Below are 40,802 nucleotides of genomic sequence, written 5' to 3' on the forward strand. Positions count from 1 at the left end.
GTTCAAATCCACATGGGTAGCGGAAACGATACGCACATCCACTGGAATCGATTCCGTCGCCCCCACCGGACGGATTGTCATTTCCTGGATGGCGCGCAGCAGTTTTACCTGGAAGGATTTTGGCATGTCGCCCACTTCATCCAGAAACAACGTCCCACCGTCCGCAGCCCGGAACAGGCCTTCGTGATCCCGGGTAGCACCGGTAAATGCCCCCTTCTTGTGGCCGAATAATTCCGATTCGAACAAATGCTCCGGGATGGCGCTACAGTTGACCGCCACAAATGGCTTATCCGACCGGGGGCTTGCCTCGTGAATCGCCTGTGCCAATAATTCCTTGCCGGTCCCGCTTTCCCCGTGAATACAAACGCTGGCGCGGGTCTGGGAAACCTTGGAAACCTGGTTGAGCAAATCTTCGAGTAACGGGCTTTGGGTGACGATGCGGCTGCGCCAATTGTCAGTTTCCTCATCCAGGTTAGAGGCCATATCAGCGCCACAATAAATCTCCATGGCCTGGGAGACTTGCTTTACCAATTCCTTGTTATCCACTGGCTTGGTAAGAAAACCAAACACGCCTTTTTTGGTGGCATCAACCGCGTCATTGATCGTACCGTGGGCGGTTAGAATAATGATAGGCAGGGTAGGGCAACGTTGATGGACCGCATCGAAAAGGGCCATGCCATCCATGCCATCCATCATCAAATCCGTCACCACCACGTGGGGCCTGTAAAACTGCAATTGCGCCAGCGCCTCCTCGCCACTGGTAACGGGCTTGACCTCCAGCCCGGCCGCAGTCAGGCGCATGGTCAACAAACGTAGAAAACTGGTGTCGTCATCAACGACTAAAACGCGTTTTTGGGAATCCTGCATCCGGTTACTGTGCCTCGGTATGGTTTAAACTTTCTTCGATTTCCTTCAAAGCTTCGAGCTTTTCCTTAACAATTTTAAGGTTTTGACCACAGATTTTATAATTATTCTCCAATTTCTGATTTTTTATTTTCCACAGCTTGAGTTTTTGCTCCAGTTCTTTGGCGTGCAAGTCGCAGGCAAACAAACGTTGCGCCAGCGCTTGTTGATAAGACAAAAACCCTTGGATTTGTTCATCATCCACACTTAATGCCGCGGATTCAAGCAAATTCGCAGCTTCCTTGCTGTCGCCACATTCCAGTGTCGATAACAACGCATATGCCAGATGGATTTTGACGCCGAGGCTGGAATCTATTGCATTGAACCGGTGCAGCCATTGGCATTCCGCATTACGCTGGAGTAAGGGTAATCGATTCAGATATCCCATATAATCAATCAATTCATCCAGATCATAGGATTCATAATTCGGACTATAACCACCAGCCACTTGATAGCGGGAATCCTGATGTCTTCGATCTGCTTTTTTCATTGCGCAAGCAGGCAAGAAAACCACCAGTCCCAGCAAAAGAACCGTCACTGTAAAGAGCTTAAAAATTCTCATCGTCTCATATCCAAAGGCAAGATAATCCGGAAAAAAGCCCCCTTTTTCCCTGTGGGCGGATCCAGGATTTCAACTTGGCCGTGATGCATTGAAATACATTCGCTGACAATCGCCAGCCCCAATCCTGTCCCTGGTATGCCCATCTGTCTCCCTGCGCTGCCTTGATACAAAGCATCAAAAACCCGTTTGCGCTCTTCGGGCGGAATACCCGGACCATAGTCACGAATATCAAGGCGCATTTCCCCATTTCTGCGGTAGAGGGAAATCTCAATCACACTGTGGCGGGGAGAATATTTCACCGCATTGGAAATCAAGTTATCGATAACTGTGCGTATTTTGTCCGGAAACCCATAAATTTCCAATGCCTCCAGTTTTGCCCGGATTTCAATCTGGTTTGCCCGCAACCGCACTTTGTAATCTTCAATGACTTCCTCAATCAAGGCGCACATATCAATGAAACGAGCTTTTAGCTTCTCATCCGTATTTTGGACCTGACTGTAATGGATCAGGTCTTCTATCAATTTATGCAGCTTGGTCGCGCTGTCGGAAAGGATTTGAATGATTTCCTTTTGTTCTTTATTTAACTCTCCGACCACTTGGTCGCCCAACAATTCAGAACCCTCATGAATGTTAGCCAAAGGGGTTTTAAGTTCATGGGAAACATTGCGCAGAAACCGTTGTTTTTCCGCTTCCAGCATTCTCAGGCGGGTGCGCAGCCAATCCAGCCTTTTACCGAGGTATTTCAAGTCACGTGGACCCTGTACGACAATCGCTTCATCAAAATCCCGGTCTCCCAGTTTACGAATACCTTGATCTATCTGTCGAATGGGCCGAATAATCAAATAGATAAAAAACATCAGGAGCAACAAGGCAATGGGTAATAGTATGGCCAGATGTTTGAGGGTTTGCTGGCGCGCTTGTTTGGAACGCTCTTCCAGTTCACGAAGGCCGGTTCCCACCAAATTGATGCTGCGCTGCCAAGCCTCGTTAGCCAGGCCACGCAAATACTTGAACTGATCGGCCTCGGCCAATTTGGCCGCTTTGCTCATATCCTCAGCCAGCATCATAGTGTAGAGATCAAACTCATAAGCACTGAGCTTATTCAACAGCTTTCTGAGATCTTGATCACGGACAACCTCAAGCAACCCTTGAATTTCCTGGGTAAATTCATCATGACTGTGAAGGTATGACTCCCACAACTCCGGTTCATCCAATACCAGATATTGTTTGGCGCTGCGCTCCATGGCTTTCAGCCGTTCGAGCACCATCCGGCTGCCCTGGGTGCTGTGCACGGCGTGATAAACCGCGACTTGGCTGTAATCTGTGAGTTTCTCCAAGGAGTACAAAGCGGAAACCAGCGCCAATGCCAAAGGCAGAAGAACCAGCGCAAAACTTGCCAGAAGCAGGGTTCTCAGGGAAGGGAAGCTAAAACGGAAAGGTTTCAAACAGGACTCCGGTCTGGGAATGTGATGACTTCTTGAATGCTTTTTTTGCCCAGAGACAACATTAATATCCGGTCTAATCCAACGGCGACACCGCTACATTCCGGCAAACCTGATTCCAGGGCCGCCAAAAATGATTCATCCAATGGCGGCACGGGTAGATTCAATCTGGCACGGGTCTGTTGATCCGCGAGAAAACGCTGTCTTTGCTGGATAGGGTCAGTCAGCTCTCGGTAACCATTGGCCAGTTCCAGAGAATTTAAAAAAACCTCGAAACGTTCCGCTAATTGAACATTGTCGGGTTTCAATCTGGCCAACGCGGCAAGCGGGGCGGGATAGTCATCGACAAAGACTAATTTTTCAGCGGGTAATTGAGGTTGAATCACATGGGAAAATAAAAAATCCAGCCACAAGATACGATCATTTCCACAGAGATCGGTTCCCTCGGGCAACCCCAAAGCCTCCGCCCGTTCGCAAAAAACATCAATGGGCGCATCCCATTCAACACCCACCCGCTGGTGGAAAATGTAAGGATAATGCAGGAACTCAACGTCCTTCACAGCAGCGCCTAACAAACGGCGCAACAAATTCGCCACCTCTGCCATCATTTGGTCAAGATCAAACCCCACCCGGTACCATTCCAGCAAGGTAAATTCCGGATTGTGCAGCCGCCCCTGCTCGCCCTTGCGGAATGCCTTGCAAATTTGGAAAATTGAACCGGAACCTGCCGCTAGTAATCTTTTCATGGCAAATTCGGGGGAAGTCTGCAGGTAGCGCGTTTGGTTTTGATCTTGCCATTCAAAAAAATGGATTTGGGGATCCGGCCCTATGGAGGGATATAACAATGGCGTTTCCACTTCCAAAACCCCTTGCCCGGCAAAATAACGGCGAATCTCCCCATAGAGTTCAGCCCGCCGCCGCATGGCTTCCAGCGAACAAGCGGGACGCCAGCAATGCTTATTTTCCGACCCGGGAAACATATTCTCCGGAGCGGGTATCGACCTTAATCACTTCACCTTGCTGGACAAATAAAGGCACCCGCACCACTGCGCCGGTTTCCAATTTGGCAGGCTTGCCGCCGCCGCCGGAAGTATCACCGCGAACACCGGGGTCCGTTTCGACAATTTCCAGTTCCACGAAATTTGGGGGGGTGACAGAAATCGGCGTCCCATTCCAGAGGGTAACCACACACATATCCTGCTCTTTCAGCCATTTTTTGGCCTCTCCCACGGCTTTTTCATCCGCGGAGACCTGCTCGAAAGTATTTGGATCCATGAAGTACCAAAATTCACCGTCGTTATAAAGATATTGCATCTCCACTTCCATGACATCGGCGGCTTCGATGGACTCCCCCGATTTGAAAGTTTTTTCCAAGACTTTGCCGGTCTTGAGATTACGGAACTTGACCCGGTTGAAGGCTTGCCCCTTGCCCGGCTTGACAAACTCGTTTTCCAGAATAACGCAAGGGTCCCCATCCAAAATCACTTTCAGCCCGCTTTTGAACTCATTGGTACTATAGGTAGCCATTAAAATTATCCTCAATCTCCAGTTGCAAAATGATGAACATTATACCTCAAGCCACCCCCAAACTTGCCTGGCAGCAATCCCTGTCCCAGGCATTCACCCGCCCCCAGCAATTGCTCTCCTATTTGGATTTGCCCCTGGAGCTAGCTTCCAAGGATGCTTCGAGGGATTTTCCATTTCGTGTCACCCGAAGTTACGCTGCCCGAATGCTGCCGAAGGACCCTGATGATCCTTTACTGAGACAAGTCCTGCCTCTGGACGAAGAGATGCGGCCCATGCCGGGATTTAGTACAGACCCGGTAGGTGATCTTCAGGCACAAGTCACTCCAGGCCTGCTCCACAAATACCAAGGACGGGTGCTATTGCTCGTTACCGGCGCCTGTGCAATCCATTGCCGCTACTGTTTTCGCCGCCATTTCAGCTACGGAGACAGCCAATTGACCAGCAACCGGCAAACCCGAGCATTGGCCTATATTGCCGCTGACACTACTATTCAGGAGGTGATTTTAAGTGGCGGGGATCCGCTCATATTAACGGACGACAAGCTTCGAGTCCTCATTAGCAAACTTGCCGGGATTACCCATGTGCGGCGGTTTCGTATCCACACCCGCCTTCCCGTTGTCTTGCCCAACCGAGTCGATGACTCACTCTTGGCAACCTTGACCAGTACCAGGGTGCAACCTGTAATCGTTATCCACGCAAACCACGCCAACGAAATCAACGATGAGGTTTCCCATGCCATTGCGCTCTTGAAACAACGAGGCATTACCGTGTTTAATCAAAGCGTTTTGCTTCGGGGTGTCAATGACACCGTTCAGGATCAGATGGATTTACAGGAGAATTTATTTGCGGCAGGCGCCTTGCCTTATTACTTACATCTGTTAGATCCAACCGTGGGCACGGCACACTTTAATGTTCCTGAATCCACTGCATTAGCCATCTATGATCAAATGCGAAGGCAGCTGCCAGGCTACTTAGTGCCGAAGCTGGTCCGCGAACAGCCTAAAAAACCCTATAAAACCCTCATAAAATAATACTTTAAATTCAATAAGTTACAACTTTAAAAAAAGTAAACTGCGATCTGGTGTTGAATTTTTTACCAATCTTCGATATAACACAAGACGTGCATTAAGCACCCATAACAAATATTCACTATTATGTGACGAGGAGGAAAACATGAAGAAAGTTTTAGGTATTCTGGCAATCGTGTTGGCTACATTGAGCATGGTCGGCTGCGGAAACTCTCCAGATGGGGACAAGCAACGCCTCTCCAGCAACACTGAATCCCCCAAGGTTATCGGCTAATTTAGTCAACACTCACTTACTACAACAATAATAAATATCGTTTTTTAGAGCCTGAACACCAGTTCAGGCTTTTTTATTGCCACCACCTTCGATCGCTTATAATGGATGGAACATAGCCCTCTCAAGTGAAGGATCCTGCCATTGACCTCCAGCACACTGCAATTACGACTCAAACGCTTGGTTAAACAAGGAAATTACAAACTCCTGAGCCAAGGGTTAAAAGGCTTGGAAAAAGAAAGCCTTAGAATAACTACCGAAGGCCGCATTGCTGAAACACCGCATTTCCCCTCCCTGGGATCGGCTCTGACCCATCCTTATATCACCACCGATTATTCCGAAGCCCTGCTGGAATTTATCACGCCACCCTACGCAAATAACCCTCAAGTCCTCACCTTTTTGACAGACATTCACCGCTTTGTTTACAGCCAACTCCCCAACGATGAACTATTACTGGCTACCAGCATGCCCTGCGGTTTCCAGAGTGATGAAGATATCCCCATCGCCCAATATGGCGAATCGAATATCGGCAAAATGAAAACCATCTACCGCATTGGCCTGGCTTATCGGTATGGCCGGGCCATGCAAGCCATTGCCGGGATCCATTTTAATTTCTCGATCAGCCAGGCGCTGTGGCCGCAACTCCATGAAGCTTTCCAAACCAGGCAACCCCTGCCAGACTTCCAGTCCCATGCCTATTTTGCCTTGATTCGTAATGTTCAACGCTATGGCTGGCTCCTTCTTTACTTATTCGGCGCTTCACCGGCTGTCTGCCGGAGTTTTCTTGAATGCAGGGGGGAAATTCCACCGCAATTTTCCCAATTAACCCCCAATACTTTTTATGCCCCCTACGCTACCTCGCTGAGAATGAGTGATATCGGCTACAAAAACAAAACCCAGTCCACGCTGCATATTTCCCTAAACAACCTGGATGACTATGTTCAAAGCCTTTGCCACGCCATAGAAACACCTCACCCACCATATGAGGCAATTGGCGTGAAGGTGGATGGTCAATATCGGCAACTGAATGCCAATATTTTGCAAATCGAAAATGAATATTACAGTTCCATACGCCCCAAACAGATAACCCGTAGTGGCGAAAAACCAACCTATGCTCTCAAAAGGCGCGGCGTTCGCTATGTGGAAGTCAGAGCACTAGACCTCAACCCTTTTGAACCTTTGGGCATCAGTCTCACACAACTGTATTTTTTGGAACTCTTCCTTTGGTATTGCTTGATTGAGGCCAGCCCACCCATGAGCCAACAAGACTTTGTGATTACCCAAAAAAACTTTTTGGCCACCGCATACCGTGGCCGCGATCCTCAACTGACCTTGACCAAGGAAAATCAACCCACGCCTTTGAAAACATGGGCAGCCGAGTTACTTGATGCAATGAAGCCACTGGCTACCCTCATGGATCAAGCAGGACAAACCGCTGATTTCGAGGAATGTTTGGCGCTGCAAAAAGAAAAAGTCATCAATTCCCAACTAACTCCTTCTGCCCAAATGCTCAAAGAAATGCGCACTAACAAGGAATCTTTTGCTGGATTCGCGCTCCGAAAATCCAAAGAGCATGCTGAATACTTCCGCACCAGCCCATTGCCAAACGAGAAAATGACATGGTTTCAAAAAAATGCCCAGGAATCCTTGGAGGTACAACGAAATATTGAGGCTTCCGATAATATTGGATTCGAGGAATTTTTACGGCGCTATTTTGCTCAAACCTGTAACAGCTGATTGACAGAAGATATGGGACAATGAAAAGACTTTTCCAACTAAAGCAATAAACGCACCACCATGTCCAAATACGACTTAAACCATTGGCAACAAGCTCTGGCCGGTAAAAAACCACCCGCGATTCTCAAAAATGCACTGGCGCATTTCGATGCCATTGCCATCGCATTCAGCGGTGCCGAAGACGTGGTTCTCATCGATATGGCCAGCAAGATCAGAGAAGGCCTTCAAGTATTCACTCTGGACACAGGCCGGCTACACTCAGAAACCTATGAGTTCATCGAAAAGGTACGAAATCATTATCCTATTGCATTAGAAATTCTCTCGCCCGATACGAAAGCTGTCCAAGATTTAGTTTCCCAAAAAGGACTGTTCAGTTTCTACCGCGATGGTCATCAAGAATGTTGCGGCATTCGTAAAGTGGAACCACTCAAACGGAAACTGAAGACACTAGATGCCTGGATCACCGGCCAACGCCGCGATCAAAACCTAGACACCCGGGAAGCTTTGGCGGAGGTAGAATTAGACACCGCATTTGCAGGACGCAGTGGCCAATTGGTTAAATTCAATCCCTTGGCAAATTGGACATCCGCACAAGTATGGGATTATATCGAGGCTTATCAAGTCCCCTACAACGAATTACATCGCCATGGGTACCGGAGCATCGGGTGCCAACCCTGCACACGACCTACCCTGCCCCATCAACACGAACGTGAGGGCAGGTGGTGGTGGGAAGATGCCGCCAAAAAGGAATGCGGCATTCATCGCAAGCCCGAATAAAATTCTATCTTATAGGGCATGGATAGGTTTTTGGGAATGTTGGCGGCCTAGACGAACGTCATCAAGCCCTCAGGAAGGTGTTTACGGCGTTTCCCAAAAATCGATCCATATCCCTCCACCGCTAATGGCAAGGAAGTTCTAGATCTTTAAACAAATTATCGATCTCTTTCTTGTCTCGTAATTTGATCGCTTCCTCGACTACACTTCGAGTTAAATGGGGCGCGAAAAGCTCAATAAAATCAAAAATAAATCCCCGCACAAACATGTCCCTGCGAAGACCTATTTTAGTGATGCTATTTCCAAATAAATGGCTGGCATCAAGCGCCACCAAATCTTGATCGGTTTTCGGATCGTACGCCATTTTGGCCACAATCCCGACCCCCAAGCCTAATCGCACATAGGTTTTGATAACATCGGAATCCACCGCGGTCAACGCGACTTGAGGATGTAAATTTTCCCTGGCGAAAGCCTCATCAAGCTTTGAGCGACCGGTAAACCCAAAAACATAGGTAATTAATGGAAACGCTGCAATATCTTGGATTGTCAGCGGCTGGTTATCAATCAAGGGATGCCCCAAAGGGACGAGTATGCAACGGTTCCATTGGTAGCACGGAAGCATAATCAAGTTTTCAAATAACTCCATTGCTTCAGTTGCAATCGCAATATCTGCAACCCCCCGGGATGCCAAATCAGAAATCTGCACAGGCGTCCCCTGATGCATGGTAAGAGTAACCTCAGGGTAACTGGCCATGAATTTTTGTACCACCGAAGGTAACGCATAGCGCGCTTGGGTATGGGTGGTAGCAATGGATAAAGCGCCTTTGCGTTCATCGCGAAATTCTTCTGCAATCCGCTTGATGCTTTCTGCCTTGTCTAAAATTTGCCCGGCGAGCTCTATAATTTGTTTACCTGCTGGCGTAATCTCGGTTAGTTGCTTACCATTGCGGGCGAAGACAGGGATACCAAGTTCGTCCTCGAGTAAGCGAATTTGCTTGCTTATGCCGGGTTGTGAGGTAAACAGACTTTCTGCCGTTGCAGAGACGTTGAGGTCATGGTGAGCAACCTCCCATATATAACGTAATTGTTGCAGCTTCATGAATTAATAATTTTATATTCCCAATATGAATAGAAATAGGATCTTTTATTCTTTTAAATTATAAGTATTCTTTGTGATAATGCAAGGTAAATTATTCTGGAAGTTGCGTTGGATTTACTCCATATTCTGACTGGCGCCCTGGTTGGATTTATTATTGGTCTGACAGGAGTAGGCGGCGGTTCGCTCATGACCCCTATCCTCATTTTAGGGTTTCAAATAAACCCCGCCATTGCTGTTGGTACAGACCTTCTTTATGCTGCACTGACCAAATCCAATGGCATGTTTTTCCACGCCCGCCAAAAAACCATCGACTGGAATGTGGTTTTATATTTAGGCTTGGGTAGCATTCCAAGCTCTCTATTAACTATTTTGTTAATCCACCGATTAAAAACTGCTGGCTACAATTATGAATCATTGATGACCACAGTTTTGGGCTGTATGTTGATCCTTACTTCCCTGGTTGTCTTTAGTAGAAACAAACTACTTCGTTACCTTCATCGTGGCTTACAAAACCAAAACTCGGTCATTTATCAGCTAAGAAACCTCCGCGGTGGTATTACATGGATTGCCGGTTTAGGTTTAGGGTTTTTAGTAACCATGTCATCTGTAGGTGCCGGCGCCATTGGTACTGCATTATTGTTTCTTTTATACCCTTATAAAACCACAGTACAGATAGTCGGAACTGATCTAGCCCACGCGGTCCCATTGACAGCCATTGCCGGCATTGGCCATTGGCAAATAGGTACCGTTGATTTCTTGCTTCTAGCTGGCCTCTTAGTTGGAGGTTTACCAGCTATTTTTGTTGGCAGTATGCTAGGCAAACGTATCCCTGATAAGTTGCTCCGGCCCCTCGTTGCCTCTATTTTGTTGATTTTAGGCATCAGATTCAGTTTACAAGATTGGGTCTGCTATAATTGTCTGCTTCAATTGTTCAACTTTTAGGATCAGTGCCATGGCATTTGTCATTACTGAAAACTGCATAAACTGTAAATATACCGATTGCGTTGATGTGTGCCCTGTCGATTGCTTCCATGAAGGCCCTAACATGCTGGTCATTGATCCAGACGAATGCATCGACTGCACCCTTTGTGAACCTGAATGTCCCGCCAACGCAATTTTTTCTGAAGACGAAGTACCCAAGAATCAACAGGTATTCATTGAATTAAACGCCGAGCTATCCAAATCGTGGCCCGTGATTACTGAGGTAAAAGATCCATTGCCTGATGCTGACGATTGGAACGGAAAAGAAGGAAAGTTAGAATTACTAAAAAAAGAATGGTAAGTAAGGGCTATAGATAAACCTACAAAAAAGCCGGGGAATCCCCGGCTTTATCTACTCTTCGTCTGCCTCGGTGGGCCGATCAACCAATTCTATATAAGCTATCGGGGCAGCATCTCCAGCACGAAATCCGCATTTCAAAATCCGCAGATAACCACCTGGGCGCTCTTTATATCTTGGTCCAAGATCCTCGAATAACTTTGTAACGGCTTCTTTATCACGCAAACGAGCAAAAGCCAAGCGTCGCCTACTCGTGGTGTCTTCCTTAGCCATAGTGATCAGCGGTTCAGCAACCCGGCGCAATTCCTTTGCCTTGGGTAAAGTCGTTTTAATTAATTCATGACGAAACAAAGAAGCTGCCATATTACGAAACATCGCTTGCCTATGACTGCTTGTACGATTGAGATGCCTTCCTGATTTACGGTGACGCATTCCTATACCCTATATTCAAAAAATGTTTAAGAAGCTTTTGCCTGATTCTCTTTTTTACTCTCTTCGGGACGCTTGAGATCTTCAGGTGGCCATCCTTCCAATTTCATACCTAACGACAATCCCTTGGATGCCAAAACGTCCTTGATTTCGGTCAAAGATTTCTTCCCGAGATTTGGCGTCTTCAACAACTCTACTTCAGTTCGTTGTACAAGGTCGCCAATATAAAAGATATTTTCAGCCTTTAGACAATTTGCAGAACGTACGGTTAACTCCAGATCATCAACCGGACGAAGCAAAATTGGGGAAAATTTCTGTTCTTTTTCCTTCGGTTCTTCCCTTTGCTCTTCCTGCAAATCCACAAAAACAGTTAAATGATCTCGCAGGATCGTTGCCGCTTGCTTAATGCAATCTTCTGGATCTACCGTGCCATTTGTTTCTAATTCAATAATGAGACGGTCTAAATCGGTGCGCTGATCAACGCGCGTACTTTCGACGCGATAAGTTACTTTCCTAATAGGACTAAACGATGCATCTAACCGCAATGTTCCAATGGTATGATCTTCTTCTAGCCCTTGTCGTGTCGTTGCTGGCTGATATCCCCTTCCTTTTTCAATTTTCAGGGTCATATTTAACTCACCAACCTCAGAAAGATTGGCGATCACCAAATCCGGGTTGACGATTTCAACGTCGTGGGATACTTCTATGTCATTCGCTAAAACAGGGCCGGGACCTTTTTTACTCAACTTAAGTTCCGCAATATCGCCATGATGCAAAATCACAGCCAATTGCTTCAAGTTCAATAAGATATCTATAACATCTTCTTGAACCCCTTCTATAGACATATATTCGTGAAGAACATTATCTATGCGGGCCTCAGTCACAGCGCTTCCAGGTATGGAGGATAATAGCACTCGACGCAACGCATTACCCAAAGTATGGCCATAACCACGCTCTAGAGGTTCAATAGAAACTTTAGAACGATTTTGCTCTTTTTCAGTTTCAATACTGACTATACGTGGCTTATGGGTATTTAATAAAAGATCAATCATTTTTGCGCTACCAAGATACCTTACTTATTTAGAATATAACTCTACTACTAACTGCTCGTGGATATCTGACCCAAGATCCGCACGATCCGGAATCGACTTAAACAATCCTTTCATATTCTTAATATCCACTTCTACCCATGAAGGCATACCATACTGTTCTGCAACCGTGAGTGCATCCTGGATTCGTTGTTGCTTTTTAGCTTTTTCTCTAACTGCCACTTCATCCCCTGGCGTAACTTGGTATGAAGGGATATTGACCACCTTCCCATTTACTTCTATCGCTTTATGTCCCACCAATTGCCGGGCTTCGATTCGGGTAGAAGCAAACCCCATTCGATAGACTACGTTATCTAAACGGCTCTCTAATAAAAACAAAAGGTTTTCGCCGGTTGAACCCTTTTGGCGTGCAGCTTTTTTATAATAATTTCTAAATTGCTTTTCCAAAACGCCATAGATACGCCGTATTTTTTGCTTTTCTCTAAGCTGTAACGCATAGTTGGACAATCTGGCACGGCGTCTTTGTCCATGCTGTCCTGGTGGCTGATCTAATTTACATTTGCCTTCGAGTGACTTCCCGCGGCTTTTAAGAAAAAGGTCAGTACCTTCACGTCGTGCTAATTTGCAACGCGGTCCTAAATATCTTGCCATCTACAAATCTCCTTTAAACGCGACGCTTTTTGGGTGGTCGACAACCATTATGTGGAATAGGGGTAACATCAGCTATCTGTACAATTCGAAACCCCAGGTTGTGCAATGACCTCACCGCCGATTCCCTGCCAGGACCAGGTCCTTTAATTAGTACATCGAGATTTTTCATCCCGTATTCTTTAACTACGTTACCGGCCTTTTCCGCAGCTACTTGCGCGGCGAATGGTGTGCTTTTCCTTGAACCTTTAAATCCGCTACCGCCAGCGGATGCCCACGCTAAGGTGTTTCCCTTGCGGTCAGTAATGGTAATGATGGTATTATTAAATGAAGCGTGGATATGAACCACGCCATCAGAGATTTCTCTCTTGATCTTTTTACGAGTACGACTAGGCGTCGCCATTGGTTACCTCTTTGTCTACAAATATAAAACTATCTAGCATTATTTACGTATTGGACGACGGGGGCCTTTGCGCGTTCTGGCATTCGTTCTAGTTCTTTGCCCACGCACTGGTAACCCACGTCTATGTCGAATTCCGCGATAACAACCCAAATCCATCAAGCGTTTGATATTCATCGACACTTCACGACGCAAGTCACCTTCCACAGTGTAATTGCCTATCTCTGAACGTATCTGATCTACCTGTTCTTCGGTTAAATCCTTCACCTTGGTAGTGGGATCAATACCAACCTTTTGACAAATTTCGCTCGCCCTAGAGCGGCCAATACCATAAATCGCTGTCAGAGATATAACAACATGCTTATGAGTGGGAATATTAACCCCTGCGATACGTGCCATTCACCTAGTCTCCACTTCGTGCTTCATATTAACCTTGTCTTTGTTTATGTCTAGGCTCTTTGCAAATGATCCTTACAACGCCTTTACGTCTAATTACTTTGCAATTCCTGCATATACGCTTTACCGATGCTCTAACCTTCATTGTAATAACTCCTATAGATTATCTGGTGAGACCCGTATTTGGGGACGTTCTTCCCTTTAAATTTGCTTTCTTCATTAAGCCTTCATATTGTTGGGACATAAGATGGGTCTGTAATTGAGACATAAAATCCATGACGACGACTACAATAATCAACAACGAAGTCCCACCAAAATAGAAAGGAACATTCCAATATAAGATCAAGAATTCAGGAAGCAAACAAACTGCCGTGATATAGATAGCACCAATAAGCGTTAAGCGCGTCATAACCGAATCAATATAACGTGCCGTTTGTATTCCAGGTCTAATCCCGGGAATAAATGCTCCAGATTTCTTTAAATTTTCTGCTGTATCTTTTGCATTAAAGACAATCGCGGTATAGAAAAAGCAAAAGAAAATAATGGCAGTCGCGTAGAACAAAACGTACAAAGGTTGTCCTGGGGATAATGATGTAGCCACGTCCTGCAGCCACTCCATCCCCTCCGCATTACCAAACCAACTGGCAATAGTTGCAGGGAAGAGAATGATACTAGATGCAAAAATAGGAGGAATCACACCTGCCATATTCAGCTTTAAGGGCAGAAAACTCCTATGCCCGCCATAGACTTGCCTGCCTACCTGCCTTTTAGCGTAATGAATGGGAATTCTACGTTGGCCCTTTTCTACAAAAACAACAAATCCCGTGACAGCGATTGCCAGTGCGAAAAGAATCACAACCGTAAGTGGATTCATTTCTCCAGTACGTGCTAATTCTAATGTTGCCGCAACCGCCGAAGGTAACCCAGCAACAATACCAGCAAAGATAATCATCGAGATACCATTACCGATACCTCGCTCTGTCACCTGTTCTCCCAACCACATTAAAAAGACAGTACCTGTCACCAAGGTAACAGCCGTGATAAATACAAATTGCGGCCCCGGATTAATAACGACAGGCAACCCACCAGCCGTTTGACTTTGCAAGGCAATAGCAACACCAATCGACTGAAAAGTGGCGAGCACAACGGTGCCATATCTTGTATATTGGGTAATTTTCCTTCGGCCGGACTCCCCTTCTTTTTTCATTTGCTCAAGCTTGGGAATCACTACCGTCAACAACTGGATGATAATTGACGCTGATATGTAGGGCATGATCCCCAGGGCAAAGATGCTCAATCTTTTTAGAGCGCCACCGGAGAACATGTTGAACATGTCTAAGATAGAGCCACCCTGTTGTTGGAACATTAGGGCCAACGCTTTAGGATCAATTCCCGGCACCGGTATATGAGCCCCTAAGCGATAAACAACTAGGGCACCAAGCAGAAAAAGTAACCTTTGCCGCAACTCAGTCAAATTACCAAAGCGGCTCATCATGGACGAAGCAGGCGTACTCACAACTATTCCACCGTTCCGCCAGCTTTTTCTATCAGTTCCCTCGCGCCTTTAGTTACGCCTATCCCTTTAATAGTGATTGCTCGTTCTATTTTACCTGAAGCAATAATCTTTACTCTTTTGATAGATCGAGAGATTAAATTTGCTTGGCGCAATGACTGTAAATCCACCACGTCAACGGGTAATCTATTTAATTCGCTCAAGCGAATCTCATCAACAAACCGTTGCGTGCGCGACCGAAATCCAACTTTTGGCAAGCGCCGATGCAAAGGCATTTGTCCGCCTTCAAAACCGACTTTATGATAGCCGCCAGATCGCGCTTTTTGACCTTTATGTCCTCGGCCACAAGTTTTCCCCAATGTAGAACCAATCCCTCTACCTACTCGTTTGGGCTTTTGCTTGCTGCCAACTGCAGGTTTAAGTGTATTTAAGTGCATTCTCACGCTTCCTCAACATTAAGCATGTAGGCTATTTTATTAATCATCCCACGGATTTCAGGTGTATCTGGAACCTCAACTGTATGGTTGAGATGCCGCAAGCCTAATCCCCGCACACATTCGCGATGAGACTTTATTTTGCCTATTTTACTGCGTATTAGTGTAATTTTTAGGGTTTTTTCAGCCATATCATTAACCCAAGATCTCTTTAACCGTTTTGCCGCGCTTTGCCGCTACATATTTAGGATCCTGCATTTCCGACAGACCCTTAATAGTTGCTCTTACGACATTAATTGGATTGGTAGTACCAATGCATTTGGCCAGTACATTGTGTACGCCAACGGCTTCAAATACGGCGCGCATGGCGCCACCTGCGATAATCCCGGTACCTTCAGCCGCAGGCTGCATATAAACCTTTGCCGCACCTTCACTAACCATCACCGGGTATTGCAAGGTATCCCCTCTTAATTTCACTTGTACCATGTTCTTCCGGGCTTGTTCCAAGGACTTTTGAATTGCGATGGGTACTTCTCGTGCCTTGCTCAACCCAAACCCAACTCGACCCGTACCATCACCCACCACAGTCAATGCAGTAAAACCAAATTGCCTTCCGCCTTTTACCACTTTGGCGACACGCCGAACCGCCACCAACTTTTCCTGGAGTTCACCGCTTGTTTGTGTTGTCCCATTTGCCATTGCTCTATTTCTCCTAGAATCGCAATCCGCCTTCTCGGGCAGCTTCTGCTAGCGCTTTAACTCGCCCATGGTAACGAAACCCTGAGCGATCAAATGCTACTTCTGTTATCCCTGCAGCCATTGCCTTGACGGCAATTTCCACGCCTACTTGTTTAGCAGCCTCAATATTTCCGGTGCTTTTAAGCTTACTTTTAATATCCGGCTGAACCGTCGAAGCATGCGCTAGAACCTTGGAACCGTCTGCTGTTGTAATTTGTGCATAAATGTGCTTAGGGGTTCTGTGCACAGTCAGCCTATTAATGCCTAAGCGTCTTATTTTTCCACGTGCCTTTGCAGCGCGACGCATTCTAGATGCTTTTTTGTCCATGCCTTAACCTCAACAATTATTTCTTCTTGGCTTCTTTTCTAGCCACATATTCATCCATATACCGAATGCCTTTTCCTTTATAAGGTTCAGGTGGCCGGTAGTCTCGGATTTCGGCAGCAACTTGACCGACTAATTGTTTATCTGCGCCTTTTACAATAATTTCTGTTTGGCTCGGCGTTTCAATCTCAATACCCGCTGGTATGTCATAAACCACCGGGTGAGAAAACCCCAATGTCAAATTCAATTTTTTCCCTTGAACTTGCGCGCGGTATCCGACACCCTGGAGCAGCAGCTTTTTCTCAAAGCCTTGGCTGACACCGGTCACCATGTTATTAATAAGGGCGCGCATAGTTCCCGCCATAGCCAGACCCTTTTTGTCTGATAGACGGGGCTTTACCCGTATCTGGCCATCATCGATGACAACTTCTGTAAATTCGTGGATGGTCCACGAAAGAGTACCCTTACTGCCCTTGACCGTAATATCTTGACCTTGCAGTTGTATATCCACGCCAGAAGGTATGGGTACGGGCATGTTAGCGATTCTAGACATAATTAGAAAACCTTGACCATTAAGAAATTGTACAGATTACTTCGCCACCACATCCTTTTTGACGGGCTTGCTTGTCTGTCATAACGCCCTGTGAAGTAGAAATAATGGCAATCCCCAACCCACCTTGTACTTTTGGGAGCTCATCCTTGGTCTTGTATATTCGGCGGCTTGGCTTACTAATGCGCTCAATATTTTCAATGACTGGCTTGCCATTGAAATATTTTAAGTGCACTTTTAGCAATTCTTTTACCCCATCTTTTACCACTTCATAACCTTGAATATATCCCTCATCCGCCATTACTTGGCAAATGGCCTGCTTCAATTTTGAAGATGGTATTTCTAGGCTGGCCTTCCCCACCATTTGGGCGTTTCTGATTCGGGTCAGCAGGTCGGCTATCGGGTCACTCATACTCATAATTTACTAACCTCTTACCAACTAGCCTTGGTGACACCCGGGATATCTCCCCGCATTGCTAATTCACGCAATTTATTCCGTCCCAAACCAAATTTCCGATAATATCCGTGAGGGCGGCCAGTCAATTCGCAGCGATTCCTTACTCGCACTGGGCTTGAATCCCTAGGTAATTTTTGAAGCTTGATTTGCGCATCCATTTTTTCCTCAAAGGTAGCTGTTGGACTTTTTAAAATAGCCCTTAAGCTGGCGCGCTTCTCGGCATATCTAGTTACTAGTGCCTTGCGTTTTTTCTCGCGGGCAACCATCGATTTCTTTGCCATATCGACATTAACTCCTGAAAGGAAAATTAAACATTTCTAATAATGCCCGACCTTCTTCATCGGTTTCTGCGCTGGTAGTGATCGTAATATCCATACCCCGCAACGCATCTATTTTGTCGTAGTCAATTTCAGGAAAAATGATTTGCTCTTTAACCCCCATGGAGTAATTGCCATGTCCATCAAAAGATTTAGGGCTCAATCCACGAAAATCCCGAATTCTGGGTATTGCAATATTAATGAGACGATCAAGAAACTCATACATTCTTTCACGCCGCAATGTCACCATGCAGCCGATGGGCATGCCATCTCTTATCTTAAAGCCTGCAATTGATTTCCGCGCTTTTGTTGGGACGCCTTTTTGCCCGGCGATCAATGCCAAATCATTTAATGCATTATCAAGCACTTTTTTATCTGTTACCGCTTCACCCAGCCCCATATTAATGGTTATTTTTGTAATTTTTGGAGCCTGCATAACAGATTTATAATTGAATTTCTTTACCAGTTCAGGAAGCACCTGCTCACGGTAAACTTGTTCTAACCTCGCCTTTGCCATAGTTCTATCCGTTTAAACGTCGATGACTTCGTTATTGGATTTGAAATAACGAACTTTTCGCCCATCTTCCAAAAATCTAAAACCCACTCTATCTGCCTTTTTCTCTTGGGCGTTGTAAATCGCCACATTAGACACATGAATTGGCATTTCTTTTTCTACTATCCCTCCGGGGAGACCTCTCGCAGGCATTGGCTTTTGATGCTTTTTAGCGATATTGATCCCCTCCACGATGAGTTTGTCGTTTTGCAAAACTTGCTTGACCCTGCCTCGCTTACCTTTGTCTTTGCCCGTAATGACGATAACTTCGTCGCCTTTCTTAATTTTGCGCATAGCTTAACCCAATAACTTATAAGACTTCAGGAGCCAGAGAAATAATTTTCATAAAGCGTTCATTACGCAATTCGCGCGTTACCGGCCCAAAGATACGCGTGCCTATTGGCTGCATTTGATTGTTTAACAATACTGCTGCATTGGTATCAAAGCGGATTACTGATCCATCAGGCCTACGCACGCCTTTTCTCGTCCTCACTACAACGGCGTCGTAGACATCCCCTTTTTTAACCCGGCCTCTTGGGATGGCTTCTTTGACACTCACTTTGATAATATCGCCGATACCTGCATACCGCCGGTGGGATCCACCAAGCACTTTGATGCATTGGACTTTTCTTGCACCACTGTTATCAGCTACTTCCAGCTTGGTTTGCATCTGGATCATGAAAATTCCCCTTTAATCACAGCTTGACTATTCAGTCTATTTTGCTTCTTCCAATATCTTTACAAGTGTCCAGGATTTTCTCTTTGAAATGGGGCGAGAAGAAGTTATCGCCACTAAATCACCCTCTTTGGACTGATTCTTCTCATCATGAGCAAGGATCTTTGTGGAGCGCTTAATATATTTTCCGTACAAGGGGTGCTTTACCAGCCTCTCAACCTTCACGGAAATCGTTTTATCCATTTTGTTACTGACAACCCGACCGGTGAGTAACCTTTCTTTAGCTTGGTTCTCGCTCATACCTGCGCTCTCGTAATTTCACTTAAAACAGTTTTGACCCTTGCAATGTCACGCCTGACTTTCTTAAACAAATCTGGTTTTGTCAGTGCACCAGTGCCTTTTTGCATTCTCAGGTTGAACTGCTCTTTATAGAGATCTACAAGAATTCCTTCTAATTCATCTTTTGTTTTAGTCCGCAATTCGCTCGCATCCATCACATCACCGTCCGGGCAGTAAAAATAGTTTTTACAGGCAATTTGGCTGCCGCTAATCGAAATGCTTCTCGCGCAACATCCTCTGGAATTCCTTCTATTTCATACATCACAGTCCCTGGTTTCACTTGCGCAACCCAATATTCTACACTACCCTTCCCTTTACCCATCCTCACTTCGAGGGGCTTTTTGGTAATGGGTTTATCAGGGAAGATACGAATCCACAACTTGCCGCCACGTCTGACATGTCTAGTGATTGCACGACGCGCGGCTTCGATTTGCCGTGCTGTGATTCTGCCACGAGAAACCGCTTTCAAACCATACTCACCGAAACTCACTTGGTTGCCTCGCAGCGCCAACCCGGTATTTCGCATTTTTTGTTGTTTGCGATATTTGGTTCTTTTAGGTTGAAGCATTATCTACTCCTAATTCTGTTCGCTGGTTCGGGAAGTTTCACTAAAAACTTCACCCTTAAAAATCCAAACCTTGATTCCGAGAATACCGTAGGTTGTCAAAGCTTCCGCAAATCCATAGTCTATGTCTGCTCGCAAGGTATGAAGAGGCACTCTACCCTCCCGGTACCATTCGCTGCGGGCGATTTCGGCACCATTCAAACGTCCGGCGACATTGATTTTAATTCCTTCGGCACCGAGACGCATGGTATTTTGTACTGAGCGCTTCATGGCGCGGCGAAACATAATTCGTTTTTCCAATTGTTGCGCGATGCCCTCGGCTACCAGTTGCGCATCTAATTCCGGCTTTCTAACCTCTTCCACATTAATTTGCACGGGGATTTCCAGTTTGGAAGACACTTCTCTGCGCAGCCTATCGATATCTTCCCCCTTTTTCCCGATAACCAGACCAGGACGCGCCGTATGAATAGTTATCTGGGCATTGTTCGCAGCCCTGCTAATTTGAATCCTGCTTACCGAAGCATGGGCCAACCTTTTTTTTATAAAGTCGCGAACTTCAATATCTTTGTGTAGCAACTTTTGAAAGTTTTGGGAATTCGCGTACCAACGTGAATTCCAATCCTTGATATATCCCAACCTTATTCCGATTGGATGAACTTTTTGTCCCATTGCAAACTTACTCGCTTTCCGAAACTTTGACAGTAATGTGACACGTACGCTTCAAAATATGATTAATACGCCCTTTCGCTCTCGGCTTAAATCGCTTCATCGTGGGCCCTTCGTCCACATAGACGGTCGATACCTTTAATTCATCGATGTCAGCGCCCTTGTTATGTTCAGCATTGGCAATTGCAGACTCCAACACTTTCTTTATCAGTAGCGCCGATTTCTTGTTACTAAAACGCAATAAATTGATCGCTTTATCAACCGGCAACCCACGAATTTGGTCTGCTACAAGGCGACACTTTTGGGCAGAAACATTCGCATTCCTCAATTTTGCTGAAACTTCCAACACCGCCTCCTATTACCTGGACTTTTTATCGGCTGCGTGCCCACGAAAAGTTCTCGTAGGTGCGAACTCACCCAATTTATGACCAACCATGTTTTCACTGATCAATACTGGAACATGTTGCCGGCCATTATGAATAGCAATCGTCATACCTATCATTTCCGGCACAATCATTGACCTTCTGGACCAAGTTTTAATCGGTCGCTTACTCTGACTTGATTGCGCCTCTTCAATCTTTTTCATCAGATTATGATCAATAAATGGGCCTTTTTTAATCGAACGTGGCACTGCCTTTTCCTCTGTCTTATTACTATTTAGCTTTACGACGCCGAACAATCATATTATCGGTACGCTTATTCCGCCGAGTTTTATAACCTTTGGTAGGCTGCCCCCAAGGGGATGTGGGATGTTTCCCTTTATTCCTACCTTCACCACCCCCGTGAGGGTGATCCACAGGGTTCATGGCAATTCCCCTGACGGTAGGCCGCCGGCCCCGCCAACGGGAAGCACCTGCCTTACCAAGCGAACTCAGGTTATGCTCGGCATTGGAAACTTCACCAATGACCGCCTTGCAATCTATATGAACTTTGCGCATCTCACCGGAACGTAGCCGCAAGGTTGCATGAATACCTTCCTTTGCGAGTAGCTGCGCGGTAGCACCAGCACTCCTGGCCAATTGGGCGCCTTTGCCAGGTTTCAGCTCAATGCAATGAAGTTGGGTACCAACCGGGATATTTCTGAGCGGCATGCAATTGCCAATTTTTACCGGAACCTCCTTGTCAGAAATAATCTCCTGTCCTACCTGAAGATTTTTAGGCGCTATAATGTATCGCCGCTCGCCATCTTTATAAAGAATGAGGGCGATATGGGCGGTCCTGTTTGGATCGTATTCCAAACGCTCGACTTTCCCAGGCACACCAAGCTTATCGCGGCGAAAGTCAATAATTCTGTAGCGGCGTTTATGGCCGCCACCCCGATGCCGTGTTGAGATGCGCCCGGCGTTATTGCGGCCGCCTGATTTAGTCAATTTCGCGACTAATGGCTCATAAGGATCTCCTTTATGGAGTCCTTCTGGCTTTACCCGGATAACAAACCTACGTCCTGGCGAAGTAGGTTTACACTTAACAATGGCCATTGTCAGATCCTTTAATCATTATCAAATTATTAATGCTTTACGCCACAGACAAATCAATGTCATGGCCTGGTTTGAGTCGGATATACGCTTTTTTCCAGTCCGGCCTCTTGCCCATGTGGCGACCAAAGCGTTTTTGTTTCCCGCGAACATTCAAGACTTGAACCGAATCCACTTCTACTTCAAACAAAAGCTCAATTGCTTTTTTTATTTGTGGCTTAGTTGCATTTTTTCGCACTTTAAAGACAAATCGTCCTTCGCTATCGGCTAATCGCGTACTTTTCTCAGAGATTACAGGCGCTAAGACTATGTTCATTAGATCAAGTTGACTCATCCTAAACGCTCCTCTAAAACTTTGACCGCCGCCGGAACTGCAATCACTTTATCTGCTGACACAAGGGACACAGGGTCTACGCTGGCAGCTAAAGCGACTGTCACTAAAGGAAGGTTCCTAATTGCGCGTTCCAAAATTTCGTTGGGCTCATTGACGAGTATTAGGACGCTTTCAGTCAAACCATATTGGTTCAATTTGCTAGCAATCGCTTTCGTTTTCGGCTCGTTTGGAAGCAAATCCTCACTGACACAAAGTCGATTTTGCCGCACAAGCTCAGACACAATTGAACGCATGCCTACACGGTACATCTTCTTGTTTAATTTCTTTGTGAAATCCCGTGGGCGTGCTGCAAAAGTTCCCCCACCGCCTCTCCAAATAGGACTACGTATTGTACCTGCTCTCGCCCTTCCGGTGCCTTTTTGGCGCCAAGGCTTTTTGCCGCCGCCGCTCACATCAGAGCGGTTTTTCTGCGCTTTAGTCCCTGCGCGGCCATTATTCAAATAAGTCGTGACCACTTGATGCACTAGCGGCTCGTTGAAAGGTTGCCCGAATACTTCATCTGTTACCGCAATCGGTTGGGCTGAATCCTTTTCATTAACTACTGGAATTTCCACGCTCATCGTTTAACCCTGTGTTTTCTTTACCGCCGGACGCACAATGACATCCGAGCCCTTATGACCAGGCACAGCACCTTTAATCATTAAAATATTTTTGTCTTTATCAACTGCCACTATTTGTAGGTTTTGGGCAGTACGGCGAACATTACCCATACGGCCAGCCATTTTTTTGCCTTTAAATACCCTGCCGGGCGTTTGACATTGGCCAATAGAACCGGGGGCCCGATGAGACAAGGAATTCCCGTGCGTTGCGTCTTGGCTGCGGAAATTATATTTTTTAATGGGTCCTGCAAAACCTTTACCTATCGTCGTTCCCACAACATCAACATACTGACCTTCTTCAAATATGCTGATATCGATGGTTGCGCCCACTTCCAATTCTTCGCCTTCCCTCAATCTAAATTCCCACAACCCTCGACCAGCCGACACACCAGCCTTGGCAAAGTGGCCGGCTTCCGGCTTCGGTATTCGGGATGTTTTTTTTGCTCCTGTCGTTACCTGAACGGCACTATAACCATCGCGCTCTGCAGTCTTTACCTGAGCCACACGGTTTTCTTCCACTTGGATAACGGTCACTGGGACAGATTGACCATCTTCAGTGAACATTCTTGTCATTCCGCATTTGCGCCCGACTATTCCGATCGTCATGGCAGTATCCTCAATTCAACTTGATTTGCACATCGACACCTGCAGCCAGGTCTAACTTCATCAGAGCGTCGACCGTTTTATCGGTTGGCTCGACAATGTCGATGAGCCGCTTATGGGTTCGAATCTCATACTGATCTCGCGCATCCTTATTGACATGCGGAGAAATCAAAACCGTATACCTCTCTTTTTTTGTGGGGAGAGGAATAGGACCCAACACCTGGGCCCCAGTACGTTTTGCTGTTTCAACTATTTCGCTCGTAGATTGCTCAACCAAGCGATGATCGAATCCTTTTAAGCGGATCCGGATACGCTGCCTTTTATCCATTATCCCTTACTCGATAATTTTCGAAACCACACCAGCACCTACGGTGCGGCCACCTTCACGAATTGCAAACCGCAGCCCCTCTTCCATCGCAATCGGAGCAATCAGTTTGACTTTGACCTTGACATTATCACCAGGCATCACCATCTCAACCCCTTCCGGCAATTCCACCGAACCCGTCACGTCCGTGGTCCGGAAGTAAAACTGGGGACGATAGCCATTGAAAAACGGGGTATGACGTCCGCCTTCGTCTTTGGATAATACATACACTTCCGCTTCAAAATGGGTATGCGGGGTAATGCTGCCAGGTTGGGCCAAGACTTGCCCCCGTTCCACTTCATCACGCTTGGTGCCGCGCAGCAACACACCAACATTGTCACCGGCCACCCCTTCGTCCAGCAGCTTGCGGAACATCTCCACGCCAGTCACGGTCGTTTTGGTGGTGGGTCGAATGCCGACAATTTCAACTTCGTCGCCAACCAGCACTTTGCCGCGCTCAATACGACCTGTCACCACGGTGCCCCGACCAGAAATGGAGAATACGTCTTCGATCGGCATCAGGAAGGGTAGGTCAATTGGACGTTCCGGCTCGGGAATGTATTCGTCCATCGCTTCCATCAGCTTGAGAATAGAGGGCACGCCAATGTCGCTTTGATCACCTTCCAGGGCCTTGAGGGCACTGCCAGTCACTACCGGCACGTCATCGCCAGGAAATTCATACTGACTCAGCAGCTCGCGAACTTCCATTTCCACCAGTTCCAGCAGTTCTTCGTCGTCCACCATGTCGGCTTTGTTCAGATAGACAACAATGTAGGGTACCCCCACCTGACGGGCCAGCAGAATGTGCTCACGGGTCTGTGGCATCGGGCCATCGGCCGCCGATACCACCAAAATGGCACCGTCCATCTGCGCCGCACCAGTGATCATGTTCTTGACATAGTCCGCGTGACCAGGACAGTCAACGTGGGCATAGTGACGCTTGGCAGTTTCGTATTCGACGTGCGCGGTAGCAATGGTAATCCCACGCTCGCGCTCTTCCGGCGCATTGTCAATCTGACTGTAGTCCCTGAACTCAGCCCCCTGAAAATGTTCCGCAGATACCTTGGTCAACGCCGCCGTCAACGTCGTCTTACCATGGTCAACATGCCCAATCGTCCCCACATTCACATGTGGCTTGGTACGCTCAAATTTCTGCTTGGCCATAGAACAAATCCCCTACGCTCAACTTTTTAAAATGAATATACTGGTTTTATAATGTTAGTGGAGCCCATAACCGGACTTGAACCGGTGACCTCTTCCTTACCAAGGAAGTGCTCTACCGACTGAGCTATATGGGCATCAATTCGCCGTTGCCTAATGCAATCTGGAGCGGGTGATGGGAATCGAACCCACGTCATCAGCTTGGAAGGCTGAGGTTCTACCATTGAACTACACCCGCTATCACAACTTCCCGATTCTGGTGGAGGGGGGAGGATTCGAACCTCCGAAGGCTGAGCCGCCAGATTTACAGTCTGGTCCCTTTGACCGCTCGGGAACCCCTCCCAAACAAGTAGCTGGTAATTTTTTCTTATTTTAGCCTTGTTGTCAACAGAAAAATTAAATCCCGTTGTTTTCAAACTGGTGATTGATGCAGTAAATTCATTGCCTTATCTACACCCTCTTCCATCAACACAGGTAAACACTCTACTGCCCGCTCAATGCCGCACAGGATTTCTTTTTCCTCTTCCGGAGAAGGCTTGCTAAGCACGTAAGAAGAGACATCCCCTCGAGTAGGCCGACCAATGCCTATTCTAAGACGAATGAATGATCGATCCCCCAAACGGTCTATGATGCTTCGCAATCCATTATGCCCCCCATGCCCACCATTTTTTTTCAACTTCACAATTCCGGGAGCAAAATCGAGCTCATCATGAGCCACTAGCACGTGAGGCGGGGTAATCTTATAAAAACGGCAGTAGGACGCCACCGGCCCGCCGCTTCTATTCATGAATAAGCCAGGTTTCAACAGGTGACAAACCTCACCACGGTGATGTAATTTAGCCACCCAACCCCCGAACCGTTCTTGCCAGGTAAACGAAGCGCCATAGTAACAAGCCACCTTATCTAGAAACCAAAACCCGGCATTATGCCGGGTTTTGCTGTATTCTGGACCTGGGTTTCCCAACCCAACCAGCAGAGTAAGATAATTCACTCAAGCATCCTAGCGAACTATTCTTCTTCCGGCCCTGCTTCCTCCTCTCCTGGCACCTCTTCACCCTCACCTAATGAAGCTTCAAGCTGCTGCTCTGAAATAGGCGCCTGAATCATGACCACAGCAGGATCCTGACCTTCCTCATGGGATTCTATAATTGTCACACCCTCGGGCGCTTTCAATTCAGAAAGGTGGACCGTTTCCCCAATATCCACGTTGGCAAGATCTACTTCGATGTATTCCGGCAGATTACTGGGTAAGCAGCTTACCTCGACTTCCGTCATGTTACGGACGACGATACCACCCTTTTTAACTCCAACGGATTTTTCTTCTCCCACGAAATGCAGCGGAACGTTCACATGAATAGCCTCATCGGCTTTCACCCGCTGAAAATCCAAGTGCAAAACAGCTTCTTTGCTGGGATGGCGCTGCACCTCTTTTAGAATAGCTTGCACCACCTTTGAACCCGGTAGTTTCAAGGTCAAAATATGGGAAAAGACAGCTTCCTGCTGAAGATTCTTATCCACCTGATTTTTCCCCAACATCAACGGCACAGGCGCCTCTCCACCACCATACAGCACCGCCGGAATTTTCATTTCTCTGCGCATACGTCTGGCCGCACGGGTCCCTTTCTCTTTTCTTTCTTCGACCTCGAACTCAAAACTCGCTTTCATTGATAAAACCTCATAAAAACCCTTAATCTATGTATAAAGAACTGACCGATTCCCCTACCACTATCCTGCGAATTGTCTCAGCTAACATTTCCGCAACGCTCAATTGGCGGATTTTACCGCAATTTTCAGCTTCAGCTCGCAATGGAATAGTATCTGTCACCACAAGCTCGTCTAATTCAGAATTAGCAATATTGCTTACCGCAGGCCCTGACAAGACCGGATGTGTGCAGTAAGCCACTACTTTTTGAGCGCCGTTTTCTTTCAGCGCTACCGAGGCTTGGCACAACGTTCCCGCAGTATCTACCAAGTCATCGATTAGGATGCAGGTGCGATCCTTAACTTCACCAATAATATTCATCACCCGCGCCTCGTTTGGCCGCGGGCGGCGCTTATCAATAATTGCCAGCTCCGCATCCCCCAAACGCTTAGCCAAGGCCCGCGCTCGCACGACACCACCCACATCGGGAGAAACCACAATTAAATTGTCATATTTCTGGCGCCAGATATCTCCCAGCAAAAGCGGAGACGCATACACATTATCCACCGGAATATCAAAAAAGCCCTGCACTTGATCGGCATGTAAATCCACCGTCAATACGCGATCCACGCCGGCGCAAGTAATCATTTTCGCCACCAGCTTAGCTGTAATGGGCACTCGAACCGACCGAGGCCGGCGATCTTGGCGCCCATAACCAAAATAAGGAATCACAGCGGTGATTGTGCCTGCTGACGAGCGCCGCAGTGCATCAACAATCACAAGCAATTCCATCAAATTTTCATTCGTAGGCATGCAAGTAGACTGAATGACAAATATCTCCCGTCCACGCACATGCTCTTCAATCTCGACCGCTATCTCGCCATCGCTGAACCGGCCAACACTCGCCAGCCCCAAGCGCATATTGAGCTTATCCACAATCCCTTGCGCCAAAGGCAAATTAGAATTTCCGGCAAACACCATAAAGCCCGCATCATTCATGCGACCACCCTTGGCTGGTTTCTCTTCTTGATTAGGGGATAGCGGATTGAAAATGGCTGGGGCGCCAGGATTCGAACCTGGGTATGCAGGGATCAAAACCCTGTGCCTTACCGCTTGGCGACGCCCCATTAGATTTTTAACCTAACTCTGAATAGTGTCAGCGCAGCTGCGCCAATTTCTCATGTAACGGTGAAAGATTCCTTCCCTGAGCGACCATCGCTTGCCATTTCTTTGCCATTTCCCGCTTTACCTCAAGCGCTTGCCCCTTGGTGGGAAAAGCGGAAAAAACACACGCCCCTGTACCTGTCAGACGCGCATTTCCAAATTGCGACAGCTCTGACAATGCCTGCTTTACTTGGGGATATTTATCCCTGACAACAGGCAGGCAATCGTTAGCCTCCATGCCTTCAAGAAAGTTCTTAATTTTGACAGGATTGCTATTTCTTGTCAAATCAGGGTCAGAAAAAATTTCCCGAGTAGAGACGTGGCAAGGCGGAATAACGATCACGTACCATGGCTGCGGCAAATCCAGAGGCGTCAATGTCTCTCCAACCCCTTCTGCCCAGGCGCTTCGTCCTTTGATGAACACAGGCACATCCGCGCCCAGCCGCACGCCTAGCTGAATAAGCGTTTCTTCCGTTAACCCAACCTCCCAAAAGTAATTCAATACCATCAGCACGGTTGCGGCATCCGAGCTTCCTCCTCCTAGACCGCCACCCATTGGCAAGCGCTTATGGACTGAAATCCTGACGCCTTTCCTTACACCCGCCGATTCCTGGAGTAAACGCGCTGCTCTAACGGTCAAATCTGTTTCGGGAGGGACACCTGCAAGAGGTGTTTTTAGCTCTATACGAGAGTCTTTCAAAATTTCAAAATCGAGGAAATCGCAGCGATCAATAAACTGGAAAACCGTTTGCAATAGATGGTAACCATCGGCTCGCCGCCCGATAATTCTCAGCATCAGATTTAATTTGGCCGGCGCCGGCCATTGTTGGTAAACCGAAACCTCAGACATTCACTTGCCAGTCGTGAACAATCAATTTGAGGCGGATGCCTCCAGGCCCAGTAATAATGATTTTTTCAGGTAGTGACCCTTCACCCACTTTGACGTAGCGCTTGTACAAAACAGACCATGCCCCTTGATGGAGTTGATGCAATCTGCCATCGGGCCGGTATTCGGCGTTATGCGCCACCTCAGGCACAGGACGCCCCAAGACCCAGAAATGCATAGACTGTAAAGGCAGTTCCACACCAAATAATTCTTTGAGAAAAGCACCAGGCTGGTTAGAAACCCGCACATCCCCCTTGCCACGGTCTATTTTGACCAAACCTTTGGTTAACCAGACTGCAATGCCTCCTTGACCCAAAGGGCCGGATACCAGCATGTAATCCAAAGTAGGATTATGTTTCCACAGCAAATGGCCGTGCCAATGCTCTCTGCCCCCGCTGACACCAATTCTCCCTTCCATTTGCCAGGCATCAATCGTCTGCAGCCACGCCCATTCTTTGGTTCTACGCTCCTCCAAAACCGGTGCGCGCCACACCGCGCAGCTGGTGACCGACAAGCAAAGAAAAATCCATATTAATGACGCATTCAAATATCTGCTGGATGGAATCATTCTTCCAGCCGCTGTTTGAAGCGCTCCACCAACTCTCGAATACGATCACCCTTTTTGGTTTTTTTAATGACCTCCCGCCAGAGTTGCTTAGCCTCATCCCTGCGTTCTAAAGCCCACAACACCTCACCCAAATGGGCGCCAATTTCAGGATCTGGATTAATCTGGTAAGCCTTTTGCAAATAGTGCAAGGCGCCGGAATAGTCCTTTAATTTGTATAAAAGCCAACCGTAGCTATCCAAAATAGCTGGATCATCCGGCTTTAAACGCAAGGCTTTATCTAAAAAAGATTTGGCCTCTTCATAGCGGTTGGTGCGGTCAACCAAAGTGTAACCAAGCGCGTTCAATGCATTGGCATCATCCGGGTTCTTCTCCAGAATTTTTTTCAGGTCCGCCTCGACAATATCCAAGCGATCAAGCTTTTCCGCCAGCAAGGCCCTCGCGTATAGAAGATCGGAATCTCCCGGAAAGTCAATAAGCGCCCGGCTTAATACCTCAAATGCGCCCTGGTAATCTTTTTGTTCATTTAAAATTTCGGCCTGGAGCAAATAAAGCTGCCGTTTTTTTTCCGGATACTGAGTTTGCAATTTCTCAAGACGCTTCAGTGCTTCCTCCACCTTCCCGAGCTTTACCAAAGCAGCGGTGCTGTTGACTTCGGCGTCGAAAACCAGATCCCCTTCCTTGATTTTTTCGAACCATTCAAGCGCCTTTTGATAATTCCCGCGCTTGGCTTCGATGCGGCCCAAATAAAAATAGGCTTCCGAGCGCCATTTTGGCTGTTGGAGCAAAAGTTTCAGCGCTTTTTCCGCTTGCTTATCCTTATGTAATTGCAAGCTCACCAGAGCATAGGCATACAAGGCATCGGGATGGTCTGGCTGCAGCCGGAGTATCTTGTTAAATTCCTGTTCCGCAGCCTTGTAATCTTGCTGCTTGAGCAGAAATTGCGCATAAACCATCCGCAGCTGGATATTTTCCGGGTGTTTTTCAATCAATGCTTTCAGGGAGTGACGGGCCTTGTCCGACTCTCCCAATTGGGCCAATAAATGGCTTTGCATTAGCTGCACTTTATTCCAATCCGGGCGCAGCTCCAAAGCCTTGGTCACATGCTTTAGCGCCAGGTCAGTGTTGCCTTGACGCAATGCAAGCAAACCAAAAGCATAATGAACTTCAGGAGAGCGAGGAAAACGCTGGCTGAGGGCTTCCATCACTGCCAATGATTGCGGTTTTGGCACTTTCTTATCCATAAACCGCAGAATCTCCAGCAACACCTGCTCTTTATTGGCGCCTGCCAGTGTCATCAAGTGGGCAAGCCTGTCAATGGCCTTTTCATTTTCCCCGCTTTGTAAATACAGCATCACTGCCGCCTTGTTCGCGTCCAAGCTATCAGGATCCCGTGACAGCCACAGTTCCACTGCTTTTTTTGCCTTTTCCACATCGTTTAGATACAAGGCGATTCGAGCCGCGCGTTCAGCAACCCAAGGCTCTGGAATTTTATCGGCAACCTGCAAATAATTATCGAGCGCAAGGCGATATTGGCCACGCTGACCGGCAATTTCGGCGGTCAACAGCACATACAAAATATCAGATTTAACGCTATCGCCAGTAACTTCCAGCTTGCGGAGCTTTTCTTCGGAAAGAAGCGGCGGAGGCTCTGGGAATGCCGAACGCTTAGCGCACCCGGACATTGCAGTGAACAGAAATGCCAAAACTGAGATCAAACAAATTTTATACACTGACTAAATTCCTTATCCTTGTGGTGCGGCTTGTCCAGGCAAGCCGGCGATGATTTAGGAGGGCCTAAAACTTTAGAGGTTTCTTTAATTATATTTTGTTTTTAAAATGAAACCTATTGCCATCTATAAAGTTATCCTATTTTAATGACTTTGCTCGCGTTAGGAATTAATCACACAACAGCTCCCGTAGCGATACGGGAAAGGCTCGCCTTTCCCAGTGAACAATTGCGTGAACTGCTGGAAGGACTCATTAAACTGCCGGGGGTTCTTGAAGCCACTATTTTATCCACTTGCAACCGGACAGAACTTTATTGCCATACCGAAGCTTCCGATCATCAGCTTTTGATTGACTGGCTAGCACAAAAACGAGACCTCTCTCCTAAAGAGTTTACTCCTTACCTTTATATTCATACAGATCGCGACACTATTTACCATTTATTCCGGGTTGCTTGCGGTCTCGACTCTATGATTTTAGGCGAGCCACAGATCCTCGGCCAAATGAAGACAGCCTATCAAGCTGCTATTGAGGCCGGCGCGCTGGGCAAAATCATGAGCCGCCTATTTCAACACACTTTTGCCGCTGCAAAAAAAATCCGTACCGACACCGCCATTGGCGCCAGTCCGGTATCGGTCGCTTTTGCCGCCGTACGCCTGTCCCAACAGATTTTCGACGACCTGGGAGAGCAAACTGCCCTATTGATTGGTGCTGGAGAAACTGTCGAGCTCACGGCGCGTCATCTCTATCAGCAAGGGATCGGGCGTCTGATTATCGCCAATCGCACCTTCGACAAAGCCCATACTCTGGCGGCTCAATTCGGTGGCTACGCGATTGCCCTGCGGGAACTACCCAATCACCTGCACGACGCAGACATTATCGTTTCTTCCACCGCCAGCCAACTCCCTATTTTGGGAAAAGGCGCTATTGAGCGCGCCATCAAACTACGCCGGCATAAACCCATTTTCATGGTAGATCTGGCCGTACCGAGGGATATCGAACCCGAGGTGGAACAACTGGCCGATGTTTATCTCTATACCGTCGACGATCTCAATCATATTATCGAAGAAAACTGGCAAGTCCGCCGGGAAGCCGCTACCCAGGCCGAGGAGATCATCGCCATGGAAGTGGAACACTTCCTCGCCTGGCTTAGGTCACAGGGCGCCACCGATACTATTCGCGCCTTGCGGGGCAAAGGCGATCAATACCGCCAAGAAGTCCTGGCCAAAGCTCGTCGCGACCTCGCCAAGGGCGTTCCTCCGGAACAAGTCATCGAGAAACTCGCCCATACCCTCAGCCGTAAACTTCTGCACACGCCCAGCGTCCAATTAAAACAAGCAGCCATCAATGAACGTCATGATTTGGTGGCAGCGGCTCGTGAACTATTCAAACTTGACTAAAATCCGTGCAATCATCCATTCAACATAAACTCGACAAACTCACCGACCGTTTTGAGGAAATTTCCGGGCTATTGAGCCTGCCGGAAGTACAAAGCTCGGCTGACCAATTCCGTAACTTAAGCCAGGAGTATGCCCAGCTGGAGCCAGTCGTGGCCACCTACAAGGAATACCAGCAAACCCAGCAACAACTGGCTGATGCGGAGGAAATGTTGCAGGATAACGATCCCGAAATGAAGGCGCTGGTCAAGGAAGAAATGGAACAGGCCAAATCCCGCTTGCAACAATTGGAACAGGCGCTGCAAATTCTGCTGCTCCCCAAAGACCCCCATGATGCCCGCAATATCTTCCTGGAAATCCGGGCCGGCACCGGTGGCGCGGAAGCAGCGTTGTTTGCCGGTGATCTTGCCAGAATGTACACCCGGTTTGGGGAAAAGAAAGGCTGGCGGGTAGAAATACTTTCAGAAAGCCCCGGGGAACACGGCGGTTACAAGGAAATCGTTCTCAAAATTTCCGGCACGGATGTCTATTCCCAGCTCAAATTCGAGGCCGGCACCCATCGGGTTCAGCGGGTACCGGAAACCGAGTCCCAGGGCCGCATCCACACCTCGGCTTGTACCGTTGCGGTATTGCCGGAAGTGGAGGAAGTCGACGCTGTGGATATCAACCCCAGTGAACTTCGAATTGATACCTTCCGTTCCTCGGGCGCGGGAGGTCAGCACGTCAACACCACCGATTCCGCCGTGCGCATCACCCATCTGCCCACCGGGATTGTAGTGGAATGCCAGGACGAACGCTCCCAGCATAAAAACAAAGCCCGGGCCATGGCCTTGCTCAAGGCTCGTTTGTTGGCCGCAGAGCAAGCCAAAATCCAGGCCGAACAGGCCGCTTCCCGCAAACTTCAGGTGGGTTCTGGCGACCGTTCCGAGCGAATCCGCACTTACAACTTCCCACAAGGCCGGGTCACTGATCACCGGATCAACCTGACCCTCTACAAGCTGGACACCATTCTGGAAGGAGAATTGGATCAACTTATCGACCCTCTGATCCGGGAGCACCAGGCTGATCTGCTGGCGGAAATGGCCGCCGGCTAATCTTTTAGACATGGCCACTATTGCCCAGCTTTTGCGTCAGGGCAGCCAGGCGTTGGCATCGGTTTCCCAATCGCCCAACTTGGATACAGAACTGCTCTTGGCCCATGCCCTCAACAAACCCCGTGCTCACCTCCATGCTTGGCCGGAAAAGAGGGTTGAAGATCCTTTGCTTTCTTGTTTTCACCAACTCCTGCAACGCCGGCTACAGGGGGAACCTATCGCCTATCTATTGGGAACCAAGGAATTCTGGTCCCGCGAATTTTACGTTAATTCTGCGGTTTTGATCCCAAGGCCGGAAACGGAACTACTGGTGGAGCACACTTTGGCATTGATACCCAAAGATTGCCCTGTCCTGGTTGCAGACCTGGGCACCGGCAGCGGCGCCATTGCTCTTACCTTGGGGCTTGAGCGTCCTAATATTCAGGTGGTCGCTACTGACCGCTCACTGAAAGCATTAAAAGTGGCCAGCGAAAATGTCCAGCGACATCGGGCCAACAATGTACACCTATGCCAAGCCAACTGGCTGTCGTCTTTCCGTCCTTCCAGTTTTGATTTAATTGTCAGTAACCCACCCTATATCGCCCCGGATGATCCCCATCTGAACCGAGGGGATGTCCGCTTTGAACCCCGCTCCGCACTGGCTGCGGACAAAAACGGCCTGGCCGCCCTACAAACCATCGGGGCCCAGGCTCGCCGTTGCCTAAAACCCGGTGGCTGGCTAATAGTAGAGCATGGTTGGGATCAACGGCCTGCTGTTGCTAGAATCTTCGAATCTTTAGGTTATCAGGAAGTGACTTGTTTCTCCGACTGGCAAAATCATCCGCGCGTTACCCGCGCTCAATGGAGCTCTTAACATGCAACCACAAGAACCTGTCTTTCTACCGAGGCACATCGTCAATCAACTGCTGCACCAAGCCCAAATTCACGCTGACTATGAAGTCTGTGGCTTGATCGGCGCCAAAGACGGCGTGCCTGTAAACATTTACCCTGTCAAAAATATTGCTGAAGATCCAAAGAATCATTTTCGGATGGATCCTGAAGGGCAAATAGCGGCCATGAAAACCATGCGAGAACGCGGGGAAGAGCTTTTTGCCATTTACCATTCTCACCCGAAAGCACCTGCACAACCTTCGGAAGAAGACGTCTCTCTGGCGGCTTACCCCGAAGCGCTCTATTTTATTATTTCTCTCAATACCAAAGGGGTGCTGGAAATGCGCGGATTTCTGTTATCCGAAAATTCCTTGCAGGAAATCCCCTTGGGGATGGAAGAAACCGAATAGTGGCGATGCCACTGCGAATTGACGGTTCCCAAGGCGAGGAGGGTGGCCAGATCTTGCGGACCTCTCTGGCGTTGTCCCTTCATTTGCAGCGCCCCATTCATTTGGTCAATATCCGGGCAAAACGTCAAAAACCCGGCCTTCGCCGCCAACATCTCGCTTGCGTACTGGCGGCGGCCGAATTGAGCCATGCCAAGGTAACTGGCGCCCATCTTGGCTCCCAAGAGATTTTGTTCATTCCCGGACCTATTCAACCTGGCAATTACCGCTTTGATATCGGCACCGCCGGCAGCACCACGCTTTTGCTACAGGCAATTCTACTTCCGCTGCTTTTGGCGCCTAGCCCCTCTCACATAACCCTGTGCGGCGGCACCCATAATCCCAAAGCCCCGCCTTTTGATTTTCTTGAGCGAACCTTCCTCCCCCAGCTGGAAAAAATGGGGGCGCACGTGGATTTACAGCTGGAACGGCCCGGATTTTATCCGCAAGGAGGCGGTATTATTCATGTCTCCATTAACCCTGTTTGCCATTTGCAGCCGATTGATATCCTGTCTCGGGGAGCCATCAAAACCATCCACGCCAAGGCCATTGTGGCCGATCTGCCCCGTCATATCGGTGAGCGGGAATTAAATACACTCACTGAACTGATTAAGTTAAAACCCGAAAACTGCCAACTCCAGGAATTGAAGGGGTGCGGCGTTGGCAATGTGGTTACTGTGGAGGTCATTAACGAAGAGATCACCGAAGTTTTTACCGGTTACGGCCAGCGGGGCATTCGGGCAGAAAAAGTAGCACAACATTTAGCGACTGAAGTGCAGCGCTATTTAAGCGCCGAAGTTCCCGTCGGACCCTATCTTGCCGACCAAATTTTGCTTCCCATGGCCTTGGCAGGGGGCGGCCAATTTCTCACCCTGCCGCCGACCCGGCATACCTTAACCAACATTCAGGTGATTGAAGCGTTTCTCCCGTTACGTTTTGATGTCTCAAAGCAAAAGCAGCACCAGTGGCATATCCGGCTCCATCCTACCAATACCGCTCAGTCGTAATTTGACCCGGCTGCTTGCGCAGGTTTTCTTGAAACCCCCGCCCCTTCAACAACTCAATAGCGTCTTTCACCATGGCTGGATTGCCACAAATCATGACTTGGCTGTCTTCTGGTTGTAACGCGATGCCTGCCTTCGACTCGAGGATCCCCTCCTCGATTGCCGTTGTAATCCGCGCGTGAATCATGCCTTGCGCTTTTTCTCGAGTCACACAGGCAAAATCAATGAATTGTTGGGGATGCTGATTGTGAAACCCCTGAATTACTTCCCGGTACGCCAATTCAGACGTGGTACGCACCCCGTGGACCAAAACAATTTTTTCAAACCGTTGCCATGGGGTTATGGTTTTCAAAATGGATAAAAAAGGCCCCAGCGCCGTGCCCGTGGCCAACATCCATAAATAGCGGCCTTCCGGTACATGACTTAAAGTAAAAATCCCCGCGCCGCGGCGGCTGACCCAAACTGTATCTCCCGCTTTCAAAGCCGCCAACCGGGGAGTCAGCTTGCCCCCCGGCACCACAATGAAATAGAAATCCAATGGCCGTTCGTCCGGTGCATTGACATAAGAATAAGGCCGGCTGACAAATTCTTCTCCAATGGGCAATCCCAAACGCCCGAACTGCCCCGCCTCAAAAGGTGCTATCTCCGCTTCCACCCGCAATGAATACAACCGCTCTGCCCAGCGGTACAATTCCACGACTGTCCCCTGGCACCATTTGCGCGAATCGATTTCTACTGTCATGTTCTCTCCCCTTGGGTTTCTATACGTATAATAGTTCTCTATTTTTTATTCACGAGCAACTATGACATGAATCAAAAGCAAACTTTACCCTTGGATGAAGCGCTTTCCCATGCCTACGACCGCATCAGCGAGTTGGCACAAAAAACTCTTGGTGAAAAAGACCGGCAAAATGCCCAAGCCGTGGCTGATAGTGTTCATGAAGCCAAAGAACTCTTGCTCAAAACCGGCGAAATCCCCCAGGAACACGCCGAAGATATCGCAGCTTCGGTACTGCGGGACTTGCACGATGCCGCCGAACACTTGTTGATGGAGGAAAGAGATCTGACCGATTGGCTGCGCCTGGATCTGCTTTTGATTGAAAAAAAGCTGCTGCACCGCTTTCAAACGCTTGTGGATTTCACCAAAGTGGAACTTTCCCACCTTAAAAAGACCCTGCAACGCCTGGATGAATGGCGCACCGGTGAAATCACCACTATCGGCACCCTGCAATGTAAAAAATGCGGGGAAATCCTGCATTTTCATAAAACCGGGCGTATTCCGCCTTGCCCCAAGTGCAAAGGCACGCTATTCCAGCGAGTCAAGGACTAATTCTGTGCCTGTCACGATCACCAGCTCATTCATAATACGCCATTTCGGTTCCACTAACTTTAATTACCAGAAAAATTAATGATCGCTACCCCTCCCTCGTGTCAGACTACTTGCCCTTACTGCGGGGTTGGTTGCGGGGTGCAAGTTACTTGTACTGAGAATCAACCCCTTCTAATTGAAGGCGACCCTACCCATCCCGCCAATTTGGGACGATTGTGCTCCAAAGGCAGCGCACTGGGGGAAACCGTGGAACTTCCAGGCCGCTTGCTTTACCCCCAAATTGGCGGGCGCCAAACCAGTTGGGACGAAGCGATAACCACCGTTGCGGAAAAATTCAGGCAAACGATAGCCAAATATGGCCCGGAATCGCTGGCCTTTTATGTTTCAGGACAACTACTTACCGAGGATTACTATGTCGCCAACAAGCTAATGAAGGGATTTATTGGCTCTGCCAATATCGATACCAATTCCCGACTATGCATGTCCACGCCAGTGGTAGCGCATCAACGCGCTTTTGGAGAAGACTTAGTACCTGCTTGCTATGCAGATCTGGAACAGGCCGAGATGGTCGTGCTCGCCGGGAGCAATTTGGCCTGGTGCCACCCTGTGCTATTTAGGCGGCTCAATGAGGCACCGGTGGAACAGTTTGTGGTTACCATTGATCCCCGACGCACTTACACCACCTCCTTCGGAGGCTTGCACCTAGCCATCAAACCCGGTACCGATGCGGTATTATTCAATGGCCTGCTGGTTTATTTGTACGACCACAATCAACAAAATGAAAACTTTGTCACCCTCCATACCGAAGGGTTGAAAGCCACCATTGCCGCAGCTCGCGCCAGTTCCCCCGATATCGCCACGGTAGCCCGGATTTGCGAGCTAAACGCCGAAGACGTGGAAACATTTTATCGCCATTTTGCCGCCACCGAGCGGGTGGTAAGCGCCTACTCCCAAGGGTTAAATCAATCCACCAGCGGTGTGAACAAGATCAATGCCTTGATTAATTGCCATCTAATTACTGGCCGAATTGGCAAACCCGGCGCTGGCCCCTTCTCACTCACCGGCCAACCCAACGCTATGGGAGGACGGGAAGTGGGCGGCTTATCCAGTCAGCTTGCTGCCCATATGGCCTTGGAGAACGAAGCAGACCGCCAACGGGTACAGCAATTTTGGCAATCTCCCACCATTGCAGAAAAGCCAGGGTTCAAAGCCACGGCCTTGTTTGATGCTATTTTGGAGGGGAAAATCAAGGCAATATGGATTATGGCCACCAATCCCGTAGTAAGCCTGCCTGATGCCGATCACGTACGCCGTGCACTGGAATGTTGTCCTTTGGTAGTCATTTCTGAATGCGTGCAGACAACCGATACCGCTGTGCTAGCAGACGTGTTGCTGCCGGCGGCGACTTGGGGAGAGAAAGACGGCACCGTCACCAATTCCGCCCGGGTAATTTCCCGTCAGCGGACTTTTCGCCGTCCACCTGGAGAAGCTCAACCGGATTGGTGGATCATTGCCCAAGTTGCAAAAGCGATGGGCTATGGCAACTTTTTTGATTACAATTCTCCCGCCCAAATTTTTCGCGAACATGCTGCTTTGTCAAGCGTAGGGAATAATGGCCAACGCTTGTTCGATATCAGCGCGCTCGCCTCTCTGAGCGATGAACAATACGATGCATTAAGCCCCGTCCCTTGGCCCATTACCCAAACCTCTCGGAAGGGGGTAACCCGGCTATTTACCGATGGGTACTTTCCCACCGACAATGGCCGGGCCCGCTTCGTCGCCGTGGAACCCCGCCTACCTGCAAGATCCCCCGATGACAGCCGCCCTTTGGTACTCAACACCGGACGGGTTCGGGATCAGTGGCATACCATGACCCGTACCGGCACCTCATTACGGCTTTCTGGCCATACGCCAGAACCCTTTGTTGCGGTACACCCCAGTGACGCTGATAAACTGGCGCTACGCCACAAAGAACTGGCTTGGATAAGGGGGCACAGCGGCCACGAGATCTTGGCGCGGGTTCATGTCAGTCCGCGTCAACGCCCGGGGAGTGTATTTGTTCCCATGCACTGGAACGACTTTTATACCAGTCAGGGCCGGGTCAATACGTTGCTGGAAAATCTTGTCGATCCTTTGTCCGGACAACCCGAATTCAAGCATCAGCCGGTTTCCGTGCTTCCCTGCCATTGCGAATGGTTTGGGTTTTATATCACCCGGGTAGAGCTGCATCCTCAGTTGAAATACGCCTTGTATTGGGCCAGAGTACGCCTGGGTCACGAATTGTGGCGTTATGAAGTGGCGGGAAATGACGAGCCCAAAGCTTGGCCAGCCCGCGCCCGTGAACTGTTGGAGGACGAACAGGGGGTATGGATTGAATATCACGACAGCGTCCGCAATCAGTACCGCGCCGCAGTGCTTCATGAAGAAAAGCTGGCGGCCTGTGTCTATATCAGCCGCGACCCACAAGTACCACCCCGCGATTGGCTGATTGAATTGTTCGAGCGCGAGCACCTTACCAAAGACGAGCGGATGTCTTTGCTATTTGGCCGTGAAGGCGATGAAGTCATTGACGATCATACCGTTTGCGCCTGTTTTAAAGTTTCTGAACCCAAGATTCGCCAAGCCATTAAGGAAGGCTATCAAACGGTGGAAGAGATTGGCCAAATATTAGGGGCCGGGCAAAAATGTGGCTCGTGCTTGCCGGAACTCCAGGAATTGGTTTCTAGAAAGTAATTCTAGCCTTGAATACCCTTTCCAAAACGCTCTCCATGCGTCTTTTTAGCCTTTTACGGATTTTCATCGATATAAGTAAACTTTGGGAGGTTCGGATTCACGAATATACCCCCGATACATCCCTGGGGTATTAAAAACCATTGTGATGTTGCCGCTACGGTCCAGTCCAATCACCCCGCCTTTCCCGCCTTGGGGCTCAAGAGTGCCATGGATAACGCCCTTGGCTGCCTTCGCCAAGGATTGCCCCAGATATTTCATTTGTACTGAGATCTCTTGGCCCACCACCTGACGGATGAAAAATTCCCCATGGCCAGTGGCAGAAATCGCACAAATGGCATTGTCAGCAAAAGTCCCTGTGCCAATGATAGCCGAATCCCCTACTCTTCCCGGGTGTGTATTGGGAGTACCGCCTGTGGAAGTGCCAGCAGCGAGATTCCCGTACCGATCTAAGGCCACCGCGCCAACGGTGCCCAATCCATGAGAATGTGACCATTCTCTAGTCTTCGAGTAGAAATAAGACGGCGGGACAATGTCAATCCCGTGTTCGGCGGCAAAGCGTTGGGCGCCTTCTGCAACCAACAACACCAGACCCTGGTCAGCCCGGATGGCAAATATGTGGTTACCGCCAACACGCTCAGTGCGACCATTTCCATCGTCGACACCGCCACCA

The 40,802-nt window shown here is 48.3% G+C and carries 53 protein-coding genes, 4 tRNA genes and 1 pseudogene (1 of these 58 only partly in view); 12 read left to right on the forward strand and 46 right to left on the reverse strand.

The window, feature by feature from the left end:
- The 5 genes in view from AXA67_04820 to AXA67_04840 are tightly spaced (at most 4 nt apart) and all read right to left on the reverse strand, a layout consistent with a single transcriptional unit that may run on beyond the window.
- Window positions 1-867, reverse strand: partial view of a response regulator GlrR gene (locus AXA67_04820; protein ID KXJ41653.1) — the 5' portion only. 519 nt of this gene lie to the left of the window's left edge; 867 of the gene's 1,386 nt are visible here — the first part of the coding sequence; it begins with the start codon at window positions 865-867; its stop codon lies beyond the left edge, outside the window.
- 4 nt (window positions 868-871) lie between these two features.
- Entirely contained in the window at window positions 872-1,465 is a 594-nt protein-coding gene (locus AXA67_04825) for a hypothetical protein (protein KXJ41654.1), read from the reverse strand.
- A complete protein-coding gene (locus tag AXA67_04830) occupies window positions 1,462-2,910 on the reverse strand; it encodes a hypothetical protein (protein KXJ41655.1) in 1,449 nt (482 codons plus the stop codon). Before AXA67_04830 ends, AXA67_04825 begins: the two co-directional genes overlap by 4 nt.
- Window positions 2,907-3,887, reverse strand: coding sequence for a hypothetical protein (locus AXA67_04835; protein ID KXJ41656.1), 981 nt, complete (start codon window positions 3,885-3,887; stop codon window positions 2,907-2,909). Before AXA67_04835 ends, AXA67_04830 begins: the two co-directional genes overlap by 4 nt.
- Window positions 3,865-4,434, reverse strand: a complete 570-nt coding sequence (locus AXA67_04840; protein KXJ41657.1) for an elongation factor P — start codon at window positions 4,432-4,434, stop codon at window positions 3,865-3,867. The genes AXA67_04835 and AXA67_04840 overlap by 23 nt, the downstream gene beginning before the upstream one ends.
- Window positions 4,435-4,463: 29 nt before the next feature.
- On the opposite strand from AXA67_04840, the gene AXA67_04845 reads away from it, so the two are divergent.
- From AXA67_04845 to AXA67_04855, 3 genes are all read left to right on the forward strand, one after another.
- Window positions 4,464-5,465, forward strand: coding sequence for an EF-P beta-lysylation protein EpmB (locus AXA67_04845; GenBank protein ID KXJ41658.1), 1,002 nt, complete (start codon window positions 4,464-4,466; stop codon window positions 5,463-5,465).
- A gap of 427 nt (window positions 5,466-5,892) precedes the next feature.
- Entirely contained in the window at window positions 5,893-7,470 is a 1,578-nt protein-coding gene (locus AXA67_04850; protein ID KXJ41713.1) for a glutamate--cysteine ligase, read from the forward strand.
- Between the two features lie 60 nt (window positions 7,471-7,530).
- Window positions 7,531-8,247 (forward strand): phosphoadenosine phosphosulfate reductase, encoded by a 717-nt coding sequence (locus AXA67_04855; GenBank protein ID KXJ41659.1) that lies wholly within the window; start codon window positions 7,531-7,533, stop codon window positions 8,245-8,247.
- A gap of 121 nt (window positions 8,248-8,368) precedes the next feature.
- Here the strand turns inward: AXA67_04855 and cysB are convergent, their stop codons facing one another.
- Window positions 8,369-9,343 carry a transcriptional regulator CysB gene (gene cysB / locus AXA67_04860; protein KXJ41660.1) on the reverse strand — a complete coding sequence of 325 codons (975 nt, stop codon included), beginning with the start codon at window positions 9,341-9,343 and terminating at the stop codon, window positions 8,369-8,371.
- A 108-nt stretch (window positions 9,344-9,451) separates the two neighbouring features.
- Between cysB and AXA67_04865 the strand changes: the two genes are divergently transcribed.
- Entirely contained in the window at window positions 9,452-10,285 is an 834-nt protein-coding gene (locus AXA67_04865) for a hypothetical protein (protein KXJ41661.1), read from the forward strand.
- A gap of 10 nt (window positions 10,286-10,295) precedes the next feature.
- A complete protein-coding gene (locus tag AXA67_04870) occupies window positions 10,296-10,625 on the forward strand; it encodes a ferredoxin (GenBank protein KXJ41662.1) in 330 nt (109 codons plus the stop codon).
- 51 nt (window positions 10,626-10,676) lie between these two features.
- Here the strand turns inward: AXA67_04870 and rplQ are convergent, their stop codons facing one another.
- From rplQ to AXA67_05060, 38 genes are all read right to left on the reverse strand, one after another.
- On the reverse strand, window positions 10,677-11,054 hold the full coding sequence (gene rplQ, locus AXA67_04875) for a 50S ribosomal protein L17 (GenBank protein ID KXJ41663.1): 378 nt from the start codon (window positions 11,052-11,054) through the stop codon (window positions 10,677-10,679).
- Window positions 11,055-11,080: 26 nt separating this feature from the next.
- Window positions 11,081-12,103, reverse strand: a complete 1,023-nt coding sequence (locus AXA67_04880) for a DNA-directed RNA polymerase subunit alpha (GenBank protein ID KXJ41664.1) — start codon at window positions 12,101-12,103, stop codon at window positions 11,081-11,083.
- Window positions 12,104-12,127: 24 nt separating this feature from the next.
- Window positions 12,128-12,751, reverse strand: coding sequence for a 30S ribosomal protein S4 (locus AXA67_04885; GenBank protein KXJ41665.1), 624 nt, complete (start codon window positions 12,749-12,751; stop codon window positions 12,128-12,130).
- Between the two features lie 13 nt (window positions 12,752-12,764).
- Entirely contained in the window at window positions 12,765-13,151 is a 387-nt protein-coding gene (locus tag AXA67_04890; GenBank protein ID KXJ41666.1) for a 30S ribosomal protein S11, read from the reverse strand.
- Window positions 13,152-13,190: 39 nt separating this feature from the next.
- Window positions 13,191-13,547, reverse strand: a complete 357-nt coding sequence (locus tag AXA67_04895; protein ID KXJ41667.1) for a 30S ribosomal protein S13 — start codon at window positions 13,545-13,547, stop codon at window positions 13,191-13,193.
- Window positions 13,548-13,707: 160 nt separating this feature from the next.
- The gene (gene secY, locus AXA67_04900) at window positions 13,708-15,039 is read right to left on the reverse strand and encodes a preprotein translocase subunit SecY (GenBank protein KXJ41668.1); all 1,332 of its coding nucleotides are present in this window, start codon (window positions 15,037-15,039) and stop codon (window positions 13,708-13,710) included.
- 23 nt (window positions 15,040-15,062) lie between these two features.
- On the reverse strand, window positions 15,063-15,494 hold the full coding sequence (locus AXA67_04905) for a 50S ribosomal protein L15 (protein KXJ41669.1): 432 nt from the start codon (window positions 15,492-15,494) through the stop codon (window positions 15,063-15,065).
- A 2-nt stretch (window positions 15,495-15,496) separates the two neighbouring features.
- Window positions 15,497-15,682 carry a 50S ribosomal protein L30 gene (gene rpmD / locus AXA67_04910; protein KXJ41670.1) on the reverse strand — a complete coding sequence of 62 codons (186 nt, stop codon included), beginning with the start codon at window positions 15,680-15,682 and terminating at the stop codon, window positions 15,497-15,499.
- 4 nt (window positions 15,683-15,686) lie between these two features.
- Window positions 15,687-16,190 (reverse strand): 30S ribosomal protein S5, encoded by a 504-nt coding sequence (locus AXA67_04915; protein KXJ41671.1) that lies wholly within the window; start codon window positions 16,188-16,190, stop codon window positions 15,687-15,689.
- A gap of 13 nt (window positions 16,191-16,203) precedes the next feature.
- Window positions 16,204-16,557: a 50S ribosomal protein L18 gene (locus AXA67_04920; protein KXJ41672.1), complete on the reverse strand. Its 354-nt coding sequence runs from the start codon at window positions 16,555-16,557 to the stop codon at window positions 16,204-16,206.
- A gap of 16 nt (window positions 16,558-16,573) precedes the next feature.
- On the reverse strand, window positions 16,574-17,107 hold the full coding sequence (locus AXA67_04925; protein ID KXJ41673.1) for a 50S ribosomal protein L6: 534 nt from the start codon (window positions 17,105-17,107) through the stop codon (window positions 16,574-16,576).
- Between the two features lie 19 nt (window positions 17,108-17,126).
- Window positions 17,127-17,522, reverse strand: a complete 396-nt coding sequence (locus AXA67_04930; protein KXJ41674.1) for a 30S ribosomal protein S8 — start codon at window positions 17,520-17,522, stop codon at window positions 17,127-17,129.
- A gap of 14 nt (window positions 17,523-17,536) precedes the next feature.
- A complete protein-coding gene (locus AXA67_04935) occupies window positions 17,537-17,842 on the reverse strand; it encodes a 30S ribosomal protein S14 (GenBank protein ID KXJ41675.1) in 306 nt (101 codons plus the stop codon).
- Between the two features lie 7 nt (window positions 17,843-17,849).
- Window positions 17,850-18,395: a 50S ribosomal protein L5 gene (locus AXA67_04940; protein ID KXJ41676.1), complete on the reverse strand. Its 546-nt coding sequence runs from the start codon at window positions 18,393-18,395 to the stop codon at window positions 17,850-17,852.
- Between the two features lie 12 nt (window positions 18,396-18,407).
- Window positions 18,408-18,725, reverse strand: coding sequence for a 50S ribosomal protein L24 (gene rplX / locus AXA67_04945; protein KXJ41677.1), 318 nt, complete (start codon window positions 18,723-18,725; stop codon window positions 18,408-18,410).
- A 16-nt stretch (window positions 18,726-18,741) separates the two neighbouring features.
- Window positions 18,742-19,110 (reverse strand): 50S ribosomal protein L14, encoded by a 369-nt coding sequence (locus AXA67_04950; protein KXJ41678.1) that lies wholly within the window; start codon window positions 19,108-19,110, stop codon window positions 18,742-18,744.
- Between the two features lie 36 nt (window positions 19,111-19,146).
- Complete coding sequence (locus AXA67_04955; protein KXJ41679.1) at window positions 19,147-19,407, reverse strand: 30S ribosomal protein S17; 261 nt, start codon at window positions 19,405-19,407, stop codon at window positions 19,147-19,149.
- Complete coding sequence (locus tag AXA67_04960; protein KXJ41680.1) at window positions 19,404-19,601, reverse strand: 50S ribosomal protein L29; 198 nt, start codon at window positions 19,599-19,601, stop codon at window positions 19,404-19,406. Before AXA67_04960 ends, AXA67_04955 begins: the two co-directional genes overlap by 4 nt.
- Complete coding sequence (locus AXA67_04965) at window positions 19,601-20,014, reverse strand: 50S ribosomal protein L16 (GenBank protein ID KXJ41681.1); 414 nt, start codon at window positions 20,012-20,014, stop codon at window positions 19,601-19,603. Before AXA67_04965 ends, AXA67_04960 begins: the two co-directional genes overlap by 1 nt.
- A gap of 9 nt (window positions 20,015-20,023) precedes the next feature.
- Window positions 20,024-20,680: a 30S ribosomal protein S3 gene (locus AXA67_04970; GenBank protein ID KXJ41682.1), complete on the reverse strand. Its 657-nt coding sequence runs from the start codon at window positions 20,678-20,680 to the stop codon at window positions 20,024-20,026.
- Window positions 20,681-20,687: 7 nt separating this feature from the next.
- Entirely contained in the window at window positions 20,688-21,023 is a 336-nt protein-coding gene (locus tag AXA67_04975) for a 50S ribosomal protein L22 (GenBank protein KXJ41683.1), read from the reverse strand.
- A gap of 12 nt (window positions 21,024-21,035) precedes the next feature.
- Window positions 21,036-21,308 carry a 30S ribosomal protein S19 gene (locus AXA67_04980; GenBank protein ID KXJ41684.1) on the reverse strand — a complete coding sequence of 91 codons (273 nt, stop codon included), beginning with the start codon at window positions 21,306-21,308 and terminating at the stop codon, window positions 21,036-21,038.
- A 22-nt stretch (window positions 21,309-21,330) separates the two neighbouring features.
- The gene (locus AXA67_04985; GenBank protein ID KXJ41685.1) at window positions 21,331-22,155 is read right to left on the reverse strand and encodes a 50S ribosomal protein L2; all 825 of its coding nucleotides are present in this window, start codon (window positions 22,153-22,155) and stop codon (window positions 21,331-21,333) included.
- 37 nt (window positions 22,156-22,192) lie between these two features.
- Entirely contained in the window at window positions 22,193-22,486 is a 294-nt protein-coding gene (locus AXA67_04990; GenBank protein ID KXJ41686.1) for a 50S ribosomal protein L23, read from the reverse strand.
- On the reverse strand, window positions 22,483-23,106 hold the full coding sequence (gene rplD / locus AXA67_04995) for a 50S ribosomal protein L4 (protein ID KXJ41687.1): 624 nt from the start codon (window positions 23,104-23,106) through the stop codon (window positions 22,483-22,485). The genes AXA67_04990 and rplD overlap by 4 nt, the downstream gene beginning before the upstream one ends.
- 3 nt (window positions 23,107-23,109) lie before the next feature.
- Window positions 23,110-23,751, reverse strand: coding sequence for a 50S ribosomal protein L3 (locus AXA67_05000; GenBank protein ID KXJ41688.1), 642 nt, complete (start codon window positions 23,749-23,751; stop codon window positions 23,110-23,112).
- 10 nt (window positions 23,752-23,761) lie between these two features.
- Complete coding sequence (gene rpsJ / locus AXA67_05005; protein ID KXJ41689.1) at window positions 23,762-24,076, reverse strand: 30S ribosomal protein S10; 315 nt, start codon at window positions 24,074-24,076, stop codon at window positions 23,762-23,764.
- 6 nt (window positions 24,077-24,082) lie between these two features.
- Window positions 24,083-25,276, reverse strand: a complete 1,194-nt coding sequence (gene tuf / locus AXA67_05010) for an elongation factor Tu (protein KXJ41690.1) — start codon at window positions 25,274-25,276, stop codon at window positions 24,083-24,085.
- A 58-nt stretch (window positions 25,277-25,334) separates the two neighbouring features.
- A tRNA-Thr gene (locus tag AXA67_05015) sits at window positions 25,335-25,410 on the reverse strand.
- A 27-nt stretch (window positions 25,411-25,437) separates the two neighbouring features.
- Window positions 25,438-25,511, reverse strand: a tRNA-Gly gene (locus AXA67_05020).
- A 19-nt stretch (window positions 25,512-25,530) separates the two neighbouring features.
- Window positions 25,531-25,615, reverse strand: a tRNA-Tyr gene (locus AXA67_05025).
- 70 nt (window positions 25,616-25,685) lie between these two features.
- Window positions 25,686-26,264: a hypothetical protein gene (locus tag AXA67_05030; protein KXJ41691.1), complete on the reverse strand. Its 579-nt coding sequence runs from the start codon at window positions 26,262-26,264 to the stop codon at window positions 25,686-25,688.
- A 17-nt stretch (window positions 26,265-26,281) separates the two neighbouring features.
- On the reverse strand, window positions 26,282-26,938 hold the full coding sequence (locus AXA67_05035) for a hypothetical protein (GenBank protein KXJ41692.1): 657 nt from the start codon (window positions 26,936-26,938) through the stop codon (window positions 26,282-26,284).
- A 22-nt stretch (window positions 26,939-26,960) separates the two neighbouring features.
- Complete coding sequence (locus AXA67_05040) at window positions 26,961-27,914, reverse strand: ribose-phosphate pyrophosphokinase (protein KXJ41693.1); 954 nt, start codon at window positions 27,912-27,914, stop codon at window positions 26,961-26,963.
- 53 nt (window positions 27,915-27,967) lie between these two features.
- Window positions 27,968-28,042, reverse strand: a tRNA-Gln gene (locus tag AXA67_05045).
- 29 nt (window positions 28,043-28,071) lie between these two features.
- On the reverse strand, window positions 28,072-28,929 hold the full coding sequence (locus tag AXA67_05050) for a 4-(cytidine 5'-diphospho)-2-C-methyl-D-erythritol kinase (protein ID KXJ41694.1): 858 nt from the start codon (window positions 28,927-28,929) through the stop codon (window positions 28,072-28,074).
- A complete protein-coding gene (locus AXA67_05055; GenBank protein ID KXJ41695.1) occupies window positions 28,922-29,533 on the reverse strand; it encodes a hypothetical protein in 612 nt (203 codons plus the stop codon). Before AXA67_05055 ends, AXA67_05050 begins: the two co-directional genes overlap by 8 nt.
- Window positions 29,530-31,263: a hypothetical protein gene (locus tag AXA67_05060; GenBank protein ID KXJ41696.1), complete on the reverse strand. Its 1,734-nt coding sequence runs from the start codon at window positions 31,261-31,263 to the stop codon at window positions 29,530-29,532. The genes AXA67_05055 and AXA67_05060 overlap by 4 nt, the downstream gene beginning before the upstream one ends.
- A 144-nt stretch (window positions 31,264-31,407) precedes the next feature.
- On the opposite strand from AXA67_05060, the gene AXA67_05065 reads away from it, so the two are divergent.
- The 5 genes from AXA67_05065 to AXA67_05085 are packed head-to-tail and all read left to right on the forward strand — an operon-like array spanning window position 31,408 to window position 36,072.
- A complete protein-coding gene (locus AXA67_05065) occupies window positions 31,408-32,658 on the forward strand; it encodes a glutamyl-tRNA reductase (protein ID KXJ41697.1) in 1,251 nt (416 codons plus the stop codon).
- A gap of 5 nt (window positions 32,659-32,663) precedes the next feature.
- Entirely contained in the window at window positions 32,664-33,749 is a 1,086-nt protein-coding gene (gene prfA, locus AXA67_05070) for a peptide chain release factor 1 (protein ID KXJ41698.1), read from the forward strand.
- A gap of 10 nt (window positions 33,750-33,759) precedes the next feature.
- Complete coding sequence (locus tag AXA67_05075; GenBank protein KXJ41699.1) at window positions 33,760-34,602, forward strand: hypothetical protein; 843 nt, start codon at window positions 33,760-33,762, stop codon at window positions 34,600-34,602.
- A 1-nt stretch (window position 34,603) separates the two neighbouring features.
- Window positions 34,604-35,029 (forward strand): hypothetical protein, encoded by a 426-nt coding sequence (locus AXA67_05080; protein ID KXJ41700.1) that lies wholly within the window; start codon window positions 34,604-34,606, stop codon window positions 35,027-35,029.
- A 5-nt stretch (window positions 35,030-35,034) separates the two neighbouring features.
- Window positions 35,035-36,072, forward strand: a complete 1,038-nt coding sequence (locus tag AXA67_05085; GenBank protein ID KXJ41701.1) for an RNA 3'-phosphate cyclase — start codon at window positions 35,035-35,037, stop codon at window positions 36,070-36,072.
- Here AXA67_05085 and AXA67_05090 read toward each other — a convergent pair.
- Window positions 36,050-36,811, reverse strand: a complete 762-nt coding sequence (locus AXA67_05090; GenBank protein ID KXJ41702.1) for a ferredoxin--NADP(+) reductase — start codon at window positions 36,809-36,811, stop codon at window positions 36,050-36,052. The two genes, AXA67_05085 and AXA67_05090, sit on opposite strands and share 23 nt — an antisense overlap.
- A gap of 66 nt (window positions 36,812-36,877) precedes the next feature.
- On the opposite strand from AXA67_05090, the gene AXA67_05095 reads away from it, so the two are divergent.
- Both AXA67_05095 and AXA67_05100 read left to right on the forward strand, forming a co-directional pair.
- Entirely contained in the window at window positions 36,878-37,399 is a 522-nt protein-coding gene (locus tag AXA67_05095; protein ID KXJ41703.1) for a hypothetical protein, read from the forward strand.
- 78 nt (window positions 37,400-37,477) lie between these two features.
- Window positions 37,478-40,132 carry a nitrate reductase gene (locus tag AXA67_05100; GenBank protein KXJ41704.1) on the forward strand — a complete coding sequence of 885 codons (2,655 nt, stop codon included), beginning with the start codon at window positions 37,478-37,480 and terminating at the stop codon, window positions 40,130-40,132.
- Window positions 40,133-40,195: 63 nt separating this feature from the next.
- Here AXA67_05100 and AXA67_05105 read toward each other — a convergent pair.
- Window positions 40,196-40,802 (reverse strand): annotated as a pseudogene (locus tag AXA67_05105) (hypothetical protein).

Source organism: Methylothermaceae bacteria B42 (assembly GCA_001566965.1).
In the GTDB taxonomy this organism is placed as follows: domain Bacteria; phylum Pseudomonadota; class Gammaproteobacteria; order Methylococcales; family Methylothermaceae; genus Methylohalobius.

Excerpts from the sequence above, each read along its gene's own strand:
- AXA67_04825 (KXJ41654.1), bottom strand. The coding sequence starts at position 1,465 with ATGAGAATTTTTAAGCTCTTTACAGTGACGGTTCTTTTGCTGGGACTG.
- AXA67_04835 (KXJ41656.1), bottom strand. The coding sequence starts at position 3,887 with ATGTTTCCCGGGTCGGAAAATAAGCATTGCTGGCGTCCCGCTTGTTCG.
- AXA67_04840 (KXJ41657.1), bottom strand. The coding sequence starts at position 4,434 with ATGGCTACCTATAGTACCAATGAGTTCAAAAGCGGGCTGAAAGTGATT.
- AXA67_04845 (KXJ41658.1), top strand. The coding sequence starts at position 4,464 with ATGATGAACATTATACCTCAAGCCACCCCCAAACTTGCCTGGCAGCAA.
- AXA67_04855 (KXJ41659.1), top strand. The coding sequence starts at position 7,531 with ATGTCCAAATACGACTTAAACCATTGGCAACAAGCTCTGGCCGGTAAA.
- cysB (KXJ41660.1), bottom strand. The coding sequence starts at position 9,343 with ATGAAGCTGCAACAATTACGTTATATATGGGAGGTTGCTCACCATGAC.
- AXA67_04870 (KXJ41662.1), top strand. The coding sequence starts at position 10,296 with ATGGCATTTGTCATTACTGAAAACTGCATAAACTGTAAATATACCGAT.
- rplQ (KXJ41663.1), bottom strand. The coding sequence starts at position 11,054 with ATGCGTCACCGTAAATCAGGAAGGCATCTCAATCGTACAAGCAGTCAT.
- AXA67_04880 (KXJ41664.1), bottom strand. The coding sequence starts at position 12,103 with ATGATTGATCTTTTATTAAATACCCATAAGCCACGTATAGTCAGTATT.
- AXA67_04885 (KXJ41665.1), bottom strand. The coding sequence starts at position 12,751 with ATGGCAAGATATTTAGGACCGCGTTGCAAATTAGCACGACGTGAAGGT.
- AXA67_04890 (KXJ41666.1), bottom strand. The coding sequence starts at position 13,151 with ATGGCGACGCCTAGTCGTACTCGTAAAAAGATCAAGAGAGAAATCTCT.
- AXA67_04895 (KXJ41667.1), bottom strand. The coding sequence starts at position 13,547 with ATGGCACGTATCGCAGGGGTTAATATTCCCACTCATAAGCATGTTGTT.
- secY (KXJ41668.1), bottom strand. The coding sequence starts at position 15,039 with ATGATGAGCCGCTTTGGTAATTTGACTGAGTTGCGGCAAAGGTTACTT.
- AXA67_04905 (KXJ41669.1), bottom strand. The coding sequence starts at position 15,494 with ATGCACTTAAATACACTTAAACCTGCAGTTGGCAGCAAGCAAAAGCCC.
- rpmD (KXJ41670.1), bottom strand. The coding sequence starts at position 15,682 with ATGGCTGAAAAAACCCTAAAAATTACACTAATACGCAGTAAAATAGGC.
- AXA67_04915 (KXJ41671.1), bottom strand. The coding sequence starts at position 16,190 with ATGGCAAATGGGACAACACAAACAAGCGGTGAACTCCAGGAAAAGTTG.
- AXA67_04920 (KXJ41672.1), bottom strand. The coding sequence starts at position 16,557 with ATGGACAAAAAAGCATCTAGAATGCGTCGCGCTGCAAAGGCACGTGGA.
- AXA67_04925 (KXJ41673.1), bottom strand. The coding sequence starts at position 17,107 with ATGTCTAGAATCGCTAACATGCCCGTACCCATACCTTCTGGCGTGGAT.
- AXA67_04930 (KXJ41674.1), bottom strand. The coding sequence starts at position 17,522 with ATGAGTATGAGTGACCCGATAGCCGACCTGCTGACCCGAATCAGAAAC.
- AXA67_04935 (KXJ41675.1), bottom strand. The coding sequence starts at position 17,842 with ATGGCAAAGAAATCGATGGTTGCCCGCGAGAAAAAACGCAAGGCACTA.
- AXA67_04940 (KXJ41676.1), bottom strand. The coding sequence starts at position 18,395 with ATGGCAAAGGCGAGGTTAGAACAAGTTTACCGTGAGCAGGTGCTTCCT.
- rplX (KXJ41677.1), bottom strand. The coding sequence starts at position 18,725 with ATGCGCAAAATTAAGAAAGGCGACGAAGTTATCGTCATTACGGGCAAA.
- AXA67_04950 (KXJ41678.1), bottom strand. The coding sequence starts at position 19,110 with ATGATCCAGATGCAAACCAAGCTGGAAGTAGCTGATAACAGTGGTGCA.
- AXA67_04955 (KXJ41679.1), bottom strand. The coding sequence starts at position 19,407 with ATGAGCGAGAACCAAGCTAAAGAAAGGTTACTCACCGGTCGGGTTGTC.
- AXA67_04960 (KXJ41680.1), bottom strand. The coding sequence starts at position 19,601 with ATGGATGCGAGCGAATTGCGGACTAAAACAAAAGATGAATTAGAAGGA.
- AXA67_04965 (KXJ41681.1), bottom strand. The coding sequence starts at position 20,014 with ATGCTTCAACCTAAAAGAACCAAATATCGCAAACAACAAAAAATGCGA.
- AXA67_04970 (KXJ41682.1), bottom strand. The coding sequence starts at position 20,680 with ATGGGACAAAAAGTTCATCCAATCGGAATAAGGTTGGGATATATCAAG.
- AXA67_04985 (KXJ41685.1), bottom strand. The coding sequence starts at position 22,155 with ATGGCCATTGTTAAGTGTAAACCTACTTCGCCAGGACGTAGGTTTGTT.
- AXA67_04990 (KXJ41686.1), bottom strand. The coding sequence starts at position 22,486 with ATGAGTCAACTTGATCTAATGAACATAGTCTTAGCGCCTGTAATCTCT.
- rplD (KXJ41687.1), bottom strand. The coding sequence starts at position 23,106 with ATGAGCGTGGAAATTCCAGTAGTTAATGAAAAGGATTCAGCCCAACCG.
- AXA67_05000 (KXJ41688.1), bottom strand. The coding sequence starts at position 23,751 with ATGACGATCGGAATAGTCGGGCGCAAATGCGGAATGACAAGAATGTTC.
- rpsJ (KXJ41689.1), bottom strand. The coding sequence starts at position 24,076 with ATGGATAAAAGGCAGCGTATCCGGATCCGCTTAAAAGGATTCGATCAT.
- tuf (KXJ41690.1), bottom strand. The coding sequence starts at position 25,276 with ATGGCCAAGCAGAAATTTGAGCGTACCAAGCCACATGTGAATGTGGGG.
- AXA67_05035 (KXJ41692.1), bottom strand. The coding sequence starts at position 26,938 with ATGAAAGCGAGTTTTGAGTTCGAGGTCGAAGAAAGAAAAGAGAAAGGG.
- AXA67_05040 (KXJ41693.1), bottom strand. The coding sequence starts at position 27,914 with ATGAATGATGCGGGCTTTATGGTGTTTGCCGGAAATTCTAATTTGCCT.
- AXA67_05050 (KXJ41694.1), bottom strand. The coding sequence starts at position 28,929 with ATGTCTGAGGTTTCGGTTTACCAACAATGGCCGGCGCCGGCCAAATTA.
- AXA67_05055 (KXJ41695.1), bottom strand. The coding sequence starts at position 29,533 with ATGATTCCATCCAGCAGATATTTGAATGCGTCATTAATATGGATTTTT.
- AXA67_05065 (KXJ41697.1), top strand. The coding sequence starts at position 31,408 with ATGACTTTGCTCGCGTTAGGAATTAATCACACAACAGCTCCCGTAGCG.
- AXA67_05075 (KXJ41699.1), top strand. The coding sequence starts at position 33,760 with ATGGCCACTATTGCCCAGCTTTTGCGTCAGGGCAGCCAGGCGTTGGCA.
- AXA67_05080 (KXJ41700.1), top strand. The coding sequence starts at position 34,604 with ATGCAACCACAAGAACCTGTCTTTCTACCGAGGCACATCGTCAATCAA.
- AXA67_05085 (KXJ41701.1), top strand. The coding sequence starts at position 35,035 with ATGCCACTGCGAATTGACGGTTCCCAAGGCGAGGAGGGTGGCCAGATC.
- AXA67_05090 (KXJ41702.1), bottom strand. The coding sequence starts at position 36,811 with ATGACAGTAGAAATCGATTCGCGCAAATGGTGCCAGGGGACAGTCGTG.
- AXA67_05095 (KXJ41703.1), top strand. The coding sequence starts at position 36,878 with ATGAATCAAAAGCAAACTTTACCCTTGGATGAAGCGCTTTCCCATGCC.
- AXA67_05100 (KXJ41704.1), top strand. The coding sequence starts at position 37,478 with ATGATCGCTACCCCTCCCTCGTGTCAGACTACTTGCCCTTACTGCGGG.